The 57,671-nt window shown below is 63.4% G+C and carries 43 protein-coding genes (1 of these 43 only partly in view); 26 read left to right on the top strand and 17 right to left on the bottom strand.

Annotated elements, in window-relative coordinates:
- Positions 1-302, bottom strand: partial view of a hypothetical protein gene (locus K0F85_RS10655; protein WP_099377507.1) — the 5' portion only. 61 nt of this gene lie to the left of the window's left edge; only the first 302 of its 363 coding nucleotides appear in the window; its start codon is at positions 300-302; the stop codon falls past the left edge of the window.
- 86 nt (positions 303-388) lie between these two features.
- On the opposite strand from K0F85_RS10655, the gene K0F85_RS10650 reads away from it, so the two are divergent.
- A complete protein-coding gene (locus K0F85_RS10650; RefSeq protein WP_219115999.1) occupies positions 389-2,266 on the top strand; it encodes a serine hydrolase in 1,878 nt (625 codons plus the stop codon).
- A 151-nt stretch (positions 2,267-2,417) separates the two neighbouring features.
- Here K0F85_RS10650 and serB read toward each other — a convergent pair whose 3' ends face one another.
- The 3 genes from serB to K0F85_RS10635 form a co-directional block, all read right to left on the bottom strand.
- Positions 2,418-3,260, bottom strand: coding sequence for a phosphoserine phosphatase SerB (gene serB, locus K0F85_RS10645; protein WP_219116067.1), 843 nt, complete (start codon positions 3,258-3,260; stop codon positions 2,418-2,420).
- Between the two features lie 55 nt (positions 3,261-3,315).
- Positions 3,316-6,759, bottom strand: coding sequence for a transcription-repair coupling factor (gene mfd / locus K0F85_RS10640; RefSeq protein ID WP_219115998.1), 3,444 nt, complete (start codon positions 6,757-6,759; stop codon positions 3,316-3,318).
- A gap of 87 nt (positions 6,760-6,846) precedes the next feature.
- Positions 6,847-7,791 carry a 5'-nucleotidase gene (locus tag K0F85_RS10635; protein WP_219115997.1) on the bottom strand — a complete coding sequence of 315 codons (945 nt, stop codon included), beginning with the start codon at positions 7,789-7,791 and terminating at the stop codon, positions 6,847-6,849.
- A gap of 340 nt (positions 7,792-8,131) precedes the next feature.
- Here K0F85_RS10635 and K0F85_RS10630 point away from each other — a divergent pair, with 340 nt between their 5' ends.
- Positions 8,132-9,889, top strand: coding sequence for a methyl-accepting chemotaxis protein (locus K0F85_RS10630; protein ID WP_219115996.1), 1,758 nt, complete (start codon positions 8,132-8,134; stop codon positions 9,887-9,889).
- 59 nt (positions 9,890-9,948) lie between these two features.
- Here the strand turns inward: K0F85_RS10630 and K0F85_RS10625 are convergent, their stop codons facing one another.
- The gene (locus tag K0F85_RS10625) at positions 9,949-10,890 is read right to left on the bottom strand and encodes a lipase secretion chaperone (protein ID WP_219115995.1); all 942 of its coding nucleotides are present in this window, start codon (positions 10,888-10,890) and stop codon (positions 9,949-9,951) included.
- A gap of 10 nt (positions 10,891-10,900) precedes the next feature.
- The gene (locus K0F85_RS10620) at positions 10,901-11,815 is read right to left on the bottom strand and encodes a triacylglycerol lipase (protein WP_219115994.1); all 915 of its coding nucleotides are present in this window, start codon (positions 11,813-11,815) and stop codon (positions 10,901-10,903) included.
- A gap of 361 nt (positions 11,816-12,176) precedes the next feature.
- On the opposite strand from K0F85_RS10620, the gene K0F85_RS10615 reads away from it, so the two are divergent.
- Complete coding sequence (locus tag K0F85_RS10615; protein ID WP_257572674.1) at positions 12,177-12,833, top strand: TetR/AcrR family transcriptional regulator; 657 nt, start codon at positions 12,177-12,179, stop codon at positions 12,831-12,833.
- A gap of 45 nt (positions 12,834-12,878) precedes the next feature.
- Here the strand turns inward: K0F85_RS10615 and K0F85_RS10610 are convergent, their stop codons facing one another.
- Complete coding sequence (locus K0F85_RS10610; RefSeq protein WP_257572673.1) at positions 12,879-15,203, bottom strand: penicillin-binding protein 1A; 2,325 nt, start codon at positions 15,201-15,203, stop codon at positions 12,879-12,881.
- Between the two features lie 199 nt (positions 15,204-15,402).
- Between K0F85_RS10610 and K0F85_RS10605 the strand changes: the two genes are divergently transcribed.
- Positions 15,403-17,670 carry an OPT family oligopeptide transporter gene (locus tag K0F85_RS10605; protein WP_257572672.1) on the top strand — a complete coding sequence of 756 codons (2,268 nt, stop codon included), beginning with the start codon at positions 15,403-15,405 and terminating at the stop codon, positions 17,668-17,670.
- 103 nt (positions 17,671-17,773) lie between these two features.
- On the opposite strand, the gene K0F85_RS10600 is transcribed toward K0F85_RS10605, so the two are convergent.
- Entirely contained in the window at positions 17,774-17,923 is a 150-nt protein-coding gene (locus K0F85_RS10600) for a hypothetical protein (protein WP_219115992.1), read from the bottom strand.
- A gap of 73 nt (positions 17,924-17,996) precedes the next feature.
- Here K0F85_RS10600 and K0F85_RS10595 point away from each other — a divergent pair, with 73 nt between their 5' ends.
- Together K0F85_RS10595 and K0F85_RS10590 are read left to right on the top strand one after the other, a co-directional pair.
- Positions 17,997-18,224, top strand: coding sequence for a hypothetical protein (locus K0F85_RS10595; RefSeq protein WP_219115991.1), 228 nt, complete (start codon positions 17,997-17,999; stop codon positions 18,222-18,224).
- 95 nt (positions 18,225-18,319) lie between these two features.
- Positions 18,320-18,838: a GNAT family N-acetyltransferase gene (locus K0F85_RS10590; protein ID WP_219115990.1), complete on the top strand. Its 519-nt coding sequence runs from the start codon at positions 18,320-18,322 to the stop codon at positions 18,836-18,838.
- A 4-nt stretch (positions 18,839-18,842) separates the two neighbouring features.
- Here the strand turns inward: K0F85_RS10590 and K0F85_RS10585 are convergent, their stop codons facing one another.
- From K0F85_RS10585 to K0F85_RS10570, 4 genes are all read right to left on the bottom strand, one after another.
- Positions 18,843-19,226, bottom strand: coding sequence for a hypothetical protein (locus tag K0F85_RS10585; protein WP_219115989.1), 384 nt, complete (start codon positions 19,224-19,226; stop codon positions 18,843-18,845).
- Positions 19,227-19,237: 11 nt separating this feature from the next.
- Complete coding sequence (locus K0F85_RS10580; RefSeq protein ID WP_219115988.1) at positions 19,238-20,932, bottom strand: hypothetical protein; 1,695 nt, start codon at positions 20,930-20,932, stop codon at positions 19,238-19,240.
- Positions 20,933-20,944: 12 nt separating this feature from the next.
- A complete protein-coding gene (locus K0F85_RS10575; RefSeq protein WP_219115987.1) occupies positions 20,945-21,631 on the bottom strand; it encodes a UPF0149 family protein in 687 nt (228 codons plus the stop codon).
- A 130-nt stretch (positions 21,632-21,761) separates the two neighbouring features.
- Positions 21,762-23,267: a peptide MFS transporter gene (locus tag K0F85_RS10570; protein ID WP_219115986.1), complete on the bottom strand. Its 1,506-nt coding sequence runs from the start codon at positions 23,265-23,267 to the stop codon at positions 21,762-21,764.
- Positions 23,268-23,578: 311 nt separating this feature from the next.
- Here K0F85_RS10570 and ppnN point away from each other — a divergent pair, with 311 nt between their 5' ends.
- The 11 genes from ppnN (at position 23,579) to K0F85_RS10515 (ending at position 34,136) form a co-directional block, all read left to right on the top strand.
- Positions 23,579-24,949 (top strand): nucleotide 5'-monophosphate nucleosidase PpnN, encoded by a 1,371-nt coding sequence (ppnN, locus tag K0F85_RS10565; RefSeq protein ID WP_219115985.1) that lies wholly within the window; start codon positions 23,579-23,581, stop codon positions 24,947-24,949.
- 195 nt (positions 24,950-25,144) lie between these two features.
- Positions 25,145-26,194 carry a LacI family DNA-binding transcriptional regulator gene (locus K0F85_RS10560; protein ID WP_257572671.1) on the top strand — a complete coding sequence of 350 codons (1,050 nt, stop codon included), beginning with the start codon at positions 25,145-25,147 and terminating at the stop codon, positions 26,192-26,194.
- Positions 26,195-26,394: 200 nt separating this feature from the next.
- Positions 26,395-27,201: a transporter substrate-binding domain-containing protein gene (locus K0F85_RS10555; RefSeq protein ID WP_219115983.1), complete on the top strand. Its 807-nt coding sequence runs from the start codon at positions 26,395-26,397 to the stop codon at positions 27,199-27,201.
- Between the two features lie 91 nt (positions 27,202-27,292).
- Complete coding sequence (locus tag K0F85_RS10550) at positions 27,293-27,985, top strand: amino acid ABC transporter permease (protein ID WP_219115982.1); 693 nt, start codon at positions 27,293-27,295, stop codon at positions 27,983-27,985.
- Position 27,986: 1 nt separating this feature from the next.
- Positions 27,987-28,637: an amino acid ABC transporter permease gene (locus K0F85_RS10545; RefSeq protein ID WP_219115981.1), complete on the top strand. Its 651-nt coding sequence runs from the start codon at positions 27,987-27,989 to the stop codon at positions 28,635-28,637.
- The gene (locus K0F85_RS10540) at positions 28,624-29,358 is read left to right on the top strand and encodes an amino acid ABC transporter ATP-binding protein (protein ID WP_219115980.1); all 735 of its coding nucleotides are present in this window, start codon (positions 28,624-28,626) and stop codon (positions 29,356-29,358) included. The genes K0F85_RS10545 and K0F85_RS10540 overlap by 14 nt, the downstream gene beginning before the upstream one ends.
- On the top strand, positions 29,355-30,101 hold the full coding sequence (locus tag K0F85_RS10535) for a sugar phosphate isomerase/epimerase (protein WP_219115979.1): 747 nt from the start codon (positions 29,355-29,357) through the stop codon (positions 30,099-30,101). The genes K0F85_RS10540 and K0F85_RS10535 overlap by 4 nt, the downstream gene beginning before the upstream one ends.
- Entirely contained in the window at positions 30,098-31,084 is a 987-nt protein-coding gene (locus tag K0F85_RS10530) for a sugar kinase (protein WP_306984124.1), read from the top strand. Before K0F85_RS10535 ends, K0F85_RS10530 begins: the two co-directional genes overlap by 4 nt.
- Positions 31,085-31,104: 20 nt before the next feature.
- Positions 31,105-32,064 (top strand): D-glycerate dehydrogenase, encoded by a 960-nt coding sequence (locus K0F85_RS10525; RefSeq protein ID WP_219115978.1) that lies wholly within the window; start codon positions 31,105-31,107, stop codon positions 32,062-32,064.
- Between the two features lie 35 nt (positions 32,065-32,099).
- A complete protein-coding gene (locus K0F85_RS10520; RefSeq protein ID WP_219115977.1) occupies positions 32,100-33,122 on the top strand; it encodes a porin in 1,023 nt (340 codons plus the stop codon).
- A 12-nt stretch (positions 33,123-33,134) separates the two neighbouring features.
- Positions 33,135-34,136 (top strand): Gfo/Idh/MocA family protein, encoded by a 1,002-nt coding sequence (locus K0F85_RS10515; RefSeq protein WP_219115976.1) that lies wholly within the window; start codon positions 33,135-33,137, stop codon positions 34,134-34,136.
- A 73-nt stretch (positions 34,137-34,209) separates the two neighbouring features.
- Here the strand turns inward: K0F85_RS10515 and lysS are convergent, their stop codons facing one another.
- The 3 genes from lysS to prfB all read right to left on the bottom strand — a co-directional run bounded on the left by lysS (position 34,210) and on the right by prfB (position 37,560).
- Entirely contained in the window at positions 34,210-35,739 is a 1,530-nt protein-coding gene (lysS, locus tag K0F85_RS10510; protein WP_219115975.1) for a lysine--tRNA ligase, read from the bottom strand.
- 18 nt (positions 35,740-35,757) lie between these two features.
- On the bottom strand, positions 35,758-36,453 hold the full coding sequence (locus K0F85_RS10505) for an HAD family phosphatase (RefSeq protein WP_219115974.1): 696 nt from the start codon (positions 36,451-36,453) through the stop codon (positions 35,758-35,760).
- A gap of 2 nt (positions 36,454-36,455) precedes the next feature.
- Positions 36,456-37,560, bottom strand: a protein-coding gene (gene prfB / locus K0F85_RS10500; RefSeq protein ID WP_138829122.1) for a peptide chain release factor 2 whose coding sequence is annotated in 2 segments (ribosomal slippage) — positions 36,456-37,478 and positions 37,480-37,560 — 1,104 coding nt in all. Because the reading frame shifts where the segments join, the coding sequence is not laid out codon by codon here.
- Positions 37,561-37,762: 202 nt separating this feature from the next.
- On the opposite strand from prfB, the gene K0F85_RS10495 reads away from it, so the two are divergent.
- The gene (locus K0F85_RS10495; protein WP_219115973.1) at positions 37,763-39,808 is read left to right on the top strand and encodes a bifunctional 2',3'-cyclic-nucleotide 2'-phosphodiesterase/3'-nucleotidase; all 2,046 of its coding nucleotides are present in this window, start codon (positions 37,763-37,765) and stop codon (positions 39,806-39,808) included.
- Entirely contained in the window at positions 39,805-40,293 is a 489-nt protein-coding gene (locus K0F85_RS10490) for a tetratricopeptide repeat protein (RefSeq protein WP_219115972.1), read from the top strand. Before K0F85_RS10495 ends, K0F85_RS10490 begins: the two co-directional genes overlap by 4 nt.
- Here the strand turns inward: K0F85_RS10490 and K0F85_RS10485 are convergent.
- Together K0F85_RS10485 and K0F85_RS10480 are read right to left on the bottom strand one after the other, a co-directional pair.
- A complete protein-coding gene (locus K0F85_RS10485) occupies positions 40,290-40,703 on the bottom strand; it encodes a hypothetical protein (RefSeq protein ID WP_219115971.1) in 414 nt (137 codons plus the stop codon). The genes K0F85_RS10490 and K0F85_RS10485 overlap by 4 nt on opposite strands.
- A 24-nt stretch (positions 40,704-40,727) precedes the next feature.
- Positions 40,728-41,636: a hypothetical protein gene (locus tag K0F85_RS10480; protein WP_219115970.1), complete on the bottom strand. Its 909-nt coding sequence runs from the start codon at positions 41,634-41,636 to the stop codon at positions 40,728-40,730.
- A 367-nt stretch (positions 41,637-42,003) separates the two neighbouring features.
- Between K0F85_RS10480 and K0F85_RS10475 the strand changes: the two genes are divergently transcribed.
- The 7 genes from K0F85_RS10475 to K0F85_RS10445 all read left to right on the top strand — a co-directional run bounded on the left by K0F85_RS10475 (position 42,004) and on the right by K0F85_RS10445 (position 57,171).
- Positions 42,004-43,161 (top strand): ABC transporter substrate-binding protein, encoded by a 1,158-nt coding sequence (locus K0F85_RS10475; protein ID WP_219115969.1) that lies wholly within the window; start codon positions 42,004-42,006, stop codon positions 43,159-43,161.
- A gap of 93 nt (positions 43,162-43,254) precedes the next feature.
- Positions 43,255-44,145, top strand: coding sequence for a branched-chain amino acid ABC transporter permease (locus K0F85_RS10470; protein WP_219115968.1), 891 nt, complete (start codon positions 43,255-43,257; stop codon positions 44,143-44,145).
- 7 nt (positions 44,146-44,152) lie between these two features.
- Complete coding sequence (locus K0F85_RS10465; RefSeq protein ID WP_219115967.1) at positions 44,153-46,096, top strand: ATP-binding cassette domain-containing protein; 1,944 nt, start codon at positions 44,153-44,155, stop codon at positions 46,094-46,096.
- A 10-nt stretch (positions 46,097-46,106) separates the two neighbouring features.
- Positions 46,107-46,829, top strand: coding sequence for an ABC transporter ATP-binding protein (locus tag K0F85_RS10460; protein ID WP_219115966.1), 723 nt, complete (start codon positions 46,107-46,109; stop codon positions 46,827-46,829).
- A gap of 128 nt (positions 46,830-46,957) precedes the next feature.
- Complete coding sequence (locus K0F85_RS10455) at positions 46,958-47,239, top strand: hypothetical protein (protein ID WP_219115965.1); 282 nt, start codon at positions 46,958-46,960, stop codon at positions 47,237-47,239.
- A 143-nt stretch (positions 47,240-47,382) separates the two neighbouring features.
- Positions 47,383-49,041 (top strand): ShlB/FhaC/HecB family hemolysin secretion/activation protein, encoded by a 1,659-nt coding sequence (locus K0F85_RS10450; RefSeq protein WP_257572670.1) that lies wholly within the window; start codon positions 47,383-47,385, stop codon positions 49,039-49,041.
- 30 nt (positions 49,042-49,071) lie between these two features.
- Positions 49,072-57,171, top strand: a complete 8,100-nt coding sequence (locus K0F85_RS10445) for a YDG domain-containing protein (RefSeq protein WP_219115964.1) — start codon at positions 49,072-49,074, stop codon at positions 57,169-57,171.
- The last annotated feature ends 500 nt before the right edge of the window (positions 57,172-57,671 follow it).

The raw sequence follows: 57,671 nt of genomic DNA, 5'->3' as shown, positions 1-57,671 counted from the left end.
TTCCACAGCCAGGCCACGCCCCACACGAGAAACGCCAGTGGAATGCCGATCAGCGTGATCCACAGGATGGCGCCGACGACGATCCAGGCCACATACCACCAGAAGGAACGGATCATCCAGCTATGATGGCTGTAGACGAAGGTCCCGGCCGCCTCGTCCCGCTTCACATAGTTGATGATGAGCGGAATGAAGGAAAAGGCGCCCAGCGAAAAAACAAAGCTGGCGCCATGTATCAGGTACAACCACCAGGCCAGGTTTTTGGTCTGCTGGAGTTGGGTATCCAAAATAATATCTTGTGACATGAAAGCTCCCGTCCTTGCTTAATTTTTAATTGTAGCAAGCAAAGCGGCGTGGCAGCGCAGTCCATGGAAAAAGGCGGCATACATTGTTGAAACGAGATCACTATCCCAGCTTGGCCGCGCGCGCCAAGTCATGGCTGTTAGGCACGGTGCCGGCCTTGCTGCTGTGCGCCACGGTGGCCCATGCCGCCGGTGCCCCCCTGGCGGCGGAGTTTGCCGCCGGCTTGAAGGACGAAGGCCTGGCGGGCGCCGTCTGGAGCGAAGTCTTGCCCGATGGCACAGTGCGCATGGGGGCGGCAGGCTTGCGCGATGTCGCCAAGCAAATACCCATGCAGCCCGATACGCGCGTGCAGGTGGGTTCCGTGGGCAAGGTGGCGCTGGCGCTGGGCGTCTTGCGCCTGATCAGTGAAGACCGGCTCACGCTCGACACGCCGCTGCAGCAGGTGCTGCCGGGCCTGGCGCTGAAAAACCCGTGGCAGGCCAGCGACCCCGTGCGCATCCGCCACCTGCTGGCGCATACCGCCGGCCTCGATAATGTGCGCTTCTGGCAGGCGTTCAGCCTGAACCCGGCGCCGGATACGCCGCTGGCGGCCGCCTTCGATGGCGGCCGCAATCTGTTGCGCGTGCGCGCCCGGCCCGGCAGCCGCTATGCGTATTCCAACATGGGCTATGGCTTGCTGGGCATGGTGATCGAGAAAGTCACGGGCCAGCCCTATGAACGCTACCTTGATGCCCAGCTGCTGCAGCCTCTGGGCATGGCAGACAGCACCTTTGCCTTTGTTACGCAAGTGAGCACGCAGGCGGACGCGCAGCTTGACCAGCGCCTGGCCATGGGCCATTTCGAGCATGGCGTGGCGCAGCCGGCCGTGCCGCAGTATTTGCGTCCGGCCGGGCAATTTACCACCACGGCGGCCGACATGGGCAAGCTGGCGCAATTCCTGATGGGCGACGGCATGCTGCAGGGGAAACGCTTCATCGACCTGGCGCTGATGGGTGCCTTGTCCGAACCGGCCGGCACGGATGCGGCGCAGGCGGGACTGGCAACGGGCCACGGTTTGGCGCTGGCCGTTCGCGACCGCCACAATGTGGTGGGCGCCTGCCACCCAGGCACGGCCGTGGGTTTTCGCGCCATGCTGTGCATCTATCCGGAGCAGGACAGCGCCTTCTTTGTGGCCTTCAATACGGATGCCGAGCAGGCCGACTATGAACGCTTCAACCGCTTGTTGCTGCGCGACCTGGACCTGCCGCTGCGCGCGCCGGCCCCGCAGGGCACGCCCGCGCCCACGGTGGAAAACTGGCAGGGCGTCTACGTGCCGTCGCCCAGCCCCATGGCCAGCATGGCCTGGGTCGATGCCGTCTTCGGCTTTACGCGCGTCAAATGGGATGGCGAGTCGCTATTCCTGATCCCGTTCCAGGGCGAGCCGAAGGAACTGGAACCGGTGGGCGGCTTGCTGTTCCGTGCCAGCGATCGCAGCACCGCGTCGCACGTGCTGATGCAAGAGGATGGCAAGCATGTGCTCAGCGACGGCTTGCGCAGCTATGAGCGCGCGTCGATGCTGCGCATGCTGGTGCTGTGGGCCAGCCTGGCCTTGGGCGTGGCCGGCATGCTATACGTGCTGCTGGTGGGCGTGTGGCGCGCCGCGCGGCGCAGCCTGGGGCGGGGCGACCATCTGTTCGCGCCCTTGCTATCGTTGCTGGCGCTGCTCCTGCCGCTGCCCTTATTCTATTTTCAGTCCTTTTTGCGCCTGGGTGACGTCACCATCGCCAGTGTGCTGCTGGCACTGGCGACGGGGGCGCTGCCGCTGGCGACGGCGTTCGGCCTGGCCCGCTGCTGGCGCAGCCGCGGCACGGCGGCCGATGTCGGCGCGCTGGCGAAGTGGGATTGGGTCGCCTTGCTGGGGGCCTTGCAACTGCTGCTGGTCCTGGCCTGGTGGGGATTGCTGCCGCTGCGCCTGTGGCAGTTGTAGGGATGGATGCAAGAAAGGGGGCGTTCATATCGGAAGTCACGGTCTGACGTGCTGCTCTAGCGCCCCTTTCGAGCATATTCAACGTGTCGCTGTGATCCGCCGCCGCTTTTTTTGCTCGATACCCCAGGCATGCTGTATGTTGCGAGAAACCTTAGTTGAGGATATTCAGAATACCATCGAGCCCCACAAAGTTCAGCGCCACGTCGGCCTGCGCCCGCACCACAGGCTTGGCGCGGAAGGCGACGGACAGGCCGGCGATGCCCATCATTTTCAAGTCGTTGGCGCCGTCGCCCATGACGATGGCCTGCGATGGCGCAATGCCCAGTTGCGCGCACACGCGCTCCACGGTGCGCTGTTTTTCCTCGGCATCGACGATGCCGCCTAACACCTTGCCCGTCAGCTTGCCATCGACGATTTCCAGCTCGTTCGCATGCGTGTAATCGAGGCCGAGGCGCTGCTTCAGGCGTTCGGTGAAGAAGGTAAAGCCGCCCGAGACCAGCAGGGTTTTCAGGCCGGCCTTCTGCACGGCCGCCAGCATGGCTTCCGCGCCCGGTGACAGTTTCAGGCGCTCGTCGTAGACGCGCTGCAGTGCCGAGGCATCGAGGCCTTCGAGCAGGGCCACGCGCTGCTTCAGGCTGGAGCTAAAATCGAGTTCGCCGCGCATGGCCGCTTCCGTGATGGCCGCCACTTGCGGTTTCAAGCCCTGCATGTCGGCGATTTCATCGATGCACTCGATGGTGATCAGGGTCGAATCCATGTCCATCGCCACCAGCTTGAACTCACTCAGTTCGCGCTGTCCCATCATGTAGGTGGCGTCCAGCTGCGCCGCCTGGGCCGCCACTTCGATGGTCGGGCGCAGGGCCGGCGAATAGGCGATTTGTTCGCAGCGCACGGCGTTCGGTCCCAGGTGCGTGATGGAGGTGGGCGCGGCCAGCGCGGCGATGCGCTCGAGGCGGGCGCTATCGCCGTCCAGGCCCTGCAGGATCAGATTCATGGTGATGGTCTTGGTATTGGTCATGGGGCAGTCCTGCATAGATTATCGAAATTGTCTACACCGTCAATTGCTTGATGGTGGTCTTGATCTGCGTCACGCGCGCGGCCAGGTCCGGCATGGCGGCCGTGATTTTCAGCTTGTCCTGGCCATGCAGCTTGATATGGCGGTTTTTCTGGATCAAATCGATGATGCGCATCGGGTCGATGGGCGGCTTTGCCATGAATTGCAGGGTGGCCGCTTCGCCATGCACGTCGATCTTGACGATGCCCACGGTTTTCGCCGCAATGCGCAGGCGGTGCGTCTCGACCAGGGCCTTGACGGGATCGGGCAGCTTGCCGAAGCGGTCGATCAGCTCTTCCTGGATATCGTCGATTTTCTCTTGCGTGGCGCAGTTGGCCAGGCGCTTGTAGATCGACAGGCGCTCGTGCACGTCGCCGCAGAAGTCCGCCGGCAGCAGGGCCGGCACGTGCAGGTTGATCTCCGTCGTCGAGGCCAGCGGCGCGGCCAGGTCCGGCTCCTTGCCGGCCTTTAGCGAGCGCACGGCTTCGTTGAGCATGTCCGAATACAGCTGGAAGCCGATTTCCGTCATCTCGCCCGACTGGCTCTCGCCCAGCACCTCGCCGGCGCCGCGGATTTCCAGGTCGTGCATGGCCAGGTAAAAGCCGCTACCCAGTTCTTCCATCTGCTGGATGGCGTCCAGGCGACGCTGCGCCAGTTTTGTGAGACCCTGCACGTCGTGCACCAGCAGGTAGGCGTAGGCCTGGTGATGCGAGCGTCCGACCCGGCCGCGCAACTGGTGCAACTGCGCCAGGCCGAACTTGTCGGCGCGGTGCATGATGATGGTGTTCGCCGTCGGCACGTCGATGCCGGTCTCGATGATTGTCGTGCACAGCAAGATGTTGAAACGCTGGGCGACGAAGTCGCGCATGACCTTTTCCAGGTCACGCTCGTGCATCTGGCCGTGCGCCACGGCGATGCGCGCCTCGGGCAGCAGTTCCGTCAGCATGGCCAGGCGGTTCTGGATGGTTTCCACCTCGTTGTGCAGGAAATAGATCTGGCCACCGCGTTTGAGCTCGCGCAAGCACGCTTCGCGGATGATGGCTTCGCCTTCGCTGCGCACGAATGTCTTGATGGCCAGGCGCTTTTGCGGCGCCGTGGCGATGATGGAAAAGTCGCGCAAGCCTTCCAGCGCCATGCCCAGGGTGCGCGGGATCGGCGTGGCCGTCAGGGTCAGCACGTCCACTTCCGCGCGCAGCGCCTTCAACGCTTCCTTCTGGCGCACGCCGAAGCGGTGTTCTTCGTCGATGATGACCAGGCCAAGGCGTGTGAATTTCACGTCGTCCGACAGCAGTTTATGCGTGCCGATGACGATGTCGATCGTGCCGTCTGCCATGCCCTTGAACGCTTGCGTGATCTCCTTGCCAGTGCGGAAACGCGACAGTTCCGCGATACGCACGGGCCAGTCGGCGAAGCGGTCGGCGAAGGTTTGCGCATGCTGCTCGGCCAGCAGGGTGGTGGGCGCCAGGATGGCCACCTGCTTGCCGCCCATGACGGCGATGAAGGCGGCGCGCAAGGCCACTTCGGTCTTGCCGAAGCCGACGTCGCCGCATACCAGGCGGTCCATCGGTTTGCCGGAAGTCATGTCCTTGATGACGTTATGGATGGCCTCGGCCTGGTCCGGCGTCTCGTCGAAGCCGAAGCTGTCGGCGAAGCGCTGGTAGTCGTGCGCGGAGAATTCGAAGGAGTGGCCCTGGCGCAGCGCGCGGCGCGCGTACAGGTTGAGCAGCTCGGCGGCCGTGTCGCGCACCTGTTCGGCCGCACGTTTTTTCGCTTTTTCCCACTGGCCCGAACCGAGCGAATGCAGCGGCGCGTCTTCCGGCGAAGCGCCCGAATAGCGGGAAATGACGTGCAGTTGCGACACTGGCACGTACAGCTTGGTGTCCTTCGCGTATTCGAGGTGCAAAAATTCCGTCTCGCCTTCGCCCAGGTCCATGCTGGTCAGGCCCATGTAGCGCCCGATGCCGTGGTTGATGTGCACGACGGGGTCGCCGATTTTCAGCTCCGACAGGTCGCGCACCATCGATTCGACCTGCGTCACGCCTTCCTGTTTTTTCGTGCCAACCCGGCGGCCTGAACCGGCATACAGTTCGGTTTCCGTGATGAAGGCGAGATTGCCGTCCGGCGTAAACAGCTCGAAGCCCGCGTGCAGCGGCGCCACGCCCAGCATCAGCTTGGCGCTTGACTGCAAGAAGCCGTCGCTGCCTTCCACCGGCGTCAGCTGCAGATCGTATTCACTGAAATACTGCTGCAGGGTTTCGCGGCGGCCGTTCGATTCGGCGCAGATCATCACGCGGCGGCCTGATTGCAGCAGGTAGCTGCGCAGGTTGGCCAGCGGGTCGTCGGCGCGGCGGTTGACGGCGATGTTCGGCACGGGGGCCGACAGTTCGGAGGCCAGCGCATCGTTTGACTTCGTGATGGCCAGGCGCGGGTAGGGTTTGGCCAGGCCGAAGAACTGCTCGTCGGACAGGAACAGCGACTCGGGCGGCAGGATCGGCCGCTCGCGGTCCGCCTTCAAGAAGCGGTAGCGCGACTGGGTATCGGTCCAGAAGCGCCCAATGGCCGCGTCTATCTCGCCCACCAGGGCCAGCGAGGCGTCGGGCGGCAGGTAGTCGAACAGGGTGGCAGTTTGCTCGAAGAACAGCGGCAGATAGTATTCGATGCCGGCCGAGGCGATGCCGCTGCTGATGTCCTTGTAGACGACCGAGCGCGATGGGTCGCCCTCGAACTGCTCGCGCCAGCGGTTGCGGAAAGTGGTGCGCGCCGCTTCGTCCATGGGGAATTCGCGGCCCGGCAGCAGTCGCACTTCATGTACGGGATACAGCGAGCGCTGGGTGTCGGCGTCAAACGTGCGGATGGTCTCGATGGTGTCGCCGAACAGGTCCAGCCGGTAGGGCAGTGCGGAACCCATGGGGAACAGGTCGAGCAGGCCGCCGCGCACCGAGTATTCGCCCGGTGACATCACTTGCGACACGTGGCTGTAGCCGGCCAGGGTCAGTTGCGACTTCAGGCGCGCCTCGTCGAGCTTTTCGCCCTTCTTGAAGAAGAAGGTATAGGCAGCCAAAAAGGAGGGCGGGGCCAGGCGCACCAGCGCCGTGGTGGCCGGCACGATCAGTACGTCGCACTGGCGCGTCTGGATTTCGTGCAGGGTGGCCAGGCGTTCCGAGACCAGGTCCTGGTGCGGCGAAAAGGCATCGTAGGGCAGGGTTTCCCAATCCGGCAGCAGATGGCAGCGCAGTTCCGTGCCGCCAAACCACGGGATTTCATCGAGCAGGCGCTGGCCGTCGCTGGCCTGCGCCACCACCACGGCCAGCATCTGGCCCCGCGCTTTCAAGGCCAAAGCGGCCAGCGCCAGGGCATAGGCGTCGGATGAACCATACAGGGCGGGCAGCGCATAGCGGTTGCCGGGCTTGGGGAGGGCTTTTTTTAAGTCTAAGGACATGCAGGCGATGACACTAGTGGCAGAGGCAGTTGAGTGGGACAGCTGTGGTGCGCGCAGCGCCGCCAGTGACGGCGCCGACAGGCGAGATTATAGACCATCGCCCGCGCGAATATTTGCTATGCCGAAAGGAACATGCACCATCGGGATGGTGCCGCCCGCCGATTTCAGGTGGCTCAGCTGGTCATCGAAGAAGATATGCGGCTTGAACACGGCCAGCACGCGCGATTTGTCCATGCCACCGAGGAAAAACGTTTCGTCGGCCGCCACGCCCCAGCTTTTCAGGGTCGTCACGACTCGTTCATGCGAGGGCGCGTTGCGCGCCGTGATGATGGCGATGCGCAGGATCTTCTTGTAGCCAGGGTCGCGCCGCTGGGCCTTTTCTTCCAGTCGCTGCATGGTGGCCAGCTTCTGGAACAGGTCGGCCAGCGGGCCGGGGCGGTGCGGCGTGCCCACGTTCAGGGTTTCATGGGCGTGGAATTCATCGACGTCATTGTTGCGCTTGAACACGGTTTCCGCTTCGTCGTCGGCGATCACGCCATCGAAGTCGAAGGCCACGCGCAGTTCCTCGTCGTTTTCGTCGTCTTCCGTGCGCGACGGCAGCACCAGGCCCGCCGGATAGTTGCAGGCCAGCGCGCTGCGCACGTCGTCTTCATTCGCGCTGAGGAAGAGCGAAGCATTGAACGCGGGCAAGTAGGGGTAGGGCGACTTGCCCGTCATGAAGGCGGCGCGCGAAATATCCAGGCCGTAATGGGCGATTGAGTGCATCACGCGCAAGCCCGTTTCCGGCGAATTGCGCGAAAACAGCACCACTTCCACGGGCGACTGGCGCGGATAGTGCTTGTTGATGTTCAGGAAACGGCGAATGAAGGGGAAGGCCACGCCACGCGGCAGCACCGTGTCGATATGTGTTTCCTGGTACTTGCGGTATTCCTCGGGGCCGTTGTCGAGGTAGACCTGGTGCGATTCTGCCAGGTCGAACAGGGCGCTGGAAGCGACCCCGATCACCAGTTTGTGTTCGATAGGATAAGCCATGGTCTGCCTGTGATTTGCGTGCTGAGCATCTTATACGACTATCAACTGCGTAGCCAATAGTGGCGCAGAGGGACTTTTTGCACCAAAATGGGGCGAGAATTCAATTTTTCTGGCCGCTGTGCAATATGTGCCACAGTAAAGAAATAAATATTGTTTTGTATCAAGTATGTATCAGCGAGCCCGTCCATTTTCCACTATGCTTGCATTTATGAATTCTCGCCAATTGTAACGAAGCGTACGCCCCATCCCCGCCGCCTTTATACAAGTGTCAGCTGTTTTACTCGAACATGCCAGCCCCAACTTCGCCAGCATTCGTCGTGACTTTATAAGGGACCTAGCCATGTTTAAGAATTTACTGATCAAATGGAAGTTGGCGACGCTCGTCGCCGTGATGATGGCAGCCTTGCTGGTGGTGGGCGTGTGCGGTTACACGGGCATCGCCACCGTCGGCAGCGCCGTCAATGAGATCGGCGTGGTGCGCCTGCCGTCGATCCAGGGCTTGATGATGATGAGCGAAGGCCAGACGGCCGTCGCCGCCGCCACCCTGACGGCCGCCATCTATGAAAACAATTACCAGGCACAAGACAAGTTCACGGAAGCGCTGCAGTTGCGCACCAAGGCCTGGAGCAATATCGATGCGGGCCGCAAGCTGTACGAGCCGCTGCCGCAAACGCCCGAGGAAGCCGTGCTGTGGAAGCGTTTCCTGGAAGAATGGGCCGCCTGGAAAGGCGATGATGACAAGGTGCGCGCCATCTTGCGCCAGTTGGCCGACAATCGCGATGAGGAGCAGCAAAAGACCCTGTTCGTGGCGTTCTACAAGCAGTACCTGGGTTCGCGCGCGCTGTTCGGCAAGGCCGAAGGCACGCTCAACGAAATCATCAAGCTCAATAATGGCGTGGCCGACGCCAGCGTCAAGGATGGCAGCGCTGCCGTCGTGCGCTCGGAAAGCCTGATGGTCATCCTCGGCTTGCTGGCCTCCGCGCTGGGCATCGTCTGCGCCGCCTACATCACGCGTACCATCACGCAGCCGCTCAATGCGGCCGTGAAACTGGCGCAAACGGTGGCCTCGGGCGACTTGACGAGCCAGATCGAGGTGCACACGACGGAAGAAACGGGTCAGCTGCTGCAGGCGCTGAAAGACATGAATTCCAGCCTGGTCAACATCGTCGGCCAGGTGCGCAGCGGCACGGAAACGATTGCCACGGCGTCGTCGGAAATTGCCAGCGGCAACTTGGACCTGTCCTCGCGCACGGAAGAGCAGGCCAGTTCGCTGGAAGAGACGGCATCGTCGATGGAAGAGCTGACGTCGACCGTGCGGCAAAATGCCGACAATGCCCAGCAAGCCAACCAGCTGGCGCTGAGCGCCTCGGGCGTGGCAGTGAAGGGCGGCGCCGTGGTGGGCAAGGTGGTCGAGACCATGGACGCCATCAACGACTCGTCACGCAAGATCGTTGAGATCATTTCCGTCATCGATGGCATCGCCTTCCAGACGAATATCCTGGCCCTGAATGCGGCCGTGGAAGCGGCGCGCGCGGGCGAGCAGGGACGCGGTTTCGCCGTGGTGGCGACGGAAGTGCGCAACCTGGCGCAACGCTCGGCGGCGGCAGCCAAGGAAATCAAGACCCTGATCGGCGACTCCGTGGTGGCGGTCGACGCGGGTAGCAAGCTGGTGGCAGAGGCGGGCAGCACGATGGCCGAAATCGTCTCCAGCGTGCAGCGCGTGACGGACATCATGGCGGAAATCAGCCTGGCGACGCAGGAGCAAAGCTCGGGCATCGACCAGATCAACCAGGCCATCGGCCAGATGGACCAGGTGACGCAGCAAAATGCCGCCCTGGTGGAAGAGGCAGCCGCCGCAGCCGCATCCTTGCAGGAGCAATCGGGCGAGCTGGCCGGGGTGGTCAGCGTCTTCAAGCTCGATGGCGTACTGGCGCCTGTCGCGCCGCGCGCCGTGATGGCCAGCGCGGCGCCGAAGCGCCAGGTGCCGGGTCCAGTATCGCGTCCTGCATCACGGCCCAACCCGGGCCGCCCGGCCTTGCGCGCCGTGCCGTCCCAGCGCCAGAGCGCGCCGCGCGACGACGAGTGGGAAGTGTTCTGACGCATTGACGGCGCCAGCATGCGCTAACGGACGGCCGCCTTGTGCGGCCGTTTCGTTTCCTAAGGTGCGGCCGGCGGCGCCTGTTCGTAGGCGCCCAGCCGGCGCTGTTCCTCCGGCGTGAAACTGGCGTCGCGCAGCTGCTGCAGGGCCGCCGCATCCTGTGCGCTGCCGGGCAGGCTGTTTTTTTGCGCCTTGGCTGCTTGATACGCGATGATGCGCTGCTGCCAATGTGATTCTTCGCGATCCAGTTCCGCCAGGCGCGCTGCCGCCGCCGGCGTGAACGTGCTGGCGCGCAGGCGGTAGACTTCATTTTCGCCGCCGCCCTGGGCCCGCAAGGCCTTGACGGAGGCGTCCAGCTGGGTGACCTGCAGTGGCGCATCGCGCGCGGCGCGCTGGGCCGGCGACAATTGTTGATCCAGCGCGGCCAGTCTTGCCTGGCGCTGCGCTTCATCGAGCGTGGCGTCGCCGAGGATGGCCATGCGCGCCACGGCATCGTCGTCATACGCATCGCTGTCGCCGAACAGGCCCGCGCTTTCCTCCAGCGTAAAGTAATCGCCACGCAGCGCGCGCATCGCTTGCAGGCGCGTGCGCGCCGCCAGCGTGGGATCGGCTTGCGCCGGCAAGGCTTGTTCCGCACCTGCCAGCGCCTGCTTGTAGGCCAGATAGGCTCCCAGCAGGCGCTTGGCTTCGCGGGCGGGGACGGGGGCCAGGCGCCGGTCAAGTTCCGCCTCGATCTGGCTGCGGATGGCGGCCAGCGGTTTTTCACCGAGGCCCGCCAGGTAGTAGTCGAACAGGTGGCCCAGCTCCGCGTCGACCACCAGCTTGTCGCCGGCGGCGACCGTGACGTTGCCGTCGGGCCGCGTGCCTTGCATCGAGCGCACGAACGCGAACAGGTCCGGTTCCGCCTTTTCCGGCGGCGGTGCGGGCGGCTCCCCCGGCCGCAACGCCAGGTATAAGGCCAGGGCTGCCAGGCTACCGCCGATGATCCATTTCGCGTGCATGCGCTTCTCCTTACAGCCCCAGGCCTTGCAGGCGGTTGGCTTGCTGGCGGTAGACGGTGACGGGGTTCGTTTCGAACAGGTTGACGATGCCGACGAACTGGTTGACTTCATCGAGATGGTTCATGGCGTAGTCGTCGCGGATCACCTTGCCCAGGTGGCTGGAGCAGCTGCTCACCAGGCCATCGTTCTTGACGCCGCCGAAGGCCAGGCTGATGGCCGCCAGGGCCGGGTCGCCCACGTCGAGCACATTCGTGTATGGCTGCGCGCCGCTCCACGAAAAGTAGTACACGCCTTGCACCTGGTAGGTGCCTTCGCCGCAAGCGGTGGTCGGGATGCCTTGCGGGTGGCGGCTGTTGAAGGCCAGCGAGCCGGCCGTGGACAGTGACGCCAGCGAGGCGCCCGAGTTTTGCGGCAAGCCCTTGTTGCCCGACAAAATGCCGATCAGGGAGGCGAGCGCATTGCCCAGCGCGCCGCTGGTGTTGGGAATGGCGCCACTGAGGATGTCGGCCACCTTGGAACCCTTGTTGACGCCAGCCACGCTGGTGACGGACGCCACCAGGTCGGGGCGCACGGAAGCGACATAGCGGGCCGTGGGGCCGCCGTGGCTGTGGCCGATCAAGTTGACCTTGGTCGCTCCGGTGGCGGCGAGGATTTGCCGCACCTGCGACAGCAGCTGCTCGCCGCGCACTTCCGTGCTGTTGGCGGCCGACACGGTGGTCACATACACTTGCGCGCCGCCGCTGCGCAGGGCGGCGGGAACGCCATAAAAATAGTCGACGGGCCCCAGCTTGTCGAAGCCGAACAGGCCGTGCACGAGCACGATCGGGTATTTGGTTTGCGTGTAGCCGGCGGCGCTGGCGCTGCCGGGCAGGATGGCGAAGGTGAGGAGCAGGGTGGATAGCAATTGCCAAAAGCGAGTCTTCATTTTGTCTCCGTTATTTGAATAGTATGGAAATGTCGATGCTGTAGCGATGTGCCGTGCGTTCCTTCACATTCTATTAATGCATTAAAAATAGCGAGCGCTCGGTTTCTGAAATGTAGCACCGCTAGATTTAAATTGCAGTGAATTGCATGATGCAGCGCAATAACTGTGGGAATTTTGCCTTGCTTATGCGTCTATTGCATATTTGAAAAGTCACAATTGTTTTCCTGAGCTATAATCGGCCCGGCATCAGCCGTCCCGCCGTCTTGCAATGCCGTGTCCAGGCATTGCATGGATATCGCTTCTACTCCGTTATTTGGGAATGCACTTGTCGACCCATTTTAATTTTGAACAGTTTCAGCAGATGACGCCTTTAAATGGCGAAAACATCTGGGAATACATTCTTGACCGCCACGCGGAGCGCATCGGCGTGAAACGCCGCAAGCCGGCGCTGGAAAATCTCGAACGCATCTTTGTCGCCACCTTCCGCCTGGCCAATGACGTGGGCTTCCGCGCCATGAGCTTGCGCGACCTGTGCCGCGAGACCGGGCTGTCGATGGGCGGCCTGTATGGCTACATCACCAGCAAGGATCAACTGGCTGAAATGATCGAGGACGTAGTGCGCCACGCCACGCAAGCCTTGCCGCTGCTGTTTGCTGACGTGAAGTCGCCACTGGACCGCCTGGAGGCGATGATACGCTCGTCGATCTACCTGTCCGAAGTGCTGCAGCCGTGGTTTTATTTCGTCTTTATGGATTCGCGCGTGCTGCAGGTGGAGCAGCGCAGCATGGCGAAGAATTCGGAACTGTATGTGCAGACCCTGATCGCCGCCACCATCGCTGAAATCGAGCCGAAGCCGCAGGGCGATCCCACCTTGCTGGCCGCCCACTGCCTGGCCCTGTTCCAGGATTGGTACGTGAAACGCTGGAAGTACCGCGCCGCGAAGGTCAATGTCGACGATTTCGCCGACAGCGTCATTAATACGGTGCGTGGCTATCTGAGCGTGACCGGACGGAGCTAAAGCCGACGCATGAAAAAATGGCCGGGAACGATCCCGGCCATTTTTTTAGTTTGTCTCCACCGGCGGCGTCTCCGCCATTGCCGCCGGGTCCGTCGGCGTTTCCACGTCCATATCCAGAGTTTTGACGCCATTCATGTCGATGAATTCATCGTACTGCCATTCGCCATCGACCTGGCTCAGGCCCGCCGGCACGGCGCGCTCCACTTGCGGGCGCGTGGACAGGGCCGTGTGCATGTAGTCGATCCAGATCGGCATGGCCAGGGTCGAGCCGAATTCGCGTCCGCCCAAGGACTTGGGATCGTCATAGCCCATCCACGCCACGGCCACGATGCCGCCGCCATAGCCGGCGAACCAGCCATCGACGGCGTCGCTGGTGGTGCCCGTCTTGCCGGCGATGTCGCTGCGTCCCAGTTTTTTCGCCGCCGCCGCGCCCGTGCCGGTGCGCGCCACTTCGCGCAGCATGCTATCCATGACGAAGGCGTTGCGCGGGTCCAGCGCAAGTGTCTTGTCGTCGTTCGGCGCGGGCGGCTTGGTTTGCATCAGCACCGTGCCCCTGGCATCGACGATACGGTCGATCAGGTACGGTTCCACCTGGTGGCCGCCGTTGGCGAACAGGGCGTAGGCGCCCGCCATCTGCACGGGCGTGACGGAACCCGTGCCCAGTGCCATGGTCAGGTTGTTGGGCTGGCGCTTTGGATCGAAGCCGAATTTTTCCAGGAAGTCGTGCGTATACGACACGCCCAGTGCGCGCAGTATGCGTACCGAGGCCACGTTTTTCGATTGCGCCAGCGCATAGCGCATGGTGATGGGGCCATCGAACTTGAAGTCATCATTCTGCGGCGCCCACACCTTGCCGCCCGCCTGCAATTCCAGGGGGGCGTCGTTGATCAGGGTGGCCGGCGAAAAGCCCTTTTCCAGCGCCGCCGAGTACACGAAGGGCTTCATGGCCGAACCGGGCTGGCGCCAGGCTTGCGTGACGTGGTTGAACTTTTGCAGGTTGTAGTCGAAACCGCCCACCATGGCGTGGTAGGCGCCCGTTTCCGCGTCCAGCGAGACAAAGGCAGCGGCCACCAGCGGCACTTGCGTGATACCCCAGTTGCCCTTGCCATCCTTGGCTATACGGATCACGGCACCCGGGCGCAGCTTGATGCCCGCGCTCGCCTTGGATGACAGGGCAGGGGCGGCAAAGCGCAAGCCCTCGCCCATGATGGCCTTGGCGTCGCCATCGCCCGTGTCGGCCAGTACCTTGCCACTGGAAACGTCGGTGACGACGGCGGCGATCAGGCCGTCGCTGTCCGGGCGTTTTTGCAGCGCCGCGTCGATGGCGTCGTCGCGCTGCTCCGGGTCGGCCGGCATGTCGATGAAGGTTTCCGGGCCCCGGTAGCCGTGGCGCTGGTCGTAGGCGATGACGTTGCGGCGCGTCGAGGCGTAGGCCGCATCCTGGTCCGCCTTGAGAATGGTCGTGTAGACGCTGATGCCCTTGGTATAGCTGTCTTCCTTGAACTGCGCAAACACGGCCTGGCGCGCCAGTTCGGCCACGTATTCGGCGTGCGTCTCAAAACCCTGCTTGCCGCGCGTATTCAAATGCAGCGGTTGCGCCAGCGCCTGCTGGTACTGGCCTTCGCTGATGTAATCGAGTTCGCGCATGCGTTTCAGTACCAACTGCTGGCGCGCGTGCGCCTTTTTCGGGTTGCTGATCGGGTTGTGGCGGGAGGGGTTTTGCGGCAAACCGGCCAGCATGGCCATTTCCGCGATCGACAGTTCGGACAAGGGCTTGCCGAAATACGTCTGCGCCGCGCTGCCGAAGCCAAACGAGCGCTGGCCCAGGTACATCTGGTTCATATACAGCTCGAGAATCTGCTCTTTTGACAGGGCCGCTTCGATTTTGAGGGCCAGCATGATCTCGTTGAGCTTGCGCGAGGCGACTTTTTCGCGTGTCAGGAAAAAGTTGCGCGCCACCTGCATGGTGATGGTGGAGCCGCCGCCGTGGCCGAAGCCGTGGCGCAGGTTCGACAGCACGGCGCCGCCGGCGCGCACGAAGTCGATGCCGTGGTGTTCGTAGAAGCGGCTGTCCTCGATGGCCAGCAAGGCTTTTTTCATCATTTCCGGCACTTGCGCAATCGGCACGAAGTCGCGGTGCTCTTCGCCAAATTCGCCGATCAGCACATTGTCGGCCGTGTACACGCGCAGCGGTATCTTCGGCTGGTAGTCGGTGATGACGTCCAGTTCGGGCAGGCGCGGGCGCACGTACAGGAACAGGTAGGCGGCCAGCAGCGCGGCGGCCGCCAGCGCGGCGCAGCCGGCGAGGAGGATGCCGCGCACGGTGGCACGGCGGGAAGGCCAGGGAAATCCGGTTCGTTTGGCAGTCAAGGCAGTCTCACATGAGCGTGCAAGGCACGGTGGCAGCGATTATAGACCAATGCGGCGGCGGCTCCGGCGCGGCCGGGGCGCCGGGCGCGGGTGCAAAAAACCTTTTCATCGAAACGAGGCTGTGCGATAGTCTCGGCTTCAAGAAAATAGCCCGGGCGTCAATCCGGGCTGTTTATTTTATACAATTAAGGATTTATTTATGGCAAATGATGCAATGCCGAGCGCCGTGAAGCCGTATATTCCGGCCGATGCGAAGCTGCCCGAGATGACCTTCCGCGCGCTGTTCATGGGCGTCATCCTGGGGATGGTCTTTGGCGCCTCCTCGCTCTACCTGGTGCTGAAAGTGGGCCTGACCGTCAGCGCGTCTATCCCTGTCGCCGTGATCGCCATCACCCTGTTCGGCCTGGCCAAGAAGGTGGGCGGCAAGGATTCGTCGATCCTGGAAAACAGCATCACGCAAACGGCCGGTTCGGCCGGCGAATCGTTGGCCTTCGGCCTGGGCGTGACCATGCCCGCCATCCTGATTCTCGGCTTCGACCTGGAAATCTCGCGCGTCATGCTGGTCGGTATCCTCGGTGGCTTGCTGGGTATCCTGATGATGATCCCCATGCGCCGCACCATGATCGTCGACCAGCACAAGGAGCTCAAATTCCCCGAAGGCACGGCTTGCGCCGAAGTGCTGAAGGCGGCCGCCACGGAAGAATCGCGCATCGCCGCAGGCGAAAGCATCGAGAAGGATTCGGCTGCCGCGCTGGACGCCAAGCGCCGCGCCAAGATCATCTTCGGCGGCTTCGCCGTCGGCTTGCTGTATAAAGTCTTCAATATCTCGTTCAAGGGCTGGAAAGACACGCCGGGCGTGGAGTTCGCCGCGCCGCTGAAAGGCGGCTCCATCGGCGCCGAGATTTCCCCTGAATTGCTGGGCGTGGGCTACATCATCGGCCCGCGCATCGCCGCCACCATGGCGGCCGGCGGCGTGCTGTCCTACCTGCTCCTGATCCCGATGATCAAGTTCTTCGGCGACAGCCTGACCACCGTGCTCTCGCCGGGCACCAAGTTGATCAGCGAAATGGGCGCCGACGACGTGCGCAGCGCCTACGTGCTGTACATCGGCGCAGGCGCCGTGGCCGCCGGCGGCCTGATTTCACTGGTGCGCGCCATGCCCATGATCTGGCGCAGCCTGTCGGCTGGTCTGAAGGGCATCGGCAAGGGCGTCAAGAGCAATTCCACCTTGCGCACCGAGCAGGATATCCCGCTGAAATGGGTCATCATCGGCTGCCTGTCCATCATCGCCGTGATCACCTTCGCCACGCCGCTGCACATGAATTTCCTTGGTGCGCTGCTGATCCTCGTCTTCGGCTTCCTGTTCGCTACCGTGTCGTCGCGCCTGACGGGCGAAATCGGCTCCTCGTCGAACCCCATCTCCGGCATGGCCGTGGCCACCTTGCTGTTTACCTGCCTGATATTCCTGATCATGGGCTGGACGGGCGGGCGTTATTATGTGACGGCCCTGTCAGTGGGCGCCATCGTGTGCATCGCCGCCAGCAATGCCGGCACCACGTCGCAAGACCTGAAAACCGGCTACCTGGTGGGCGCCACGCCGCGCCTGCAGCAGTACGCGATTCTGGCGGGCGCGCTGTCGTCGGCCCTGATCCTGGGACCGATTTTGCTGAAACTGAATGAAGCGAGCACTGTCTACGTGCCAGCCGCGCAAGTGGCGCCTGGCCTGACGGTGGATGCATCGAAACTGACGGTGACGGGCGAACTGCATGGCCCGCAAGCCGACACGGACCACAATACGTATAAAGTCTGGCAAAAGACCGATACGGTGGGCGGCCCGGCCGGCAAATATTTTGTCAAGGACGATGGCCAACTGGCGTATCTGGTCGACCCGGGCATCAATGGCCATTACAGCAAGCGTCCCGATGGTTCGGAAGTGAAAAAATACGATGCGCCGAAGGCCGTGCTGATGTCCTACATCATCAAGGGCATCCTCGACCAGCAACTGCCGTGGACTCTGGTGCTGTTCGGCGTGATGATCGCCGTGGTGCTGGAAATGGCCGGCATCCCGTCGCTGGCGTTTTCGGTCGGCGTGTACCTGCCGCTGTCGTCGACCTTGCCGATCTTCGTTGGCGGCCTGGTGCGCTGGCTGGCGGACCGCCGCAACAACAAGCTGGAACACAACGCCACATTGAACGACGAAGAGCGCCAGCTGGCGGGCGACCGCAGTTCGGGCGTGCTGCTGGCGTCTGGCTACATCGCCGGCGGCGCGCTGGCCGGCATCATCATCGCGATTACGGCCGGCGTGCTGACGCATTTCGACCAGATGATGGCCGACTGGGCCGAGCACGGCAACCCGTTCTACGCGGGCCTGCACTCGGACGCGCTGTCCCTGCTGCCGTATGCGGTCATCACCGTGCTGCTGTATCTCGTCGCACGAGAGAAAAAGGCGGAGCGCCCGCAGGCTTGATGCTTTAGCCTATCCAATGAAAACCGCCCGGATTGCACCGGGCGGTTTTTTTATGCCCACCCGATGGGCCGTGCCGCCAGCTGCGTCGCGCTGGCAAAGATCGTCACGTATTCGACCGCCATCTGGCGCAGGTGCCCGAAAACGCTTGCGCCGGAATGGCCCACGCCACAGGCGTCTCGTAGGCCTCGTCACCGGTGCCGTCGGCGTCCTGGCTGTCGCGCCGCCAGCCGCTGCGGCCATTGACTTGCCGCAAGGACGCGTCCTTGCGTCGCCAGTATCAGAATTGACGCATAATGGCCATCTCACCATCGTCGACGAGGCCCGCCATGAACAGCGTCACGCTTGCATATGCAGTCGTCACCAATCCCGACTCTTTTGTCGGCTTCAAGTATTATGTCAAGGCGGGGCAGGCATTCGATGCCGATGATTTCGCCTATTCCTACAAGCTGAACCGGTCCGACCTGGACCCGGACAGCGTGCTGGCCACCCGCGAGGCGGCCGAGAACTTGCAGCCGGGCGAGTGGCTGACGGTGTCGCACTCGGTGGCGGCATAGCGATCATGCCGCATGTTTCTTTAACGTTAACGGCCCGCCAGGGTTAGCTGCGAGTGAATCTTTCAAAATTTCCTGATATCGCTATTGTTCCAACCTTGGCACAACATGCCGAAGCCCTCGCTGACTTGGTGGCGCACAACCGTGAGCACCTGCATGCTTACCTTCCGGCCGTGTTGCCACTGGCGTGCGTCGGCGATGCCCTGGGCTATCTGGAAGCGGCTGCCGGGCGCGCCGCAAGCGCTGACGTGCTGGAATGGCACGTCTTTTCCGGCACGGCTTTATGCGGCAGCATCCGCCTGAAAGACATCGACGCAACAGACCGCAAGGCCAGAATCGGCTATTACCTCGGACGCCAGTTTCTGGGCAGGGGCATTGCCAGTGCGGCGGTGCGCGCCGTCCTGGCGCATGCTTTTGGCGCACTGCAATTGCACCGTGTGGAATTGCAGTGCGCGGCGGGGAATCACGCCAGCATGGCGGTGGCCGAACGGCTGGGATTTACACATGAGGGCGTGTTGCGGCAAGGAGAGCTGTTGCATGGCGTGTTTGTCGATCTGCATGTCTACGCTTTGCTGCAGCCGGATTTTGTGCCGGATGGTGCCACCTTGCCAATTTGATGGCTTAGCCTGGCATAAACCAGGCCCGCAGTTCTTCCTCGGCCCGCTGCGCCGAGTCTGCTGTCAAGGTCAGCACGATGACCTTTTCCCGCGCCGGGCGGTGTCCATCGCCGTCGGCCAGTTCGATGGCTTGCTCGAAGCTCGTGTAGCAGGGGCCGAACTCCAGCGGGCATTGCTGCACGATGCGCGCCGCCTTACTAGCGTTCCGGTCGGCCAGGTTGACGATGGGATTACCATCATAAAACGGCTGGCCATTGGCAAACGCGGTGCGCAGATACGGCGCGCACTGCCCATCGAGGAAGGCCAGGCGTGCATGCCAGTAAGCTTGCAGCGCCCCATACGTAGTCTGATCCTCAAGAAAATCGCTAAACAGGAAGTCGTTCATCATGCTTTCCCGGGCTAGATGCCGAACACTTTCAATATGGCGTCGGTGAACCCCTCGAACCAGCTGCCCACCTTGCCCGGCTGCTTGCCGTGGCGCGGGGTTTCTTCGTACAGATAGACGCCGTTGTCGCCGTCGAAGCGGTCATTGAGCAGCGCCTGCTGGCCGCGCAGGTAGGGGATGAAGGTTTCGCTGCGCATCGTCGAGTACAGCACGTCTGTGCTGAAACCCAGGGTGGCGGACTGGCTGATGGAGCGGCCCTGGCCGGCGCGCTCCAGGCGCACGCCGCGGCAGCCGCGCACGATCAGGGTGACGGGGCCGCGAAACACGATGAAGCGCAGTTGCAGGGTGAGCCAGGCGTGCAGGCTGCCCAGGCGCCAGTGGCTGGCCATCGCCAGCGGCTGGCCAGAGTCGCAGATCAATCCGACGAGGCCGCGCGGCTGGAACACCAGCGCGCTGCCGGCAGGCAGGTGGACGATGGCGATTTCCAGCAGCGGGTCGTCGCTGGCGGAGATCGTCACGGATGCCGGTACGTCGCTGTGCAGCCGCGTCAGCGCCACCATGCCGGCGGCAAGGCTGGTGAACGGGAAGCGCCAGTCCAGCAACCATTGCGTGCGCTTGCGCGTGCTGACGGGCGACGATTGCAGGTAGGCGGGGTGGATCAACATCTGTTGGCCCGGCTGTAGCAACAATGCCTGCGAGACGGCGGAAATGCGGGACTGGCCAGCGGGGGGCAGGGGGAGAGTCGTGGCTGTCACGTTCGGCGCGTGCCCGATGGATAATGGTTTCAGGCGCGAAGCAAGGGGCGCCAGCACGAAGTAAAAGAAGGCCTTGATGGCGACGGGCAGCGCGATGGCCGACAGCACCAGCAGGGCGGCCGTGGGCGCCACGTCCAGCACGGGGGCGCGCCAGCGGGCGATCCAGTTGCGCGCCAGCTGCCCTTCGCTCGTGGCGATGGCCGCCTGCACGGGCGCCAGCGCGCCGGCCAGTGCCGCCTTGTCGATGGCGAATGGGGCCGGGCGTGCCGTATTGTTGGTGCGGGCGCGCTGCGCTGCCCAGGCTTTGTAGGCTTGCAGGTTGATGTCGCGCAGGCGCTGGCCTTGCGCTTCAAGCTGCGACAGCTGCGCGTAAGCCACGCTGCCGGGCAGGCGCGCTGCCAGCGGGTGCTGTGCTTCCAGTTGCCGGCGCTGGCGCAGGTTTTCCTGCAGTGCGGCATACGCGCGCACATGCTCCGCGTGCAGGCGCGCCAAGGTTTGCCGCGCATCTTCGCCGCTCAGGGCCGCATGCAGGGCGGTCAGATAGCGTGCTTCCTGCGCCAGCACTTCGATTTCCACGCGGCGCGCGGCTTCCTCCTGCGCGTGCAAGGCCAGGGTGGCCGCGTCGGGCAGGGGGAGGGTAAATAGCGATGGCTGCTGCTGCGCGCGCAACTGCAGCAATTGCGCCTGCACTTGCTCCAGGCGGGCCGCGATGGCCGTTTGCGAAGCGTGTTGCAGGGCCTTGACCCTGCCCGTGGCGGCTTCGGCCAGGCCGGTGCCGTGGCTGCCGGCGCTACCGGAAGCCAGTCTCAGTGCGGCGACGGCCTCGCTGGCGGCGTTGTAGGCATGCCATTCGGCCAGCAGCAGGCGTCCGGCCAGCAAGATGACGATGAACAGCGCGAACTGCAGCGCGTGGCGCAGCAGGAAGCGCAGCACGGTCGTCAGCAGCTGGCGCAAGGAGATGCGTCCTTAGCTGGCCGCGCTATCGGCGTCGGCACAGCATTTCTTGTACTTTTTGCCGCTGCCGCAGTGGCATGGATCGTTGCGGCCCGTCTTCGGCACTTCGCGCAATACCGTGGCGCCAGGCTGGCTTTGCACTTGGCTTTTCAGGTGGCGCTGGCGCGCCCAGGCGGCATTGATGGCGATGACGGAAGGAATCACGCCATCCATGGCCGCTTCGGCGGCATCGTCGTCGAGCTCACTGGCGACGGCCAGGTGCTGGAACGGCGCCAGGTATTGCGGATGGCTGACGGCCAGGGCCGCCCACTGGGGCTTGTCCAGGGTGGTGCCCAGGATAAATCCGGCGCACCAGGCCGGCACGCTCCATTCGGGACCGCATACGTAGATGGGCTCGAAGCTGTCCGGGTCCTTCGCCAGCCATTCGACCATGTAGGCGTGGTGGCGCTGCGCCAGGGCAGCTGCACGTTCTTTGTCCACGTCCTGTGCTGGCGCGGCGCTGCCCGCCGCCTTGTCCCAGACCCAGGGCAACCATTGCTCAACGGTAATTTGCTTCGGGCTCAGGGCGACGGCCGTGAGGAAGCCTTCCAGCATCGACACGTCCATGGCCGCGCCGGCCAGGGCGGGCGCGGCCAGCAGGGTGTCAAGTTCGGCGTATTCGTCGTCGGAGAGGGGTGTGCTGGTGGAGGTGCTGGACATGGTGTTCTTCAGTAATGTGGGTGGATGGCCGGTGGCCCTGCCGGTATTGTACCGCCCGACCAGGGGAGAATGGCTGCAGAAATGAAAAACGGCGACCCGCAGGCCGCCGTTCTGATCTACAGCAAGACGCTTACTTCACGCCGTGCATCAGTTTGTTGATCAGCGGTGCGATCAGGAACAGTACGACACCGGCACCCAGCAGTGACCAGAAGCCGAAGGTGTAGCCGGACAGGGCCGACTCTACCGACATGCCGCTTTCGCCGCTGACGTAACTGGCGAAGATGCCCGACAGGTTGTTGCCGATACCGGTCGACAGGAACCAGCCGCCCATGCCCAGACCGACCAGGCGCACCGGCGCCAGCTTGGTGACCATCGACAGGCCGATAGGCGACAGGCACAATTCGCCGATCGATTGCAGCACGTACACGGTAGTCAGGGTCCAGAACGGGATCTTGTTGTCGGCGCCAACCAGGCTCGACAGAGCGAAGATCAGCAGGCCGAAGGCCAAGGCATTGCCCAGCAAGCCCAGGCCGAATTTGCGCGGGATCGATGGATTGACGTTGCGGCGCGCCAGGAAGACCCAGACGGCGGCAATGATAGGCGCGAAGACGATGATGGCCACCGAATTGACGGTCTGGAAGTAGGCAGTCGGGAAGATGGCGAAGCCCAGGTCGCGGTTGACGATCTTGTCAGCCAGGAAGGTAAACGAGCTGCCCGCCTGTTCGAAGAACATCCAGAACAGGATGTTGAAGACGAAGATCAGCAGCATGGCGATGACACGGTCGCGCGCCACCTTGCCATTGCGAATGCCTTCGATCATCAGCATCACGGCCAGGCCGATGAACAGCACGGTCAGGACGATTTGCAGCTTTTCAGCGCCGACGGTCAGCAGGAAGTACATCAGCGGGATCACGCATACCGAGCCGACGGCCACCCAGACGACGCGCATCGGGTTGCCGGAACCGGCTTCCGGTGCGCCGATGCCCTTCAGCGCACGACGACCGATGAAGAACCATACGAGGCTGATCAGCATGCCGAAACCGGAAGCCATGAAGACCATCTTGTACGAAGGCATGGCGCTGGTGCCGAAGATCGACTCGGCCAGCCATTGCGTGAAGACAGGGGCGACCATGGCGCCCATGTTGATGCCCATGTAGAAGATCGTGAAACCGCTGTCGCGGCGCGGATCGGCTGTGGTGTACAGCTTGCCGACCATGGTCGAGATGTTCGGCTTGAACATGCCGTTGCCGACGATCATGGTGGCCAGGCCCAGGTTGAAGATGTCCTGGTTCGGCACCGAGATGCAGAACAGGCCGGTAGCCATGAAAATGGCGCCCAGCAGGATGGAGCGCTGGTAACCGATGACGCGGTCGGCGATGTAGCCGCCGAACAGGGCGCCGGCGTACACCAGCGCGAGGAAGGAACCGTAGGTCAGGTTGGCCGCAGCCTGTCCCGAACCGTCGCCGCCGTGGAATTGGGCAACGATGTACAGTACCAGGGCCCAGCGAACTCCGTAGAACGCGAAGCGTTCCCAGAATTCAGTCATGAACAACATCCACAATGGGCTTGGATGGCCCATAATCTGCTTGAACTCGGGAATAACGGCTTCCTTGTTGGGCGTAGTCGCACCGCTCATGCGGTTCCTCCTGAAAAATTATTATAGTCAATCGATACAACAAACTTATGGAAGCCTGCGGGCGGCGGGGACTCTCATGAAGAACCTCACGCACGGGAATTCCAATAGGCTGGCATTCTAATCTACAAATTGCGCTGAGCGAAGGTTTCGATTCGCATTAGCAAGAATGACTGTTTCATATTAGTCAAACCGGTTTGCAGGCAAGAATGGCCGGGGCGATTTTGCGGCGGCACAGCACAACTGGCCCGACTTGTCGTATATTAAGGCTGCAAGACCTTCGAGCATCGATTTTTAAAGGGATTTTTCGCATTATGGAACACGACGTTATCGATACTCTGGTTTCACCGGAAGGCCGCCTGGACGTGCTCTCCAAGACTGAAGTCAACAAACTGCTCGACACCAGCCAGGGCGGCCTGTACAACACCTTCCGCCGCTGCGCGCTGGCGGTCTTGAATTGCGGCAGTACCATCGACGATGGCCGCGCCCTGCTGGAGCGCTACCAGTCGTTTGAAATCTCCATCATCCAGCGCGAGCGCGGCATCAAGCTCGACATCAAGGGCGCGCCAGCCATTGCCTTTGTCGATGGCAAGATGATCAAGGGCATACACGAGCACCTGTTCGCCGTGCTGCGCGACATCATTTTCGTCAGCGACGAAGTGACGGGCAACCCGAAATTTGACTTGCAGAGCACGGAAGGCGTGACGGACGCCGTCTTCCACATCCTGCGCAACGCCAACGTGCTGCAAACGCAGCTCAACCCGAACCTGGTCGTGTGCTGGGGCGGCCACTCGATCAACCGCGCCGAATACAATTATTCGAAGGAAGTGGGCTACCAGCTGGGCTTGCGCGGCCTCGACATCTGCACCGGTTGCGGCCCGGGCGCCATGAAGGGCCCCATGAAGGGCGCCACCATCGGCCACGCCAAGCAGCGTTTGCACAATGGCCGCTACCTGGGCATCACCGAGCCGGGCATCATCGCGGCCGAGTCGCCCAACCCCATCGTCAATGACCTGGTCATCATGCCGGACATCGAAAAACGCCTGGAAGCGTTCGTGCGCGCCGGCCACGGCATCGTCGTGTTTCCCGGCGGCGCGGGCACGGCCGAAGAGATTTTGTACATCCTCGGCATCTTGCTGCACCCGGACAATGCCGAGATTCCCTTCCCATTGATCTTCACAGGGCCGGAAACCTCGCGCGAGTATTTCGTGCAGATCAACCAGTTCATCAGCGATACCCTGGGCCCGGAAGCGCAGCAGCGCTATAAGATCATCATCGACGATCCGGAGCTGGTGGCGCGCGAAATGCTGGAGGGAATCAAGCAGGTGCGCGAATTCCGCAAGGCGCACAGCGATGCCTATTATTTCAATTGGCTGCTGAAGATCGACCACGAGTTCCAGAAGCCGTTCCACCCCACGCATGAAAACATGCGCAACCTGAGCTTGCACAAGAACCAGCCCACGCACTTGCTGGCGGCCCAGCTGCGCCGCGCGTTCTCCGGCGTGGTGGCGGGCAACGTCAAGGATGACGGCATCCGCTCGATCGAAAAGCATGGCAATTTCGAGATCCATGGCGACAAATCCATCGCCGGCCCCATGGACGCGCTGCTGGCGTCCTTCGTGGCGCAGCACCGCATGAAGCTGGCGGGTACGGCGTATGTGCCTTGCTATACCGTGATTCAGTAAACAGTCTTTCATCCACGCGCCGCCCGCTCCCGGTATTTGCCGGGGCAGGGCGGCGTTTTTTCATCAACGCCGCTCCAGCGTGTGCCTTCGCCGCCACAAGCGTGCAAATCGCTTGCGTCATCGATACTGCGGTGCTATCTTTGGAACCGGTTCCAAATGGTTCGTTTGGATGTCAACAGGCAGCAGGGAGTGACCTTGGATTCAGTACGCGGCAGCAAAAAAACAGTTTCCGGCGCGCCGGCACGGCCCGTGACCATCGCCCAGGTGGCGCGCGAGGCGGGCGTGTCGAAGACCAGTGTGTCGCGCTTTCTCGGCGGCGAACTCGATGCCCTGTCCGAGAGTATCCGCCACCAGATCGATCGCACCATTGCGCGCCTGGGCTACCAGCCGAACCAGATGGCGCGCGGCCTCAAGCGCGGACGCACGCGTTTGATCGGCATGGTCGTGGCAGACATGCTCAATCCCTACACGGTGGCCGTGTTGCGCGGCGTGGAGGCGGCTTGCCAGCAGCATGGCTATACCTTGATCTTGTGTAATACCGGCAATGACGAACAGCGCGAGCGGCAGTCGCTGGCCGCGCTGCGCTCCTACAGCGTGGAAGGCTTGATCGTCATCACGCAGGGGCGCAACATCCAATCGTCCGACTTGCTGCAGGCGGACATGCCCATCGTGCTGGTCGACCGCCGCATCGAGGGGTGCGATTTCGACCTCGTCGGCCTGGACAATGTGCAGGCGGGCCGGCTGGCCACCGCGCATCTGATCGAGCAGGGTTTCGACGCCATCGCCTTCGTCTCGCCGCCCTTGACCGGCGTCAGTTCGCGGCTCATGCGCGCCGACGGTTTTCAGGCCGTTTTGGCCGAGCATCCCGGCTGCATGGGCGCAGTGCTGGAGGTGGACCTGGACGACCAGCCCTCCATCGACGCGCAGGTGCGGCAATGCTTGGCGCAATGGCGCGGCCGCCGCGTGGCGCTGCTGGCCTCGAATGGCATGGTCGCGCTGGAACTGGCGCTGATGCTGCAGCGCCTTGCCTTGCGCATGCCGCAAGATGTGGGCTTGCTGGGCTTTGACGAATTGCCATGGTCGCCATTGGCGGGCCTGAGCACGATAGAGCAGCAGACTTACGAGATCGGTTTTTCGGCGATGACGTGCATGCTGTCGCGCCTGCAGGGCGACCAGTGCCCGCCGCGCGAGGTGCTGTTGCCAGGTAAGTTGATTGTGCGCAATTCCACGCAGCGCGGCGATTGACGGAGAAGAGGGCCTTGCCCTTTTTTTTGGGAAAGTAATGGAACCGGTTTCATAAACAGCGTTCACAGTGGAAAGGAGCGTGGATCGACAGGCAGGGCAATGGTTGGCATGACGTGCAGAGACGAATTGAATCGTCCATTTGACAATATTCCCGGAAGTGCCTCGACGAGGCCGGTACCGGGATCACAGGAGACGGAAGCATGAAGATGACTACACTGTTTTACGCGAAGATCGTGGCCTGCGCGCTCGCAGCGACGTGCGCCCTGGGCGCAGCGGCCGACGCCGGTGCCCAGACGCTTGGCGACTTGATCAAAAAAGGCAAGCTGACCATCGGCGTGGTCAGCGGCACGCCGCCGTTTGGCAGCATCGACGCCAAGGGCGCGCCTGTCGGCTATGACGTCGATGTCGCCAACCTGATCGGCAAATACATGAACCTGCCCGTGGAAGTGGTGCCCCTGACGGCGCCGTCGCGCGTGCCGTCGCTGGAGTCGGGCAAGGTCGACTTCCTCGTGGCGACCCTGGCGCCCACGCCGGAACGGGCCAAGACCTTGATGTTCAGCATGCCTTACAGCGCATTCGAACTGGCGATCGTCGCGCCCGTCGGCGGCAAATTCAAGGCACTGGCCGACCTGAAGGGCAAGAAGGTGGGCGTGACGCGCGGCACCACGAATGACACGGCGCTGAGCCGCATGGCGCCGGCCGGCACCACCATCGTGCGTTTCGAGGATGACGCCACCGTCACCCAGGCCTTGCTCAGCAAGCAGGTCGACGCCGTCTCGATCCCCAGCACGATGGCGCTCGACATCATCAAGACGCGCGGCGCCGGGAAGATCGAGGTCAGGTTCACGTATTCCGTGCAACCGAATTCGATGGCGGTGCGCCGCGGCGACTTCGAACTGCACCAGTGGCTCAACAACTTCATCTACTACGTCAAGCTGAACGGCGAACTCGACGCCATCGCGCGCAAGTGGAGCGGCGCGCCGCTGCCGCCATTGCCGACCTTCTGATACCGCAAGCCGCATAGGCAGAGTGCCCGTCCGCACGGCGCGCCACCTTGGTGGCGTGGCCGGGGATGCGCACGTAGATAAGGAGTTGAGTATGCCGTATGAATTTCATTTCGAACTCGTCATGCAATCGCTGGACCGCCTGTTGTGGGGCGCCGCGCTGACGATACGCCTGAGCGCCCTGGCGATGGTGCTGGGGCTGGTGGTGGGCGTGTGCGCCGCCGTCATCCTGAAGAGTGGTCCCGGCTATGCCCGCGCGGTGGTGCGCGCGTATGTCGAGGTCATCCGCAGCACGCCGTTCCTGGTGCAGCTGTTCATCATTTACTTTGGCTTGCCGTCGCTGGGCTTGCAGCTCGACGCCAACGGCGCCGCGCTTGTCGCGATGACGGTCAACCTGGGCGCCTATGCGGCGGAAATCGTGCGCGCCGGCATCGGCGCCGTCCATCCCTCGCAGCTGGAGGCGGCGCAGGCGCTGGGCATGACGCACTGGCAAGTGATGCGCCACGTGGTGTTGCTGCCGGCGCTGGAAAAAGTGTATCCGGCGCTGGCCAGCCAGTTCACGCTGATGATGCTCGCCTCGAGCGTGGTGTCGGCCATTTCCGCTGAAGAGCTGACTGCCGCCGCCCACCTGATTGACTCGGAAACCTTCCGCAGCTTCGAGATCTACATCGTCGTGATGGTGCTCTACATCCTGCTGGCCTTGCTGTTCCGCTTCAGCTTCTGGGTACTGGGCCAGATCGTCTTCAAACGCCGCCGCCGTCTGGGCGCGGTGCGCATGGGAGCATGACATGATCAGTGACTTTTCCTGGGATAACCTGCAATTCCTGTTCGAGGCCACGCGCTGGACCATCGGCCTGTCGCTGATCGTCTTCCTCACGGGCGGCATCGCCGGCTTCGCGGTGGCGCTGCTGCGCACGGCGCGCAGCCCGTTCCTGCGTTTCATCAGCGCCCTGTACATTCAGCTGATCCAGGGCACGCCGGTGCTGATCGTGCTGTTTCTTACTTATTACGGCCTGGCCCTGTTCGGCTACAAGCTGTCGCCGATCATCGCGGCCGGCGCGGCGATGACGATCTTTGCCAGCGCCTACCTGGGCGAGATCTGGCGCGGCTGCATCGAAGGCGTGCAGCGCCAGCAGTGGGAAGCATCGGCCGCGCTGGCGCTGAACCGCTACCAGCAACTGCGCTACGTCATCCTGCCGCAGGCGCTGCGCCATTCGCTGCCGCCGACGGTGGGCTTCATGGTGCAGATCATCAAGAACACCTCGATCACCTCGATCATCGGCGTGGTGGAACTGACGCGGGCAGGACAACTGGTCAGCAACGCGACCTTCCTGCCTTTCATCGTCTTCCCCGTCGTCGCCCTGATTTACTTCGCGATGTGCTACCCGCTGTCGCGCTACAGCCATTCACTGGAAAGGAAATTCCATGCCCATCGTTGAAATCGACAATATCAGCAAGAGCTTCGGCACCAATCATGTGCTCAAGGGCGTGTCCTTCGCCGTCGAGCGGGGCCAGGTCATCGCCGTGATCGGCCGCAGCGGTTCCGGCAAGAGCACCATGCTGCGCTGTATCAACGGCCTGGAAACCATCGACAGCGGCAGCATCGTCGTGGCAGGCCATACGCTGACGGCGCGCCAGGAGCACCTGCTCGACTTGCGCAAGGATGTCGGCATGGTCTTCCAGAGCTACAACCTGTTCCCCCACCTGACGGTGGAAGAAAACGTCATGCTGGCGCCGCGCATCGTCAAGAAGGTGGCCGACGCCGAGGGCCGTGCCACGGCGCTGCGCGTGCTCAAGCAGGTGGGCCTGGACCACAAGCGCGAGGCCTATCCCGAGCAGCTGTCGGGCGGCCAGCAGCAGCGCGTGGCGATTGCCCGTTCGCTGGCGATGGAGCCGCAGGTGATGCTGTTCGATGAAGTCACATCGGCGCTCGATCCGGAACTGACACAGGAAGTGCTGAAGGTGATGGAAGAGCTGGCGCAGGCGGGCATGACGATGCTGCTGGTGACGCACGAGATGGAGTTCGCGCGGCGCATGGCCGACGTCACCGTCTTCATGCACCAGGGAACGGTGTGGGAGAGCGGGCCGTCCGAAGCCTTTTTCAGCAACCCGCAAACGCCTGAAGCGCGCCAGTTCGTCGGCGCGGGAGCGATCAAATGAGCCCCGTCCTGGTGGCGGCGTCGGCCTATGGCGCAAGCAGGGTAAGGCAGCTGGGGCAAAGCCATTTCATCGACGTGGTGGCTGATGCGGGCGGCGCCGGCATCGAGATCCGCCGCGAACTGTTTACTTCCGATCTGCCGGACCTGGCGCGCATGGGCGCGGCGGTGGCGGCGCGCGGCCTGTACGCGGTGTATTCCACGCCCATCGAATTGTGGGGCGCCGACGGGCTGCTGCAGCAAGCGCTGCTGCAGCAGATGCTGGACGAGGCGGTGCGCCTAGGGGCACGCTACCTGAAGGTGTCGCTGGGCCATTACCCTGCCGCGCCAGACCTGCAAGACTTGAACGCACAGCTGGCGGCGGCGCCCGTGGCGCTGCTGGTGGAAAACGACCAGACGGCCCACGGCGGTGCGCTGGCGCCGATGGCGCGCTTCCTGGCGGCGGCGCACGAAGGCGGGCTGCCGGTAGGGCTGACCTTCGACATCGGCAACTGGCGCTGGGTGGGCGAGGATGCGCAGCAGGCGGCGCGCCTGCTGGCGCCGTACGTGCGCTATGTGCATTGCAAGGCCGTCATGGAGAACGCGGGCCGGCTTTCCGCCTGCGCCGTCTCCGAGGCCGATCCGGCCTGGCGCGCCGTCTTCGCCCACTTCGCGCCGGGCGTGCAGCGGGCCATCGAATTCCCGCTCGAGGGCGCCGACCTGGTGGCTGAAACGGGTCGCTACGTCCAGATGCTGGAGGCCGCATGATGAAACAAGAACTGCGTCAAAAGGAAATGCACGGGGGGCACGCGCTCGACGTCGTCACCTATGGCGAGGCGATGGCGATGTTCGTTGCCGAGGAAGCGGGCGACCTGGCGGGCGTGGCGCATTTCACGCGCCGCCTGGCCGGCGCCGAGACGAATGTCGCCATCGGCCTGGCGCGCCTGGGATTGCGCGTCGGTTGGCTCAGCCGGGTGGGCGACGATGCCTTCGGACGCTTCATCCGCGCCAGCGTGCAGGCCGAGGGCGTGGACTGCAGCCGGGTCGTCACCGTCGCCGGCCAGTGCAGCGGCTTCCAGCTCAAGGCCCAGGCAGAGAACGGTGCCGATCCGCTGGTCGAATACTTCCGCAAGGGTTCCGCCGCCAGTCAATTGGCGCCGGCCGACTTCGATCCCGCCTACTTCCTGTCGGCGCGCCATTTGCACGCCACCGGCGTGGCTGCGGCGCTGTCCGAGACCAGTCTGGCGTTCGCCGGCAAGGCGCTCGATTTCATGCGCGCCAACGGCAGGACGGTGTCGTTCGACCCCAACCTGCGGCCCTCGCTGTGGCCATCGCAAGCCGTCATGGTCGAGCAGATCAACCGCCTCGCCTGCAAGGCGCACTGGGTGCTGCCCGGCCTGGGAGAAGGAAAAATTCTCACCGGCCACGACCTGCCGCACGACATCGCCGGCTATTACCTGCAGCGGGGCGTGCGGCTGGTGGTCATCAAACTGGGCGCCGACGGCGCCTATTACCGCACGGCCGATGGCGGCAGCGGCATGGTGCCGGGCGAGCGCGTAGCCCACGTGGTCGACACGGTAGGCGCCGGCGACGGCTTCGCGGCCGGCCTGGTCAGCGCCTTGCTGGAAGGCTTGCCGCTGGCCCAGGCGGTAGGGCGCGGCAATCGCGTCGGCGCCTTTGCCATCCAGGTGGCCGGCGACATGGAAGGCTTGCCGACCCGTACCCAGCTCGACGCGCTGGTCCAATCATGAACAGAACAGGGGAAACACGCGTGAAAAAACATGTCGTTGTGTATAAAAAACTGGCCGAGCCGCTGCTGGCACGCCTGCGCGCCGAATGCGAGGTGACGTATTTCGAGGCCATCGATGCGGGCAACCGCGCCGCGTTCGCCGCCGCCATCCGCGGCGCGCATGGCTTGCTGGGCGCCAGCGTGCGCCTGGACCGCGAACTGCTGGACCCGGCCTTTGACCTGCGCATCATTTCCACTATTTCGGTGGGCGTCGACCAGTTCGACGTCGATTACCTGCGCGCACGGGGCATCTTGCTGGCCAATACGCCGGATGTGCTGACGGAAACGACGGCCGACACGATCTTCGCGCTGATACTCGCCAGTGCGCGGCGCGTCGTCGAACTGGCCGAATTCGTCAAGGCGGGAAGCTGGACGCGCAGCGTGGGCGAAAGCCAGTACGGCGTCAACGTGCATGGCAAGACCATCGGCATGCTGGGCATGGGCCGTATCGGCCGCGCCGTCGCCCGCCGCGCCGCGCTGGGCTTCGGCATGCAGGTGCTGTACGTGAACGGCGAGGCGGTGCCCGAAGTGGAGGCGGCGCTGGGCGCGCGCCAGGTGGCGCTCGACGACTTGCTGGCCAGCTCCGATTTCGTCTGCGTGGTGCTGCCGCTGACGGCGCAGACGGAACGCATGATGGGCCGGCGCGAGTTCGCGCTGATGCGCCCCGGCGCCATTTTCATCAACGGTTCGCGCGGGCGCATCGTCGACGAGGCGGCGCTGATCGAGGCGCTGCAACAGGGCACCATCCACGGCGCCGGTCTCGATGTGTTCGAGCGCGAACCGCTGGCACCGGACAATCCGCTGCCGGGCATGGCCAACGTGGTGGCGCTGCCGCACATCGGCTCGGCCACGCATGAAACGCGCTACGCCATGGCGCAGCAGGCGGTGGACAACCTGCTGGCCGGCCTGCGCGGCGAGCGTCCGCGCCACCTGGTGAGCTAGGCGCAGTTTCCATAAGAAGATAGACAGGGAAAGACATGAAGAATAAGGTAGCAGGAGCAATGATCATCGGCGCCGGCGCTTGCAGCAGCCTGTGCTCGGCGCAGTCGAACGTGGCCATGTACGGCATCGCGGACCTGGGCCTGGTGTCCGAGAACGGCGGCGCCGGCGGCAGGGTGCTCAAGGTGACCAGCGGCATCGCCAACGGCTCGCGATTGGGCTTCAAGGGCAGCGAAGACCTGGGCGGCGGCATGACGGCGATCTTTACGATGGATGCGGGCATTCTGGCCGACACGGGCGCTTCGGCCCAGGGCGGCCTGCTGTTCGGGCGCCAGGCTTTCGTTGGCCTCGCCGGCGCGGCGGGCACGCTGCGGCTGGGCCGCCAGTACACCTTCATCGATAGCAGCCTGGGGGCGCTGGACCCGTTTTACCTGGGTTTTGCGGGCAGGATGAGCAATGTCTTCACGGCCGGCTACATCAGCCGCGTCGACAACAGCATCAGCTACAGTTCTCCCGTGCGCGGCGGCCTTTCCGGCGAACTGGCGTACGGCTTCGGCGAAGTGCCCGGCGACGCGGCGGCCAGGCGCTACGCGGGCGCGGCGGCCACCTATGCCAGCGGGTCGCTGTATCTGCGCATGGCGCACCAGGACGCCAATACCATATCAAACGCGCAGGTGGCGGGCAGGGCGAGGAACACGGTGCTCGGGGCCACCTGGGACTTCGGCGTGGTCAAGGCGCATGGCGCCGTCGCCGTCAGCAAGAGCACGGCGGGCGCCGCCACCACGGTCGACAGTGCGGACCTGATGCTGGGCGCCACCGTGCCTTTTGGCCCGCACCGCGTCTTGCTCTCGTACGTGCGGCGCGACGACCGGCGCGCTGCCAACGGTGACGCTTCCCAGGTCGGCATCGGCTACACCTACGCGCTGTCGAAGCGCAGCACCTTGTACGCGGCCTATGCGCATATCGACAACCGCAACGGCGCCGCCTATGTGGTGGGCAACGCCACCGACAACGGCAGCGGCAACCAGGCCTGGAACCTCGGCCTGCGCCACACTTTTTAAGGGGAGAATGGAATGAAGAAGATCGGATGGATTTTGGTTGGCGCCAGCACGGTGGCGCGCGAATGGATGGTCGACGCGATCGGCCAGCAGGGCGATGCGGAAGTACTGGCCGTGGTCAGCCGGGATGCCGCGCGCGGCGCCGCGTTTGCCGCGCAGTTCGGCATCGCCGCCAGTTATACCGACCTGGATACTGCGCTGGCGCACCCGGGCGCGGATGCCGTGTACATCAGCACCACCAACGAATGGCATATGGCGCAGACCTTGCAGGCGGCGCGCGCGGGCAAGCACGTGCTGTGCGAGAAGCCGCTGGCGCTGAACCTGGACGACGCGCGCCGCATGGTCGACGGCTGCGCCGAAGCGGGCGTGGTGCTGGGGATTAACCATCACCTGCGCAACGCCGCCAGCCACGCCAAGGTGCGCGAGCTGATACGCGCCGGCGAGATCGGCCAGCCCCTGTATTGCCGCGTGCTGCACGCGAACAACCTGCCGCAGCACCTGCGCGGCTGGCGCCTGGACGCGCCGGAATCGGGCGGCGTCACGCTCGACATGTTCGTGCACGACGTCGACACCTTGCGCTTTTTGCTGGACTCGGAGCCGCGCCACGTCACCGCCTGTGCCACCAGCGGCGGCATGACGGTGGCCGGACTCGAGGAGGGTCTGATGGCCGTCATCGAGTTCGACAACGGCACCCTGGTGCAGGTGCACGATGCGTTCAACGCACCGCATTCGCTGTCCGGCGTGGAAATCATCGGCAGCAAGGGCACCATCTTCGCCACCGGCGTGATGACGCAGCGCCCCGTCGGCACCATCTGCCTGACCCGCGACGGTGGCAGCGTCGACATCCCCGTCGAGCATGAAAACCTGTATGTGCGCTCGGTGCGCGCCTTCCAGCGCGCCATGCGCGGCGAAGGGCAGCCGGCCGCCACTGGCGACGACGGCATGCGCGCGCTGGCCACGGCGCTGGCGGCGCAGCAGGCCAGGCGCAGCCACCAGCGCGTGACCCTCGCCAACTGATAGCCGGTAATCGACGCAAAAAAAGCCGCCTGATCGCAAAATCAGGCGGCTTTTTACTGGCTTGCGTCCGTGATTAGTCTTCGCGGCGCAGATGCGGGAACAGCAGGACGTCGCGGATGTTCGGCGAATCCGTGATGATCATCATCAGGCGGTCGATGCCGATGCCGCAGCCGCCGGCTGGCGGCATGCCGTATTCCAGCGCGCGGATGTAGTCGGCGTCGTAGAACATTGCCTCTTCATCGCCGGCGTCCTTGGCAGCGACTTGCGCCAGGAAGCGGGCCGACTGGTCTTCCGCGTCGTTCAACTCGGAGAAACCGTTGGCGATTTCGCGGCCCACCATGAACAGTTCAAAACGCTCGGTGATGCCGGCCACCGTGTCGGAAGCGCGCGCCAGTGGCGACACTTCGACCGGGTAGTCGATGATGTAGGTCGGTTCCCACAGCTGCGCTTCCGCCGTTTCTTCGAACAGCGCCAGTTGCAGCGCGCCCAGGCCGGCCGTGGCGAACGGCTTGACGCCGAATTTCTTCAGTTCTTCCTTGATGAAGTCGGCATCGTTCAACTGTTCCGGCGTGTAGCCCGGCGCGTACTTGTTGATCGCTTCGACGATGGTCAGGCGGTGGAACGGTTTTGCCAGGTCCAGCTCGCGGCCGCCGTAGGTCAGCGTGGCGGTGCCGTGCGCGTCGATGGCGGCCTGGCGGATGACGGCTTCCGTGAAGTCCATCAGCCATTTGTAGTCGGTGTAGGCCGCGTAGAATTCCATCATCGTGAATTCCGGGTTGTGACGGATCGACACGCCTTCGTTGCGGAAGTTGCGGTTGATTTCGAACACGCGGTCGAAGCCGCCCACCACCAGGCGCTTCAGGTACAGCTCGGGCGCGATACGCAGGAACATTTGCATGTCCAGCGCATTGTGGTGCGTGATGAATGGCTTTGCCGCGGCGCCGCCCGGGATCGTGTGCAGCATCGGCGTTTCCACTTCCATGAACTCGTTCTTTTCCATGAAGCGGCGGATCGACGAGATGGCGGCGGTACGCGCCTTGAAGGTGCGGCGCGTCTCTTCGTTCATGATCAGGTCGACGTAGCGCTGGCGGTATTTCGTTTCCTGGTCGGCCAGGCCGTGGAATTTGTCCGGCAGCGGGCGCAGCGATTTGGTGATCAAACGCAGTTCGGTGACCTTGATGGTCAGTTCGTCCGTCTTGGTCTTGAACAGGGTGCCCGTCACGCCCAGGATATCGCCCAGGTCATAGTGGTGCAGGGCGGCCATGGCCGCTTCGCCGGTGAGGTCGAGGGTGGCGTAGATCTGTATGCGACCGTCGGCTTTCGGGCCGGAAGCGTCTTGCAGGGTGGCGAAAGCGGCTTTCTTGCCCGCTTCGCGCTTGAGCATCATGCGGCCGGCCAGCACCACGGTGACAGGTTCGGCTTCCAGCTCTTCGCGCGTCTTGCTGCCGTATTGCGCGTGCAGATCGGCCGCCTTGTGCTCAGGGCGGAAATCGTTCGGGAAGGCGACGCCTTGTTCGCGCAGTGCGGCCAGCTTGGCGCGGCGCTCGGCGATGATCTTGTTTTCATCGGGGGCGGCGGCTTGTTCTTGGATATCCGTAGTCATGGTGTTCTTCGTTGGTGATTATTGATGATGTGGTGCCAGCGCTGGCGCCACGCTGGCAAACAGTGCGTCGACGTCGAGTGCGGAGAAATCCGGCACGATGGCAATGACGTTGTCGAAGGCGGCAAACGCCTCGGCCGACAGAGTGGTGGTGAGCACCACGACGCGCATGCCGGCACGGCGCGCCGCTTCCACGCCCAGGGGCGCGTCTTCAAAGACGATGCAGTCTTGCGGCAGCGCGCCGGCCAGTTGCGCGCCCTTCAGGAAAACGTCCGGGTGCGGCTTGCCCCGTTCCACGTCGGCGGCGCCGACGATGGCGTCGAAGCGATGGCGCAGGTCCAGGCCGTCGAGCGTGAAGGCGATGTTCTCGTCCGGCGCGGCCGTGCCCACCACTAGCCCTACGCCGTGCTGGCGCGCGCTGGCGATCAGCTGGTCGAAACCGGCCACCGTGGCCAGGTGCGGGCCGTACAGTTCACGGTAGACGACTTCCTTTTCAGCCAGCAGGGTGACGTGGTCGGCATCCTCGCCCAGGTACTTGGCGATGATTTCGTGTCCCTGTCGTCCTGCCGTGTCGCGGAAAAAGGCATCCGCATCCAGCGCATGACCGTGGCGTTCAAAGAACGCCAGCCACGAGGTCGTGTGGAAGGCCATGTTGTCGACGATCGTGCCATCCATATCGAACAGGAAGGCACGCCGGGCTGGAAGGGATGCATTCATCCTTACACGCCTTGCTTGAGCGAGGCGGAAATGAACTCGTCGATGTCGCCATCGAGCACGCCCTTGGTATTGCCCGTCTCGAAACCGGTGCGCAAGTCCTTGATGCGGGACTGGTCCAGCACGTAGGAGCGGATCTGGTGGCCCCAGCCCACGTCCGTCTTCGAGTCTTCCAGCTTTTGCTGCTCGCTCATGCGCTTGCGCAGTTCATGTTCGTACAGCTTGGCTTTCAGCATTTCCATCGCTTCGGCGCGGTTGCGGTGCTGCGAACGGTCGTTCTGGCACTGCACCACGATGCCCGTCGGTGCATGGGTCATGCGGACGGCGGAGTCGGTCTTGTTGATGTGCTGACCACCGGCGCCCGACGCGCGGTAGGTATCGACGCGGATATCGGCCGGGTTGACGTCGATTTCGATCGAGTCATCGACTTCCGGATACACGAACAGCGACGTAAACGAGGTGTGGCGGCCATTGGCCGAGTCGAATGGCGACTTGCGCACCAGGCGGTGCACGCCCGTTTCCGTGCGCAGGAAGCCGTAGGCGTGATCGCCCTCGACCTTCAGGGTGGCCGTCTTGATGCCGGCTACCTCGCCGTCGGACTGCTCCAGGATCTCGACCTTGAAGCCCTTGCGTTCGCAATAGCGCAGGTACTGGCGCAGCAGCATCGAGGCCCAGTCCTGTGCTTCCGTACCGCCGGCGCCGGCCTGGATGTCGATGAAGCAGTTGTTCGGGTCCATCGGATTGTTGAACATCCGGCGGAACTCCATGCTTTCGATGACCTTGCGGATTTCCTGCACGTCCTGCTCGATCGCTTCGAGCGTGTCGTCATCGCCTTCTTCGCGGGCCATGTCGAACAGGTCGCGGGTGTCGCGCAGGTCGGCATCGGCCTTGGCGAGCGTAAAGACGATGGCTTCGAGCGCCTTCTTCTCCTTGCCGAGGTCCTGGGCGCGCTTGGGATCGTTCCAGACGGTAGGATCTTCCAGCTCTTCGTTGACTTGCTCTAGTTTCTCCGACTTGACAGTGAAGTCAAAGATACCTCCGAAGTTCGGCTTCGCGGACCGTCAGGTCGTTCAGCAGGGCGGAGATGATATTGATGCGTTCGGCTTCCATAATGTTCTGGTCTTCTATGGTGAAATCAAACCCTGAATTATACGCGAGCGCGGCGCGTTTCCGCTGCCGCTGCGGCGCAATTGCTATTGCACGGGGCAATAAAATGACGGTTTTGCTATATTTGCGACAATATCTATGCCTTGAAGATGGCTGGCGTGCTGCGTATGATGCTGGCGATATTGTCTTTCCACAGGAACTCCTCATGTGCCAACCCCTGCGCCAACTGCCCCGTCTTGCCCTGTTACCGCTGCTGCTGGCCGGCTGCGGCGCCTTGCCGCCCGCCGCCCACGAACCGGCCCGGCCTCTGGCAGCGGCGCCGGCGGGCAGCAGCGCCACCCTGGCCCTGCTGGAGACGACGGACTTGCACGCGAATGTACTCAGTTATGATTACTACAAGCTGCAGGCGGAGCCGTCGATCGGCCTGGAACGCACGGCTACCCTGATCGCGCAGGCGCGCGCGCAGTTCCCGAACAATCTCTTGCTCGACAACGGCGACACCATCCAGGGCACGGCGCTGGCCGACTACCAGGCCCTCGTGAAACCGCTGGCCTGCGACCAGACCCTGGCCATTTACAAGGCGATGAATTTGCTGAAAGTCGATGGCGGCGGCATCGGCAACCATGAATTCAACTACGGCCTGGCATTTTTGAGCCAGGTGACGGGCAACCAATTTGATGTCGACAGCGTGGACGCGGCCAAGCCGCGTTGCGCCGGCCCGGCGTTCCCGCAAGTGCTGGCCAACGTCTACAGCGTCAAGACGGGCAAGCCCCTGTTTGCGCCCTACCACATCATCGACAAGCAGATCACGGCGACCGGTCCCGATGGCAAGGCCGTGAGCAGCAGCGTGAAAGTGGGCATCATCAGCTTCGCCCCGCCCACCATCATGGCCTGGGACAAGCGCTGGCTCGAAGGGCGCGTCTACACGCAGGGCGTGCGCGAGACGGCGGAAAAATTCATCCCCGAGATGCGCGCCAAAGGCGCTGAGCTGGTGGTAGCCATTTCGCACGGCGGCCTCGATGACAGCCCGTACTCGCCGACCATGGAAAACGGTAATTACTACCTGTCGCAAGTGCCGGGCGTGGACGCCATGCTGATCGGCCATTCGCACCAGTTGTTCCCGAACGCGGCCAGCACGGTGCCGCAATTTAATTTGCCCGGCGTCGACAAGGTCAAGGGATTGGTCAATGGCGTTCCCACCGTGATGGCCAATTTGTGGGGCAAGCACCTGGGCGTGATTGGCTTGCACTTGCGCCACGACGGCAAGCGGTGGGTCATCGACAAGAGCGCCACCACGGTGGAAGCGCGCGGCATCCAGAACGCAGACAAGAGTTATGTCGCGCCCGATGCGGCCATCGCCAAACTGGTGGCCGAGGAACACGCAGCCACCATCGCCTACGTGCAGACACCGGTCGGCGCCACGGACTTCCGCATGTCGACGTATTTCGCCGACGTGGGCGATGTCAGTGCTATCGAAGTGGTGAACCAGGCGCAAGCGGGCTATCTGGCCGCGTATGTGAAGGCGAACTTGCCGCAGTATGCCAACCTGCCGGTGCTGTCGATGTCGTCCCCGTTCAAGAGCGGCTCGGCCGGCGTGTCCGACTACACGGACGTCAAGGCGGGCAACGTGGCGCTCAACAACGCCGCTGATCTGTACCTGTATCCGAACGCGCTGTACGGCGTGAAGATGAATGGGGTAGAACTGAAGGCCTGGCTGGAGCAGTCGGCGCGGCGTTTCAATACCATCGCTCCGCATAAGGCGCAGCCGCAGGAACTGGTCAACACGGCCCACCCTAGCTACAACTTCGATACGATTACCAGCGCCGACGTGCGCTATCAGATCGACGTCACGCAAAAACCCGGTCAGCGCATTCAGGGTCTGACGTACAAGGGCAAGCCGGTGGATGCGGCGCAGGAATTTTTGATTGCGACGAATAACTACCGCGCCAGCGGCGGCGGCAATTTCCCCGGCCTCGATGGCAGCAAGACGGTAGTGGCGTCGCCCGACAACAACCGCGAACTCTTGATCGCCTACGTCGCGCAAGAGAAAAACCTGACGCGCGCGAAGAACGGCTCGGCGCGCAGCTGGACCTTCGCCAAGGTCGCCACGCAAGGCCCGGTGGTCTTTCATTCGGCGCCGAACGTGATCGACCTGGCGCGAGCGGCCGGCATCGATAACGTCACGCAGCTGAAGGCTGACGATGGTGCGGGCAAGGGCTTTGCGCTGTATCAGATACACCTGTCGAAATGAAGGCATGGTTGTTTGCCATCGCCCTGGCCGGATCGCCGCTGGCATCGGCGGGGCAGGACGTCACGGCCCAGGCCAAGACCTTGATGCGCGCGGGAGTAGCCTCCCAGCCGCAGGCGCGCGCCCTGTTCGAACAGGCGGCGGGGCAGGGCAGCGGTCCCGCCGCGTATTACCTGGGCCTGATGCATAAGAACGGCATGGGCGGACCGCAGGACAGCGCCGCCGCGCTGCGCTGGCTGGAACTGGCCGCGCAGCGTGGCGTGGCGCCGGCCATGTTCATCGTGGCGAACCTGCTGCTGGAAAGTGACGAGGAGAAGGCGCGCTTTTGGCTCGACGCCGCCTGCGATGCGCAATACCCGGAAGCGCTGCAGCAGAAATCCATCGCCCTGGGCGAAGGGACGATGGGCTATGCGCACAATGAAGAGCAGGCCTCTCTGTACCTGAAGATGGCCACGCACGCGATGGGGCACCGTCCACCGGAGCCTTAAGTCTGGTCTTCTTTCTTCGCCCTGGCCCGCAAGCTGGCCGCCGCCTCGCCGATGGCGATCGGGTCGCGCGACAGGATGGCGGCGCCCAGGTCGACCAGCCTGGCCGCAGCACCTATGGCCGCCTTGATGTCGGCGATGCGCTTGAGTTGCAGCTTGCCCTTGGCGATGGCGCCCTCGATATCGCCGCGCGCCTGCTCGGCCCCTTCGGCGGTCAGGCAGATGCCATACGCGCGAAACAGTGCCACCATCTGGTCCAGGTGGTTTTCATATTGTTCCAGCAGCGCGCGCTCGTCCGGCGTCAGCGCCTGGCGTTCGCGGATGCGCAATTCCAGCACCAGGCTTGATGCCTGCGCCAGGCTGTCGGCGATGGCGTAGCTTTGGTCTTTTGTCAGTTCGGTCAGTGGGGCCATGGGATACTCCAGTGTGCGCGCCGCTTACCAGCGGGCAGGGCCATAGAAAACAGCCTGTTTTTGCAGTGTCTCGACCTGGCGTGCAAACTGCGCCAGCTGGCGCTGCAGTTCCGCTTCCTGCAGATGGTCGAGATTGGCCCGCAGCGCGGCCACGCTGGCTTGCAGCGCACCGACGGCGGCGACGTACGCGGCGACGATTTTCTCCCTTTCCTGTAATTGCCGTCCTTCCAGGTGCAAGCGCGTGCGGATGTAGTTGGCGGCCAGCGGCTCACGCTGCGCGGCGTCGTCGACGGCGCCGCGCAGCTGGGCCAGGTCGCGCAATTCATCCTGCAAGCCGGCGCGGTAGCTGCGCTGGGCATACTCCTTGAGCGCATTGCTGACGATATCGATGGCTTCCTGCTCGTCGAGCAATGCGCGCAAGGCTGATTTCTGTGTGCGCTGGCTGGCCAGGCGGCTCAGGTGCTCGCTCAACTTGACGACCTTGGCCAGCTTGTCCGTATCGAGCAGGGGCGCGCCGCCGCCCGGCTGTGCCAGGCCACCCAGCGCATCACCGAGTGGGCCAAACTCTTCCTTGTAGACGGGCAGTTTGTCATCGGCCAGCGCCGCCAGGGTGCGCGCATAGCGCAGCAGGACATCGTTCAGGCTGGCGATCGCTACGCTGGCTTGCGCGATCGCGGCGCAATCGGCGCGCGCCGCCTGTTCGCTCGCTTGCGCATCGAAACGCTCGGCCAGGATCAGACGCTTGCGCATGGCCTTGTCCATGCAACTGTGGACGCTGCCTGCCGGCATGGGTTCGAAGTGCAGCGACATTTTTTGCGTCTGTTCGGCAAAGCTGCGCACGGGCGACAGATCGGTGGCGCAGCCGCCCAGCAGCACGCTGGCGGCGGCGTAAAGAAGCAGGGTGAAAACGATTGAGTTCTGCGGGCGCTGCATATGGCCTCCATGCGGTAGCGGTGGCTGATGGGTCCGGCGCGCACGCGCTGGCATGGCTGACGTTAGCATGCTGTGCAGTGTCAGTATTGCGCCAGATCAGCACGCTGTCATAGGCATACGGCGGCCCAGCATCGGCAGCGCGACTGTTGCCGAATGGCACAGGGTGCGCCAATTTGCGTCATATTTTCCTTACAAAAAACTGACATTTGGCCAGTAATTCGGTCTTTTCTGCATGTTGCGACGCGTCATATGTAGTTGTTGCTGGTGCATGTTTACTCACCTACAATGATTTATCGATGGGGCGGTTATCCAGCGTACGACTATAAAAATAAGTGGCATTAAAAACGTTGTATCAGAGGAGATGACAATGAATTTGAAACAGAAATTGCTCGTGGCAAGTTTGGTTTTGGGTTTCTCTCAGGCGGCAGTCGCAGCCGACCCCATCAAGATCGGCGTGTCCGGACCGTTCACGGGCGGTTCCGCGCCGATGGGCGTGTCGATGCGCGACGGCGTCAAGCTGGCCGTCGCTGAAATCAATGCCAAGGGTGGCGTACTGGGCCGTTCCCTGCTGCTGATCGAGCGCGATGACGAAGCCAAGAACGAACGCGGCGTGCAGATCGCCCAGGAGCTGATCAACAAGGAAAAGGTCGCCGCCACCGTCGGCTACATCAACACGGGCGTGGCCCTGGCTTCGCAGCGCTTCTACCAGGAAGCGAAAATTCCCGTCATGAACAATGTGGCGACGGGCTCCATCGTCACCAAGCAATTCGCCGACCAGCCGGAAAACTACATTTTCCGCAACGCGGCCAATGACACCATCCAGTCCGGCATGATCGTGCATGAGGCCATCGAGAACCGCAAGTTCAAGAAAGTGGCGATCCTGGCCGACTCCACCAACTATGGCCAGCTGGGTCGCGAAGACCTGGAAAAGGCGCTGGACAAGAAGGGCATCAAGCCCGTTGTCGTTGAAAAATACAACATCAAGGACGTCGACATGACGGCCCAGCTGCTGAAAGCCAAACAGGCGGGCGCGGAAGTTGTGCTGACCTACGGCATCGGCCCGGAACTGGCGCAGATTGCCAACGGCATGGAAAAACTGGGCTGGAAAGTGCCGCTGATCGGCAGCTGGACCCTGGCCATGGGTAACTTCATCGACAACGCGGGCAAAAATGGCAATGGCACGCGCATGCCGCAAACCTTCATCCAGGATGCCAACACGCCCAAGCGCAAGGCCTTCATCGACGCCTATGTAGCCGCCTACAAGCCGTCGGGCGGACGCATGCCGTCTGCCGTCTCGGCGGCGCAAGGCTACGATTCCGTCTACCTGCTGGCCGCGGCCATCACGCAGGCAGGCGGCACGGACGGCCCGAAAGTGCGCGCCGCGCTGGAAAACCTGAATGAAAAAGTGGAAGGCGCCGTCACCACCTATAACAAGCCATTCAGCAAGACCAACCATGAAGCGATCACGGCCGACCTGACCGTGTTTGGCGAAGTCAAGGACGGCAAGGTCGTCCTTGCCAAATAAGTCCGGCTAATTCCAACCATCTAGCCGCGAAATGGCCAGCCTTGAGGAATCAGGACTGGCCATTTTTTCATCTTTCGTCTTCCGGGGAATACCATGGAAATCTTCCTGCAGCTCGTCTTCAGCGGCATCGCGCTGGGCATGATCTATGCGGTCATCGCCTTCGGCTATCAGCTGACCTTTGCCACTTCCGGCACCCTCAATTTCGGCCAGGGCGAATCCCTGATGCTGGGCGCGCTCGTGGGTCTCTCCCTGGTGGGCACCATCCACGGCGGCCCGTACATGAGCTATCTCTTGATGATTCCCATCGTCATCGTCTTCGGCGCCTTGCAAGGCGTGTTCGTCGAATGGATAGGCGTGCGGCCCGCCATCAAGATCAAGTCCGAATTTGGCTGGATCATGTCGACCATCGCGCTGGCCATCATTTTTAAAAACGTGGCGGAAAATATCTGGGGCAAGGATGACCTGATGTTCCCGTCGCCGCTGTCGTCCGCGCCGTTCCAGGTGTTCGGCGCGAATGTGCAGCAGATGCAGGTGGCCGTCATCGTCGGCGCGCTGGCCATCATGCTGGCCGTCGAAGTGTTCAACCGCAAATCGATCTACGGCAAGGCCGTCGTGGCCACGGCCAACGACCGCGACGCGGCAGGCTTGATGGGCATCAACACGGGCATGGTTATCACCTTTTCCTACGCGCTGTCGTCGGCCACGGCCGCCTTTGCCGGCGTGCTGGTGGCGCCACTGACCCTGACCGGGGCCACCATGGGCGCCTCGCTGGGCCTGAAAGCGTTTGCCGTGGCCATCATCGGCGGCCTGACGTCGGGCGTGGGCGCCATCGTCGGCGGCCTGATCCTGGGCATCGCAGAAACGACCACCGGCTATTACATTTCCACCGGCTACAAGGAAGTGCCTGGCCTGTTATTGCTGCTGCTGGTGCTGGCCGTCAAGCCGTCCGGCCTGTTCGGCAAGGCCGCGATCAAGAAAGTATGAGGATCACATGAACAAGAAAATTACCATGCTGGCGCTGAGCGCGGCGGGCCTGGCGGCGCTCGTGCTGTTCCCCATCCTTATCCCGAACCCCTATTACATCCACCTGGCCGAGACCATTCTGATCTACGCCATCCTGCTATTCGGCCTCGATATCGTCGTCGGCTACACGGGGCAGGTGTCGCTGGGCCATGCTGGCCTGTTCGGCATCGGCTCCTACGGCACGGGCGTACTGGTGTTCAAGCTGGGCCTGTCATTCTGGCTGGCCATTCCCGCCAGCATTGTGCTCGCGGCCGTGTTTGGCGCCATCCTGGCCTTGCCGGCCCTGCGCGTGACGGGGCCCTACCTGGCCATGGTGACCCTGGCCTTCGGTACCATCATACAAATCCTGATCAATGAAATGAGCTTCCTGACGGAAGGGCCGATGGGAATCAAGATCCACAAGCCTTTCATGTTCGGCCATAAATTGAGCGAAGTGGAGTACTACTACATGGTCGCCGCGCTGATGGTCATTTCGCTGGTGGTGGTGCACCGCATTTTGAAGTCGAACCTGGGCCGCGCCTTCGAAGCGCTGCGCGACAGCCCCATCGCGTCCGATTGCATGGGTGTGTCCGTCTACCGCTATAAAGTCTACGCCTTCGTCATCAGCGCCGGTTTCGCGGGCCTGGCCGGCAGCCTGTATGCGTATTCGGAAGAGTACATCTCACCCAATACCTACAACTTCGAGCTGACGATCTTGTTCCTGCTGGCCGTCATCATGGGCGGGCGCAAGACACGCTCGGGCGCGCTGATCGGCGCCCTGATCGTCGTCATGCTGCCCAGCCTGTTGTCGGATATCGAATTGTTCCGCAAGATCGCCGTCAGCGCCGCCGTGCTGGGCGTGATCGGCTCCGCCTTCATGCTGGCGAAGAAGCGTTCCACCGTGCGCGACGTGATCGTGCCGCTGGTGGCGACCATCGGCCTGGCGGCGTTTTCCTACAAACTGGAAAACATGGTCGACTGGCGGTTGACCATCTTCGGCCTGATGACCCTGTTCGTGGTGTACTACCTGCAGGACGGCATCGTGGGCTTCTTGATGAGTTTTGTCGGCAAGGGGCGGCGTCATGTGCAAGCGGTCGCCTCGCATGGCGTGGCGCCGTTCGACCACGCCCAGGGCGGGCAGCAGGGCGCGACCCTGCTGCGCGTGGACCAGGCCCTGATGCAGTTCGGCGGCTTGAAAGCGCTGAACCAGGTGGACTTGAACGTGACGCAAGGCTCCGTGCACGGCTTGATCGGACCGAATGGCTCGGGCAAGAGCACGATGATGAACGTGCTCACGGGGATCTACAAGCCGACGGCGGGCAAGGTGGAATTTGCCGGTGCAGTGATCTCCGGGCGCACGCCGTCCGAAATCGCGCTGGGCGGCGTGGCGCGCACCTTCCAGAATGTGCAGCTGTTCGGCGAGATGACGGCAACCGAGAACGTGCTGGTCGGCTTGCACAACACCTTCAGATCGAATGTGCTGGACGTGATGCTGCACACGCCGCGCTACAAGCGCGAAGAGACGGCGGCGCGCGAGCGGGCCGCCAGCATCCTCGAGTTCGTGGGCCTGGCGGACCTGGCCAACGAAGAAGCGCGCAATCTGCCGTATGGCAAGCAACGGCTGCTGGAAATCGGCCGCGCGCTGGGTCTCAATCCGCGCCTGCTGCTTCTCGACGAGCCGGCGGCGGGCCTGACGGCGCCCGACATCAAGGAGCTGATGGCCATCATCCGCAAGATCCGCGAGCACGGCATCACCATCATCCTGATCGAGCATCACATGGATGTGGTGATGGCGTTGTCGGACGTGGTGACGGTGCTGGACTTCGGCCAGAAGATCGCCGAAGGCGCACCCGCGCTTGTCCAGAGCGATCCGAAAGTGATCGAAGCCTACCTGGGCGGCAGCGCCGAAACCCTGGCGCCAGCGGCGCACTGAGAGGAAGACCATGCTGACGATTCATAATCTGCACGCCGCCTACGGCAAAGTCGAAGTCTTGCACGGCATTTCACTCGACGTCCCGAAGGGCAAGCTGGTGACCCTGATCGGCTCGAACGGCGCCGGCAAGACCACCACCATGCGCGCCATTTCCGGCATGCTGAAACCCAGGTCGGGCACCGTGACCCTGGGCGGCAAGGACGTCACGGGCCTCGATTCGCACCGCATCGCGCGTGCCGGCCTGGCCCATTCGCCGGAAGGCCGGCGCGTGTTTGCCTCGATGTCGGTGACGGACAACTTGCTGCTGGGCGCCTTTCCCCGCTTTACGCGGGCACGCCCGAAAGGCGACATCAAGGGCGACCTGGACAAGGCCATGGAGCTGTTCCCCCGTCTGAAAGAGCGGCGCGACCAGCTGGCCGGCACCTTGTCGGGCGGCGAGCAGCAGATGCTGGCCATGGCGCGCGCCGTGATGCTGAACCCGGAAGTGATCCTGCTCGACGAACCGTCGATGGGACTGGCGCCGATATTGGTGGAAGAAGTCTTCCGCATCATCACGCGCCTGAAAGCCGAAGGCGTGACCATGCTGCTGGTCGAGCAATTCGCCGCCGCCGCCCTGAACGTGGCCGATTACGGCTACGTGCTGGAGAACGGCAGCATTTCCGTGCACGGGCCGGCAGAGAGTCTGAAGACCGACCCGAAGGTGATCGCGGCGTATCTGGGGGGAGGGCATTGAAAAGACGTTTGACGCGCGTTCTCCAGCGCACTGCACTGACGATGGTGTCAGTGCAGGAGATACATTGGCAGTGCTAAATCATCGCGTGACGTATTTGCTTCGATCACCGCAGCGGCACGCCGGGCCGCGTGCTGCAGTCGCTGCCAACGCTGGCGACAATACAGGACGACATCACGCGTACCCAATCGAAGCCGCCCTATGCGGCGGCGCCGCTGCGGCCGCAAGCACCGGACCTGCCTGAATTCAAACTCGGCGATACCGTCGCCTTCACCGACAAGCAGCTACGCGAACGCGTCGGCGCCATCTTAGGCATAAAAACCACAAGCTGCTCCCTGCTGTGCGATGGCGAGCAATCGCGCATGTCGCCGTCAATGCTGCAGAAAATCATCGCTTTACAACGTAGCGCTTAGCGTCAAATCGATCAGCGCTTCCTTAACTTATAAAAATAAAGGTTATCAAGTTTTAGAACGGGACTGTTACACTACAGGAACTATTAAATTAATTTTTGGCAACTTTGCCGCCCACCGCTGATGATGTGATCGAGAGGATTCTTTTGCGTGCCCAACTCCTGCCCCTGACCTTGCTGCTGTTGATCCAGAACGCCTATGCCGTCGATCCCCCCAGCGCCGGCAGCCAGTTGCAGCAGATTCCCGTCGCGCCCCAGTTGCCGAAGGCGCCGCCGGCCATTCGCGTGCAGCAGGGCAATGTGCCGGCCACCACGGTGGGCGACACCACGCGCATCACGGTGCAGCGCCTGCAGGTGACGGCGCCGCCCGTGTTTCCTGAAAGCGAGCTGGTCGCCAGCACGGGTTTCGTGCCGGGCAGCGAGCTGACCCTGGGCGAGCTGCGCGCCATGGCGTCCAACATCGCCAGCTATTACCAGAACCGTGGCTATTTCCTCGCGCAAGCGTATCTGCCGGCGCAAGACATCCACGATGGCGTGGTGCAAATCACAGTGCTGCCCGGGCAGTATGGCCAGGTGCAACTGCGCAACCAGAGCAATCTGTCGGACGGCCTGGCCGGCACGCTATTGGCCGGTCTCGACGGGCAAGTGATCGCCACGGCGCCGCTGGAGCGGCGCTTGCTGCTGCTGTCGGACTTGCCGGGCGTGCAAGTGAATTCGACCCTGGCGCCGGGGGCGTCCTTGGGCGCGTCCGACCTGATCGTCGACGTGCAGCCTGGTGCGCGTTTCAACGGCAGCATCGACGTGGATAACCAGGGCAACCGCTACACGGGGCGCAACCGCATCGGCGCCACTCTGAACATCAATGAACTGGCCGGCATCGGCGACGTGGCCAGCGTGCGCGCCTTCACTTCGGCCGACGGCTTGAACTACGGCCGCCTGGCCTACCAGGGGCAGGCCGGCTTGCTGCGCCTGGGCGGTGCCTATACGTATATGGATTACAAGCTGGGCAAGGAATTTGCGGTGCTCGACGCCAAGGGCACGGCGAAGATCGCCAGCGCATATGGCAGTTATCCGCTGATCCGCTCGCGCAGCAGCAATTTGTATGCGCAGGTCAGCTATGACGACAAGACCTTCCAGGACCGCACGGAATCGACGGGCAGTGTCAACGACAAGACGGCCAGGGTGTGGATGCTGAACCTGAACGGCGACGCCAAGGATGGCTGGGGCGGCGGTGGCGTGAGCACGTATTCGCTGACCTACACCACGGGCAAGATCGAGATCGAGACGCCGCTCGCCTTGCTGATCGACCAGTTGACGGTGAAGAGCAACGGCCACTTCAACAAGCTCGCCTTCAACGCGGCGCGCGTGCAAAGCCTGGGCGGCGAGACGAGCTTGTTCTGCACCCTCAGCGGCCAGGCGGCGTCGAAAAATCTCGATGTCTCTGAAAAAATGGGCATCGGCGGCATGGGCGGCGTGCGCGCCTATCCGGGCGGCGAGGCATATGGCGACCAGGGTTACGTGCTGAACCTGGAACTGCGCCAGAACGTGACGGCTTTCACTGCCTTTCCCGGCCAGTTGCAAGTGCTGGCCTTTGCCGACACGGGCAGCGTCAAGCTGAACCGCGACGCCTGGAGCGTCGGCGAGAACCGCCGCACCCTGAGCGGCGCCGGCGTGGGCGTCACGTGGACGGGCGCCAATGCGCTCGTCCTGAAGGCGTATTACGCGCACAAGCTGGGCAACGCCAAGGCGACCTCTGCACCGGATTCCGCCGGCCGCTTCTGGCTGCAAGCCGTCAAGTACTTCTAAAAAACAACGATCACCAAGTCAGGACCCGCCATGAACCGCATCTACCGCTCCATCTGGAACCAGGCCACCGGCGCCTATGCCGCCGTTTCCGAAAACGTCAAATCCGCCGGCAAGCGCTCGATGCCAGGATGCAGCGGGGGCGGGGCGCATTTCGCCTTGACCAGCATGGCGGCGGCGCTGATGCTCGGTTACGGCTCGCTGGCCCTGGCGGGGCCGGTGGGCGGCACGGTGGTGGCGGGGCAGGCAACGATTAACGGCACGCCGGGTTCGACGGTGATCAGGCAGGGCAGCCAGAATGCGGTCATCAACTGGGCCAACTTCAATATCAACAAGGGCGAGTCGGTGCAATTCGTGCAGCCGAACAGCAATGCCGTGGCCTTGAACCGCGTGCTGGGCAGCGACGGCACGAGCATCCTCGGCAACCTGTCGGCCAATGGCAAGGTGTTCATTGTCAACCCGAACGGCGTGCTGTTCGGCCAGGGCGCGTCCGTCAACACGGCGGGCCTGGTGGCCTCGACCCTGGACATTTCCAATAGCGACTTCATGGCCGGCAAGTACCAATTTGCCGGCAATGGCACGGGTAAAGTCCTGAACCAGGGCAGCATCAGCGCGCCAGGCGGCTATGTGGCCTTGCTGGGCGCCAACGTGTCGAACGAGGGCACGATCCAGGCACGCCTGGGCTCGGTGGCCCTGGCGGCGGGCCGCGCCATCACCCTGGACGTGGCGGGCGACGGCTTGCTGAACGTGGCGGTGGACCAGGGTGCCGTGGGCGCGCTGGTGAAGAACGGCGGGATGCTCAAGGCCGATGGCGGCAGCGTGGTCTTGACGGCGCAGGCGGCGGGTGAGCTCTTGAAAACCGTCGTCAACAACACGGGCGTGATCGAGGCGCACACGATAGACACGCGCGGCGGCACGATCAAATTGCTGGGCGACATGCAGACCGGTACGGTCAATGCGGGCGGCACCCTGGACGCCAGCGCGCCGGCGGGCGAGGTTGGCAGCCGCGGCGGCTTCATCGATACCTCGGCCGCGCATGTGAACCTTGCCAGGGGCATCAATGTGACGACCAAGGCGGCCAACGGCCTGTCCGGTAGCTGGCTGATCGACCCGGTCGACTTCACGATTGCCGCGTCCGGCGGCAATATGACGGGTACCGACTTGATGAACAGTCTGGCCAATGGCTCGGTGCAGATCATTAGCACCGACGGCACTGTCGGTACGGCCGGCGACGTGAATGTCAACGAAGCGATTGCCTGGTCGGCCAACAAGCTGACCCTGACCGCGCAAAATAATATCAACATCAACAAGCCGATGACCGGCACCGGCACGGCCAGCCTGGCGCTCGAATATGGCCAGAGCGCCGTCGCGGCGAGCAATGCCTCGCATATCACGATCAAGGCCGAGGTCAATCTGCCCTCGGGCAATAGTTTCAGCACCAAGCAGGGCAGTGACGGCGCCACCAAGGTCTATACGATGATCACCAGCCTGGGCGCGGCCGACAGCTTCACCGGCACCGATTTGCAAGGCATGCGTAAGGACATGTCGGGCTACTATGCGCTGGGGGCGAATATCGACGCTAGCGCCACGTCGAACACAGCCATATGGGGCGCCACCGGTTTCAATGCGGTCGGCGCCAATGGTGTGCCATTTACGGGGCAGTTCGAGGGGCTGGGCCACGTGATTACCGGCTTGACCAGTAACATCAGCACGAGCAACTTCTCGGCCGCCCTGTTCGGTACGACCGGTACGGCGGCGCAGATCCGCAATGTCGGCATGCTCGACGTCAGCCTGAGTTCCAGCGGGCCGACCGTTGGTTCCTATGGTAATGTGGCAGGGGTGGCAGGTAACAATAGCGGCTTGATCAATAATGCCTATGTGACCGGTAGCCTGAGCACCCCGGGCTATGCGTATATCGGCGGCCTGGTCGGCTTAAACAGCGGCACCATCCGCAACAGCAGCAGCTCCGCCACGATCAGCGTCACCAACGCGACGCTCCCGACCGCGATTGGCGGCCTGGTGGGCCAAGCCAACAAGAACAGCAAGATCACCGACAGCTACAATACGGGCGCCGTCACCGCTACCGCCAAGCATAGCGGTGGCGGCCTGGTCGGCTTCAATTACGGCGCCATTACCAACAGTTTCAATACGGGCGCAGTATCGGTCGGCATCGACGCCGGCGGCCTGGTGGCCAGCAACCGTGATTCGGGTGCCCTGATCAACGACAGCTTCAGCACCGGCGCCGTGTCGGGCAGCGGCCATGTCGGCGGCCTCGTGGGCTGGACCAGCGCCGGGTCGCAGATCAACAACAGCTATGCCACCGGCACGGTGACGGGCCTGGGCCAGGGCGGCCTTGCAAGCGCCGCCGTGTCGACGGGTGGACTGGTCGGCAATAACCTTTCGTCGATCAGCAACAGTTACGCGACCGGCGACGTCACGGCCGCCACGGGCTCGGTGGGCGGCGTGGTCGGCGTCAACGGCACGAACACTGCGGCCGGCGCGGTCACCAATGTCTATTCTTCCGGCGTCGTCACGCTGACCGGCAACGTCGCCGGCAACACGGTGGCAGGCGGCGTCATCGGCTTCAACAACGCATCCGCGACGATCACCGGCGGCTACTTCAATTCCACCGTCAACACAGTTTCCGCCATCGGCGACGGCACTGGATCGGTCACCAAGGTGAGCGGCCTGAGCGCGACACAAATGCGCACGGGCGCCAGCTTCGACAACTTCAGTTTCACGACCGCCACCGGCCAGTCGGGCAACAACTGGGTCATCGTCAATACCGACGGCACGCTCAACGGCGCTGGCAATGCGACAGGCGCCACCGGACCGATGTTGTCTTCCGAGTACAGTACCACCATCAAATCGCCGCATCAATTGCAATTGATGGCGATGGACCTGGCCGGCAATTACACGCTGGCCCGCGATCTCAATGCGGCGGCCACCGGCACCCCGGGCGACGTCTGGAATGGCGCCACGTTCGTGCCGGTCGGCGCCAGCACGGCGGCGCCATTCACCGGCACCTTCGACGGTGCCGCCCATGTCATTTCCGGCCTGGTGCTGAACCGCCCGGGCATCGACAATACCGGCCTGTTCGGCGCCACCTCCGGCACGGCGGTGATCCGCGACGTGGGCCTGGACGGCGGCAGCGTCAACGGCGCCAAAGATACCGGTACGTTGGTCGGCAACAATGCCGGCACCATCAGCGGCAGTTACAGCACCATGAGCGTGACCGGCACCGTCAACACGGGCGGCCTGGTCGGCAACAACAGCGGTACTGTCAGCAACAGCTACGCCTCGGGCGCCGTGGACGGCTCCAACACGGTGGGTGGCCTGGTCGGCGTCAACTCCGGCGCCTTGACCAAGAACTACGCCACCGGGGCGGTCACGGGCAGCAGCAGTACGGGCGGCCTGGCGGGCACCAGTACTGCTAGCGCCACCGGCAACTTCTGGGACACCAGCACCAGCGGGCAGGCCACCAGTGCCGCTGGCACGGGTTTGACCACCGCGCAAATGAAATCGCTGGCCACCTACACCGCAGCGACCTGGGACCAGGCCAATACATGGATCATCTACGACACCAATACCTACCCCTTGCTGCGCGCTTTCATGACGCCGCTGCAGGTCAACTTTGCCGCGAACAATAGCAAGACCTATGACGGCACCAGCACCTTTACGGCCTCTGGCGTCACCGCCAGCAGGCCTGTCGCCTATGCATCGCTGCTGGGCACGTTGAACACGGGCGCTGCAGGCAACGCCGTCAACGTCGGCACTTACGCCACTACCGCCGGTGGCCTGTATTCCGGCCAGCGCGGCTATATCATCAGCTACGGCGCGGGCACCGTGACCATCGACAAGAGGGCTGTGACCGTGAGCGGCATGACGGCCAGCGCCAAGGTCTATGACGGCAACACCAAGGCCAGTCTGACGGGCGGCACCTTGAATGGCCTGGTGGCCGGGGAAACCGTGAGCTTCTCCGGCCAGGCCGGCGCGTTTACCGACCAGAACGCCGGCACCGGCAAGAGCGTGACCGTGAGCGGCATCACGCTGGTCAACGGTGCTAACCTGGCCAGCAATTATTCGGTGACCAATCCGACCGGCGTGACGGCCGACATCACGCCCAAGGCGCTGACAGTGATGGGTGCGACGGCCGGCAACAAAGACTATGACGGCAACACCAAGGCCACCGTCAGCGGCGGCGTATTGAGCGGTCTGGTCGGCTCGGAAACGCTGGGCCTGTCCGGCCTGTCGGGCGTGTTTGCCGACAAGAACGCCGCTACCGGCAAGGTGGTGACCATCAGCGGCGCTATGCTGGCCGACGGCGCCGGCCTGGCCAGCAATTATACGGTCGGCAATCCGACCGGCTTAACGGCCAATATCACCCAGGCCACCATCAATACTGTCAGCAACATCGTGGCCGACAGCAAGGAGTATGACGCTTCTACCTTCGCCGCCGTCAGCAATGCCGTCGCCACCTTTGGCGGCATGTTCTATGGCGACGTCTTGACCGTCAGCGCCACCACCGCCGCGTTTGCCGACAAGAATGCTGGCAACGGCAAGACCGTCACCGCCAGCGGCCTTACCTTGGGCGGCACGGACGCGGCCAACTACAACTTGACCGCTGGCAGTGGCAGTGGCAGCGGCGCCATCACGCCCAAGGCATTGACAGTGTCCGACGCCGTGGCTGGCAACAAGACCTATGACGGCACCAATGCGGCGGCGATTACGGGCGGCACCTTGAGCGGCATGATCAACGGCGAATTGCTCAACCTGGGTGCGCTGTCGGGCACTTTCGCCGACCAGAACGCTGGCAATGGCAAGGCGGTGACGGTCACCGGCGGCAGCTTGTCCGACGGCGCTAACGGCGGCCTGGCCAGCAACTACACGGTCGGTGGCGTGACGGGCCTGTCGGCCGATATCACACAAAAAGCCTTGACGGTCAGCGGCGTAAGCGTTGCCAGCAAGAGCTACGACGGCAGCACCAAGGCGACCATTTCGGGCGGTACCCTGAATGGCCTGGTGATCGGCGAAACCCTGAGCCTGTCCGGCCAGAGCGGCACATTCAATGACCAGAACGCGGGCAACGGCAAGGTGGTGACGGTGACCGGCGCCACTCTGGGTGATGGTTCTGGCCTTGCCAGCAACTATACCGTCAGCAATGCCACCGGCGTGACCGGCAATATCACGCGCAAGGCGCTGACGGTGACCGGCGCGACCGCCAGCGACAAGGTCTACGATGGAAGCACGGCGGCCACCGTCAGCGGCGGCACCCTGTTGGGCCTGCTCGGTTCGGAAACGCTGGGCCTGTCCAGCCTCACCGGCGTCTTTGACGACAAGAACGTGGCCACCGGCAAGGCCGTGACGGTGACGGGCGGCGCGCTCTCCGATGGTACTGGCGGCGGCCTGGCCAGCAATTACATGGTCGGCGCGGTGACGGGCCTGAGCGCCAGCATCACGCCCAAAGCACTGACGCTGAACGGCGTGACGGTCAGCGCCAAGGCGTATGACGGCAATACCAAGGCCAGCCTGACCGGCGGCACCCTGAGCGGCCTGGTTATCGGGGAAACATTGAGCGTGTCCGGCCAGACGGGCACCTTCAACGACAAGGACGCCGGCACCGGCAAGGCCGTGACCGTTACCGGCACCACCCTGGTCGACGGCAGCGGCCTGGCGAGCAATTATTCGCTGTCCAATCCGACTGGCGTGACGGGCGACATCACGAAAAAAGCGCTGACGATCAGCGGCGTGACGGCCACCAACCGGGTGTATAACGGCGACACCACTGTCAGCCTTGCCGGTTCCGTGATCGTCGGCGGCCTGGTTGGTTCGGAAGGCGTCGGCGTGGGCGGCATGTCCGGGGCGTTTGCCGACAAGAACGTCGGTACCGCCAAGGCCGTCACCATCAGCGGCGCGACCTTGACCAGTGGCAGCAACGGCGGCCTGATCAGCAACTACACGATCAGCAACCCGACCGGCGTGACGGCCAATATCAGCCAGGCCACCATCAGCTCGGTGACCAATGTGGTGGCCGACAGCAAGGTCTATGACGGCGGCACTTCCGTCACCTTCGCTACGGCCACGGCCACTTTCAATGGCATGGTGAACGGCGACAGCCTGGCCATCGGCGCCACCAAGGCCGCGTTCAGCGACAAGAACGCCGGCACCGGCAAGGCCGTGACGATCTCCTTCCTTACCCTGGGCGGCCTTGACGCAGCCAACTACACGCTGGCCAGCACCACCGCGTCTGGCAGCGGCACCATCACGCCGAAGGCGCTGACGATTACCGGCATGTCGGCCGTCAACAAAGTCTATGACGGCAGCACCAAGGCGACCTTGTCGGGCGGCTCGATCAGCGGCCTGGTCGGCATGGAAACCCTGGGCGTGACGGGCTTGAGCGCCAGCTTCGATACCAAGGACGCTGGCACCGGCAAGACGGTGACGGCGACCGGTTCAACCCTGGTCAACGGCGGCAATGGCGGCCTGGCGGCCAACTACACGATCAGCAACCCGACCGGCCTGATCGCCAGTATCACGCCGAAAGCCTTGACGGTATCGGGCATGACGGCCGGTACGCGCGCCTATGACGGCACGAAGGCCGCGCTCCTGGCTGGCGGGAGTTTGACGGGCCTGGTAACGGGCGAGACGCTGGTGGTCTCGGGCGGCAGCGGCGTGTTCGCCGACGAGAACGCTGGCAATGGCAAGGCGGTGACGGTGTCGGGCGTCAGCCTGGCTGACGGTACTGGCCTGGCCAGCAATTACAGCGTGACCATTCCGGCCAATGTGACGGGTTCCATCACGCAAAAAGCATTGAGCGTCACCGGCGCGCTGGCGGTTGACAAAACCTATGATGGCGCGCTCGATGCGACCATCACGGGCGGCACCCTGAGCGGCTTTGTCGGTTCGGAAACGGTCAGCCTGGCGAGCATGGCCGGTGCGTTTCTTGATAAGAATGCCGGCAGCGGCAAGGCCGTCAGCATCACCGGCGGTACCTTGTCGAATGGCGCCAACGGGGGCCTGGCCAGCAATTACACGGTCAGCAACCCGACCGGCTTGACGGCCAGCATCACGGCCAAGGCCTTGACGGTGACCGGCCAGCTGGCCGGCAACAAGGTCTACGACGGCAATACGGCGGCGCAATTGTCCGGTGGCGCCCTGAGCGGCCTGGTGGCGGGCGAAAGCCTGGGCATCGGTGGCCAGACGGCGACGTTTGCCGACAAGAACGCGGCTACCGCCAAAGCGGTGACGGTGACGGGCACGAGCCTGGTCGACACCATCACCGGCCTGGCCAGCAACTATACGGTCAGCAACCCGACCGGCTTGACGGCCAGCATCACGCCGGCCAGCCTGCTGGTGCGAGCCACGGGTGCCGCGCCGCGTGTGTATGACACCAGCACCAACGCCAGCGTGACCCTGGCGGATAACCGTATCGCCGGCGATGTGCTGACTATCAGTAATAGCGGCGCCAGCTTTGCCGACAAGAACGCTGGCGCCAACAAAACGGTGACGGTGAACGGCATTGCGCTCAGCGGTACGGACGCCGGCAATTACACGGTCAACGCCACGGCGACCACCACGGCCAGCATCACGCAGGCGGCCATGGGGGTGAAGGTGAACGATGCCGAGAAAGACCAGGGCGGTCTCAATCCGGCCTTCACGGCCAGCTACACGGGCTTGCTGGGCAACGACACGCTGGCGAACGAGGTCAGCGGCAATCTGGCGTTCAGCACGCCAGCCACCACCGCTACGCCATCGGGCCGCTATCTGGTGTCGGCGGCCGGCCAGACGTCGACCAACTATGCGTTGACGTACACGCCGGGCGTGCTGACTGTCAATCCGACCGAAGCGCAGCAAAACGCGGTGGCCAGCGTGGTCGCGATGGTCAATGTGGCACCATCACAGGGCAATATGGTGCAGGCCGATGTCGTGGCGAAAGGCGAAACCGTGACCAGCAAGGAAGACGCGGTGCAGGTGGCGCTGGAGGGCGGTCAGCCGCGGCAGGGCAGCACGCCGGTGGTGATGACGACGGCATCGGTGAACAGCAATGTCTTGCCTGGCTTGCGCCTGACCGTGGTCGATACGGGCTTGCGACTGCCTTCGGCCGCTGGCAACACCAGCATCGAAAGCGAGTAAGCATGCGCTAACCGCGCTCACAGTGTGAGTGCCGCTGCGTGAGTGATCCGCGTGAGCGGCTTGCCGCGCGCGGGCTCCACCTTGATGTGCCAGTGGCTGGCGCTGGCGCTGGCGCTGGCGCTGGCGCCGGCCCTGCTATGCCGTGGCATGGATTGCCGCGACGACTACGATAAGGAGCCGGCGGCGAAGGCCCGCGCCGGCAAGCGGCGCCAAGCTGTCCTGGTCAGCGCACGGGCCGCCCATGGGATGGCTTTTCACGTCCCGGTGAATGCTGTTGCTGACAAGGCAAGAACAGCGTTCATTTCAGCCCGGCGCGCGCAGTTGTTCCCCTCCACACCGTGGCCGGTCGCACTGGGCCGTCCGAAAGCCTCAAGACCGATTCGAAGGGGATTGCGGCTTACCTGGGCGGCGGGCACTGAGTAAACATTTCCTCGAGCCGCGCATCGCGTGTATGCAGCAGCAGTACGCTGTGCATGGAAGGGGCGGGCTCGAAGAAGAGA

The organism is Janthinobacterium sp. UMAB-56 (assembly GCF_900095265.1).
Lineage (GTDB): Bacteria > Pseudomonadota > Gammaproteobacteria > Burkholderiales > Burkholderiaceae_D > Janthinobacterium.
This window is presented reverse-complemented; position numbering and strand designations above follow the sequence as displayed.

What these genes read in the sequence shown, in the direction of transcription:
- K0F85_RS10495 (WP_219115973.1), top strand. Translation starts at nt 37,763, where the DNA reads ATGTGCCAACCCCTGCGCCAACTGCCCCGTCTTGCCCTGTTACCGCTG.
- K0F85_RS10625 (WP_219115995.1), bottom strand. Translation starts at nt 10,890, where the DNA reads ATGCACGCGAAATGGATCATCGGCGGTAGCCTGGCAGCCCTGGCCTTA.
- K0F85_RS10445 (WP_219115964.1), top strand. Translation starts at nt 49,072, where the DNA reads ATGAACCGCATCTACCGCTCCATCTGGAACCAGGCCACCGGCGCCTAT.
- K0F85_RS10480 (WP_219115970.1), bottom strand. Translation starts at nt 41,636, where the DNA reads ATGCAGCGCCCGCAGAACTCAATCGTTTTCACCCTGCTTCTTTACGCC.
- K0F85_RS10570 (WP_219115986.1), bottom strand. Translation starts at nt 23,267, where the DNA reads ATGAGCGGTGCGACTACGCCCAACAAGGAAGCCGTTATTCCCGAGTTC.
- ppnN (WP_219115985.1), top strand. Translation starts at nt 23,579, where the DNA reads ATGGAACACGACGTTATCGATACTCTGGTTTCACCGGAAGGCCGCCTG.
- K0F85_RS10635 (WP_219115997.1), bottom strand. Translation starts at nt 7,791, where the DNA reads ATGGCTTATCCTATCGAACACAAACTGGTGATCGGGGTCGCTTCCAGC.
- K0F85_RS10605 (WP_257572672.1), top strand. Translation starts at nt 15,403, where the DNA reads ATGGCAAATGATGCAATGCCGAGCGCCGTGAAGCCGTATATTCCGGCC.
- K0F85_RS10555 (WP_219115983.1), top strand. Translation starts at nt 26,395, where the DNA reads ATGAAGATGACTACACTGTTTTACGCGAAGATCGTGGCCTGCGCGCTC.
- serB (WP_219116067.1), bottom strand. Translation starts at nt 3,260, where the DNA reads ATGAATCTGATCCTGCAGGGCCTGGACGGCGATAGCGCCCGCCTCGAG.
- K0F85_RS10475 (WP_219115969.1), top strand. Translation starts at nt 42,004, where the DNA reads ATGAATTTGAAACAGAAATTGCTCGTGGCAAGTTTGGTTTTGGGTTTC.
- K0F85_RS10615 (WP_257572674.1), top strand. Translation starts at nt 12,177, where the DNA reads ATGACGCCTTTAAATGGCGAAAACATCTGGGAATACATTCTTGACCGC.
- K0F85_RS10470 (WP_219115968.1), top strand. Translation starts at nt 43,255, where the DNA reads ATGGAAATCTTCCTGCAGCTCGTCTTCAGCGGCATCGCGCTGGGCATG.
- K0F85_RS10595 (WP_219115991.1), top strand. Translation starts at nt 17,997, where the DNA reads ATGAACAGCGTCACGCTTGCATATGCAGTCGTCACCAATCCCGACTCT.
- K0F85_RS10465 (WP_219115967.1), top strand. Translation starts at nt 44,153, where the DNA reads ATGAACAAGAAAATTACCATGCTGGCGCTGAGCGCGGCGGGCCTGGCG.
- K0F85_RS10550 (WP_219115982.1), top strand. Translation starts at nt 27,293, where the DNA reads ATGCCGTATGAATTTCATTTCGAACTCGTCATGCAATCGCTGGACCGC.
- K0F85_RS10545 (WP_219115981.1), top strand. Translation starts at nt 27,987, where the DNA reads ATGATCAGTGACTTTTCCTGGGATAACCTGCAATTCCTGTTCGAGGCC.
- K0F85_RS10485 (WP_219115971.1), bottom strand. Translation starts at nt 40,703, where the DNA reads ATGGCCCCACTGACCGAACTGACAAAAGACCAAAGCTACGCCATCGCC.
- K0F85_RS10620 (WP_219115994.1), bottom strand. Translation starts at nt 11,815, where the DNA reads ATGAAGACTCGCTTTTGGCAATTGCTATCCACCCTGCTCCTCACCTTC.
- K0F85_RS10490 (WP_219115972.1), top strand. Translation starts at nt 39,805, where the DNA reads ATGAAGGCATGGTTGTTTGCCATCGCCCTGGCCGGATCGCCGCTGGCA.
- K0F85_RS10520 (WP_219115977.1), top strand. Translation starts at nt 32,100, where the DNA reads ATGAAGAATAAGGTAGCAGGAGCAATGATCATCGGCGCCGGCGCTTGC.
- K0F85_RS10515 (WP_219115976.1), top strand. Translation starts at nt 33,135, where the DNA reads ATGAAGAAGATCGGATGGATTTTGGTTGGCGCCAGCACGGTGGCGCGC.
- K0F85_RS10630 (WP_219115996.1), top strand. Translation starts at nt 8,132, where the DNA reads ATGTTTAAGAATTTACTGATCAAATGGAAGTTGGCGACGCTCGTCGCC.
- K0F85_RS10460 (WP_219115966.1), top strand. Translation starts at nt 46,107, where the DNA reads ATGCTGACGATTCATAATCTGCACGCCGCCTACGGCAAAGTCGAAGTC.
- K0F85_RS10535 (WP_219115979.1), top strand. Translation starts at nt 29,355, where the DNA reads ATGAGCCCCGTCCTGGTGGCGGCGTCGGCCTATGGCGCAAGCAGGGTA.
- K0F85_RS10505 (WP_219115974.1), bottom strand. Translation starts at nt 36,453, where the DNA reads ATGAATGCATCCCTTCCAGCCCGGCGTGCCTTCCTGTTCGATATGGAT.
- K0F85_RS10585 (WP_219115989.1), bottom strand. Translation starts at nt 19,226, where the DNA reads ATGATGAACGACTTCCTGTTTAGCGATTTTCTTGAGGATCAGACTACG.
- lysS (WP_219115975.1), bottom strand. Translation starts at nt 35,739, where the DNA reads ATGACTACGGATATCCAAGAACAAGCCGCCGCCCCCGATGAAAACAAG.
- K0F85_RS10575 (WP_219115987.1), bottom strand. Translation starts at nt 21,631, where the DNA reads ATGTCCAGCACCTCCACCAGCACACCCCTCTCCGACGACGAATACGCC.
- mfd (WP_219115998.1), bottom strand. Translation starts at nt 6,759, where the DNA reads ATGTCCTTAGACTTAAAAAAAGCCCTCCCCAAGCCCGGCAACCGCTAT.
- K0F85_RS10530 (WP_306984124.1), top strand. Translation starts at nt 30,098, where the DNA reads ATGATGAAACAAGAACTGCGTCAAAAGGAAATGCACGGGGGGCACGCG.
- K0F85_RS10540 (WP_219115980.1), top strand. Translation starts at nt 28,624, where the DNA reads ATGCCCATCGTTGAAATCGACAATATCAGCAAGAGCTTCGGCACCAAT.